Here is a 57,671-nt window from a genome sequence, read left to right on the forward strand (position 1 = left end):
CGGCGATCTGTCGCAGAAGGTCACGGTCGATGTGGCCGGTGAGATGCTGGAGTTGAAGAACACCGTCAACACGATGGTGGCGCAGCTCTCGTCGTTCGCCGACCAGGTGACCCGTATGGCGCGGGACGTGGGCACGGAGGGCCGACTGGGCGGCCAGGCGCGCGTCGACGGTGTGTCCGGTACGTGGAAGGAGCTCACCGACTCCGTCAACTTCATGGCCGGCAACCTCACCTCGCAGGTGCGGCAGATCGCCCAGGTGACGACGGCCGTGGCACGCGGTGATCTGTCGCAGAAGATCGACGTGGACGCGCGCGGTGAGATCCTGGAGCTGAAGAACACCATCAACACGATGGTGGACCAGCTCTCCGCGTTCGCCGAGCAGGTGACCCGGGTCGCCCGCGAGGTGGGCACCGACGGTCGGCTCGGCGGCCAGGCGCAGGTGCCCGGCGTCGCCGGTGTGTGGCGCGACCTGACGGACTCCGTGAACGGCATGGCCGGGAACCTCACCGCCCAGGTGCGCAACATCGCCCAGGTGGCCACCGCGGTCGCGCGCGGTGATCTGTCGCAGAAGATCGACGTGGACGCGCGCGGTGAGATCCTGGAGCTGAAGAACACCCTCAACACGATGGTGGACCAGCTGTCCAACTTCGCCGAGCAGGTCACCCGGGTCGCCCGTGAGGTGGGTACCGAGGGCATCCTGGGCGGCCAGGCCGAGGTGCAGGGCGTCTCCGGCACCTGGAAGGACCTCACCCAGTCCGTCAACTCGATGGCGAACAACCTGACCTCGCAGGTGCGTAACATCGCCGAGGTCACGACGGCTGTGGCGCGCGGCGACCTGTCCAAGAAGATCACCGTCGATGCGCGGGGCGAGATCCTCGACCTGGTCACCACCGTCAACACGATGGTCGACCAGCTGTCGAACTTCGCGGACGAGGTCACGCGTGTGGCCCGCGAGGTGGGTACGGAGGGCATTCTCGGCGGCCAGGCGCGCGTACGCGGCGTCACCGGCATCTGGAAGGACCTCAGCGACAACGTCAACGTGATGGCCAACAACCTCACCTCGCAGGTGCGGAACATCTCGCGGGTGTCGTCGGCCGTCGCCAATGGCGACCTGACCAAGAAGGTGACCGTCGAGGCGCGCGGTGAGGTCGCCGAACTCGCCGACACGGTCAACACGATGGTGACGACGCTGTCGTCGTTCGCGGACGAGGTCACGCGTGTGGCCCGCGAGGTGGGCACCGAGGGCGAACTGGGCGGCCAGGCGCGCGTGCCGGGTGTCTCCGGTACGTGGAAGGACCTCACCGAGTCGGTGAACTCGATGGCGTCCAACCTGACCGGTCAGGTGCGGCAGATCGCCGCCGTCACCACCGCCATCGCCAAGGGCGACCTCACGAAGAAGATCGACATCGATGCCCGCGGTGAGATCCAGGAGCTGAAGAACACCATCAACACGATGGTCGACCAGCTGTCGTCGTTCGCCGAGGAGGTCACCCGGGTCGCCCGCGAGGTGGGTACGGAGGGCATCCTCGGCGGCCAGGCGCGCGTACGGGACGTCGACGGCACGTGGCGCGACCTGACCGAGTCCGTGAACGAGATGGCCGGAAACCTCACCCGGCAGGTGCGCGCCATCGCGGCCGTCGCCACCGCGGTGACCCGCGGCGACCTCAACCTGAAGATCGACGTGGACGCGGCCGGCGAGATCCAGGTCCTCCAGGACAACATCAACACCATGATCGCCAACCTGCGTGACACCACCCTCGCCAACGAGGAGCAGGACTGGCTGAAGGGCAACCTGGCCCGTATCTCGGGTCTGATGCAGGGCCGTCGCGACCTCGACGACGTCGCCTCGCTCATCATGAGCGAGCTCACGCCGGTCGTCTCGGCCCAGCACGGCGCGTTCTTCCTGGCCGTCCCCTCGGGCGGCGGCTCCGGCGGCGCCACGGCGGCGGGCCCGGGTACGGCGGCGACGGCGGCGGCCGCCGCGGCCGAGGCGGGCGGTGAGGACGGCCGTTCGTACGAGCTGCGGATGCGCGCCAGCTACGGCTACTCGGCCGGATCCATGCCGACGTCGTTCACCCCGGGCGAGACCCTCATCGGGACGGCGGCCGAGGAGAAGCGCACCATTCAGGTCAACGTTCCGCCGGGTTATCTGAAGATCTCCTCCGGCCTCGGCGAGGCCGCGCCCGCGCATGTGGTGGTGCTGCCGGTGCTGTTCGAGGGGAAGGTCCTCGGTGTGATCGAGCTGGCGTCGTTCCAGCCGTTCACGCAGATCCAGCGGGACTTCCTCAACCAGATCGCCGAGATGATCGCGACGAGCGTCAACACCATCAGCGTCAACACCAAGACCGAGGTGCTGCTGAAGCAGTCGCAGGAGCTGACCGAGCAGCTGCGCGAGCGCTCCGCCGAGCTGGAGAACCGGCAGAAGGCCCTGCAGGACTCCAACGCCGAACTGGAGGAGAAGGCGGAGCTGCTGGCGCAGCAGAACCGCGACATCGAGGTGAAGAACACCGAGATCGAGGAGGCCCGGCAGGTCCTGGAGGAGCGGGCCGAGCAGCTCGCCGTCTCCATGCGCTACAAGAGCGAGTTCCTCGCGAACATGTCGCACGAGCTGCGTACCCCGCTCAACTCGCTGCTCATCCTGGCCAAGCTGCTCGCGGACAACGCGGAGGGCAACCTGTCCCCTAAGCAGGTCGAGTTCGCCGAGACGATCCACGGCGCCGGCTCCGATCTGCTGCAGCTCATCAACGACATCCTCGACCTGTCGAAGGTCGAGGCGGGCAAGATGGACGTCAGCCCGACCCGCATCGCGCTGGTGCAGCTGGTCGACTACGTGGAGGCGACGTTCCGGCCGCTGACGGCGGAGAAGGGCCTGGACTTCTCCGTGAGGGTCTCTCCGGAGCTGCCCGCGACGCTGCACACCGACGAACAGCGGCTGCTTCAGGTGCTCCGCAACCTGCTCTCCAACGCGGTGAAGTTCACCGACACGGGAGCGGTGGAGCTGGTGATCCGCCCGGCCAAGGCCGATGTGCCGCCGTCGATCCGCGAGCAGCTCCTCGAGGCGGGCTCGCTGCGCGACCCTGAGGCCGATCTGATCGCGTTCTCGGTGACCGACACCGGCATCGGGATCGCCGCCAGCAAGATGCGGGTCATCTTCGAGGCGTTCAAGCAGGCGGACGGCACGACCAGCCGCAAGTACGGCGGTACGGGGCTCGGGCTGTCCATCAGCCGCGAGATCGCCCGGCTGCTCGGCGGCGAGATCCACGCGGCGAGCGAACCGGGCCGCGGCTCGACGTTCACGCTGTACCTGCCGCTGCACGTCAACGAGCTGCCGCCGCACGGCTACGGGCAGCTGCCGGGCCTCCCGCAGGACCTGCGCCCCGGCTTGGCCGACGAGACGGCGCTCGACGCGCCGGGCGTGCTCCCCATGGCGCCGCCCGCCGGTCCCGTGCCCCCCGCCGTCCCTCCCACGCCGGCCTCCTTTGCGGGACCGGGCGCGGGCCCGGCGGCGGGTGCGGCTCCGGCGGACGCGCGTACGGCGGGTACGGGCGCGCTGTTCCGGCACAGGCGGAAGGCGAAGGCCGGGGCGGAGCCCCGGGCGGCGCTGCCGGGCCAGGGCGGGCAGCAGGCCGCGTCGGCCGCCCAGGGCGGGCAGCAGGCGGGTCAGGCCGGGCAGGAGACGCCGGCCGGGCAGGAGGCGCAGGAGCCGCGCCGCGCGTTCCGGTTCAGCGGCGAGAAGGTGCTCATCGTCGACGACGACATCCGTAACGTCTTCGCGCTGACCAGCGTCCTGGAGCAGCACGGGCTGTCCGTGCTGTACGCGGAGAACGGCCGTGAGGGCATCGAAGTCCTGGAGCAGCACGACGATGTGACGGTCGTCCTGATGGACATCATGATGCCCGAGATGGACGGGTACGCCACCACCACGGCGATCCGCAGGATGCCGCAGTTCGCCGGGCTGCCGATCATCGCGCTGACGGCGAAGGCGATGAAGGGCGACCGCGAGAAGGCCATCGAGTCCGGGGCTTCCGATTACGTGACGAAACCGGTCGACCCGGATCACCTTCTCTCCGTAATGGATCAGTGGATGCACGGGGAGTGATCGAAGATTGCACGAGTTTCTATAGCCTGCTGACCGACTGTGGCTCAAGGCGTGTGAGAGAGCGGCATTCGGGGAACCTTCTGGTCTCTCGCCGCGTTTCTGCTACGTGCACAGTGACATCGCGGTGACAGGGTGTGGCGACAGGCGGGGTGCGGCTACCATGACCGGCACAAGGACGGACGGCACAAGGGAGTCGTCCCCTGGGGCGGCGCCCGGCCAACTGCCGGGGCGAGGAGGACGGGCCATGGTGCAGAAGGCCAAGATCCTCCTGGTCGATGACCGGCCGGAGAATCTGCTGGCGCTGGAGGCCATCCTCTCTGCGCTCGATCAGACGCTGGTACGGGCATCGTCAGGGGAGGAAGCGCTCAAAGCGCTGCTGACGGACGACTTCGCGGTCATCCTGCTGGATGTCCAGATGCCGGGGATGGACGGCTTCGAAACCGCCGCGCACATCAAGCGCAGGGAACGCACCCGAGACATTCCGATCATCTTTCTGACCGCCATCAATCACGGCCCCCACCACACCTTCCGGGGATACGCCGCGGGCGCGGTCGACTACATCTCCAAACCCTTCGACCCGTGGGTGCTCCGCGCCAAGGTCTCCGTGTTCGTCGAGCTGTACATGAAGAACTGTCAGCTCCGCGAGCAGGCCGCCCTCCTGCGCCTCCAGCTGGAGGGCAGCAACGGCGGTCAGGGCGGAGTCGCCGCCAAGGAGTCCGCGGGTCTCCTCGCCGAACTCTCCGCGCGGCTCGCGGCCGTCGAAGAGCAGGCCGAGGCGCTGTCCAAACAACTCGACGACGAGTCGGCGGACGCCGCGGCCGTCGCCACCGCCGCACACCTGGAGCGCAAACTCACCGGGCTGCGGCGGGCGCTGGACGCACTGGAGCCCGGCACCGGAGGCGGCGGCTCCGCCCTCCCCGCCTGACCGCACCACCGACAGGTCCACCCATCGGCCCACCCACCGGGCCACTCGCCGCGCCACACTGGCCCACCCACCGGACCACGCGTCCCCATGACCGCGCGTCAGCTTCCCTACAACGCGGAGGCGACACGAACGGGTGAAGCAAGCGGACGCGTGTCCCTCGCCGCTCACACCGGTAACCTCACCCCCATGGCCTCACGTACGTCCGGCAAGGGTTCCCAGGGCACGGCGGGCACCGCGAAGCCGCGCGCCGGCCGTACGACTGGCGCCGCGCAGAAGGCGGCGCCCGGCAAGCCGCCCGCGAAGAAGACCGCCGCCAAGCAGTCCGCATCCGCCAAGAAGACCGCGGCGAAGAAGGCCACCGCCAAGAAGGCGGCCGCCAAGCCCGCACCCAAGGCGGCACCGTCCCCCACCGGTGGCCTCTACCGCATCGTGCGCGCCGTATGGCTCGGTCTCGCCCACGCGGTCGGTGCCATGTTCCGGGGCATAGGGCGCGGCGCCAAGGGCCTCGACCCCGCCCACCGCAAGGACGGCCTCGCCCTTCTGCTCCTCGGTCTCGCCCTGATCGTCGCGGCCGGCACCTGGGCCAGCCTCCACGGGCCCGTCGGGGACCTCGTCGACATGCTGGTCACGGGGGCCTTCGGCCGGCTCGACCTGCTCGTCCCGCTCCTCGTCGGCGCGATGGCCGTCCGGCTCATCCTGCACCCCGAGAAGCCCGAGGCGAACGGGCGCATCGTCATCGGCCTGTCCGCCCTCGTCATCGGCGTCCTCGGCCAGGTCCACATCGCGTGCGGCTCCCCGGGCCGCGACGAGGGCGCCCAGGCCATGCAGGACGCCGGCGGCCTCATCGGCTGGGCCGCGTCCAAGCCGCTGATCTTCATGATGGGCGAGGTCCTCGCCGTCCCCATGCTCGTCCTGCTCACCGTGTTCGGGCTGCTCGTGGTCACGGCGACGCCCGTGGCCGCCATCCCACGGCGACTGCGGGCGCTCGGCGAGCGCCTGGGCGTCGTCGAGCGGTACGAGGACGAGTGGAGCGACGACGACCAGCGGTACGACGAGCAGTGGCGGGGGGCCCTGCCCGCCCGTCCCCGCCGCCGTGGGGCCACCGGTGCCGCCGGGGCCGACGCGTACGACCCCGAGCGGGCCGAGGAGGAGGCGCTCACCCGGCGTGGGCGGCCCCGGACCCGAAAGGCACCGGCCCCCGCCGAGCCCGGCTTCGACCGGCGCATGGACGCCGTCGACATCGCCGCGGCCGCCGCGGCGGACCTCGACGGCGCCGTGCTGAACGGCATGCCGCCGTCGCCGCTCGTCGCCGACCTGACCCGGGACGTCACCGCCGACCGCGACCTGGCGACCGGGGACCGGGGCGGGGACCGGGACCTGGGCGGCCGCGCCGACGCCGCACCCCCCGCGCGGGACGCGGCCCGGCCCGGGCGGGGCGCCCCCGGAGCCGTACCGGACCTGACCAAGCCCGCGCCCGTACGCGAAGAGGCCGAGCCGCTGCCCCCGCGCGCCGAGCAGCTCCAGCTGTCCGGCGACATCACGTACGCGCTGCCGTCCCTGGACCTGCTGGAGCGCGGCGGCCCCGGCAAGACGCGCAGTGCCGCCAACGACGCCATCGTCGCCTCGCTGCGGAACGTCTTCTCCGAGTTCAAGGTGGACGCCGACGTCACCGGCTTCACCCGCGGACCGACGGTCACCCGCTATGAGGTGGAGCTCGGCCCGGCCGTGAAGGTCGAGCGGATCACGGCCCTGACCAAGAACATCGCATACGCCGTGGCCAGCCCCGACGTCCGGATCATCTCGCCGATCCCCGGCAAGTCCGCCGTCGGCATCGAGATCCCCAACACCGATCGCGAGATGGTCAAGCTCGGCGACGTGCTGCGGCTCGCGGCCGCCGCCGAGGACGAGCACCCGATGCTGGTCGCGCTGGGCAAGAACGTCGAGGGCGGCTACGAGATGGCCAATCTGACGACGATGCCGCACGTCCTGGTGGCCGGTGCCACCGGATCCGGCAAGTCGTCCTGCATCAACTGCCTGATCACCTCGGTGATGATAAGAGCCACCCCCGAGGACGTACGGATGGTGCTCGTCGACCCCAAGCGGGTCGAGCTCACCGCGTACGAGGGCATCCCGCACCTCATCACGCCGATCATCACCAACCCCAAGCGGGCCGCGGAGGCTCTCCAGTGGGTCGTGCGGGAGATGGACCTGCGCTACGACGACCTCGCGGCGTTCGGTTACCGGCACATCGACGACTTCAACGCCGCCGTGCGCAGCGGCAAGCTCAAGACTCCGGAGGGCAGCGAGCGGGAGCTCCAGCCGTACCCGTATCTGCTGGTCATCGTGGACGAGCTGGCCGACCTGATGATGGTCGCGCCGCGTGACGTCGAGGACTCCATCGTCCGGATCACCCAGCTGGCCCGCGCCGCCGGCATCCACCTGGTGCTGGCCACACAGCGGCCGTCGGTCGACGTCGTCACCGGGCTCATCAAGGCAAATGTGCCTTCCCGGCTCGCCTTCGCCACCTCCTCGCTCGCCGACAGCCGGGTCATCCTCGACCAGCCGGGCGCCGAGAAGCTGATCGGCAAGGGTGACGGGCTCTTCCTGCCGATGGGCGCGAACAAGCCGGTCCGGCTCCAGGGCGCCTTCGTCACGGAGGACGAGGTCTCGGCCGTCGTCCGGCACTGCAAGGAGCAGATGGCCCCGGTCTTCCGGGACGACGTCACGACCGGCACGAAGCAGAAGAAGGAGATCGACGAGGAGATCGGCGACGACCTGGACCTGCTGTGCCAGGCGGCCGAGCTGGTCGTGTCCACCCAGTTCGGCTCCACGTCCATGCTCCAGCGGAAGCTGCGCGTCGGCTTCGCGAAGGCGGGGCGGCTCATGGACCTGATGGAGTCACGGAACATCGTCGGGCCGAGCGAGGGATCCAAGGCCCGGGACGTCCTCGTCAAACCGGACGACCTGGACGGAGTGCTGGCGGAGATCCGGGGCGGGACCGGCTCCTGACCTGACCGTGTCTCACCCGTAAGAGAACCGTGAGCAACCGTTTCCCCCGGCCGTACGTCAAGTTGGAGGAAGGGACGGACAATGGGAGTTCCCGCACCCTGGGCGTGAACGTCCATTCCTATGGCGTACAAACGGCGTCCGCCCGGTTGCTCCACCCTTTCGTACCACCCATAGACTGAACCTCCAGCAGGTGGTTACACGCTCGAAAGGCGCCCTCGTGTCCATCGGCAACGCCCCCGACGGCAACTCCCCCGAAGACAACCGGCCTTCGCTCCCCGAGGACGACCGGCCCTCGATCGGCCGCGCGCTCCGTGAAGCACGCATCGACTCAGGCCTGACCGTTGAGGAGGTCAGCAACTCCACGCGCGTGCGCATCCCCCTCGTGCACGCGATCGAGGAGGACGACTTCTCGCGGTGCGGCGGTGATGTCTACGCCCGCGGACACGTGCGCACGCTCGCACGGGCCGTCGGGCTCGACCCCGCCGCACTGGTCGAGCAGTACGACGCGGAGCACGGAGGCCGCCCCACACCCACCCCCGCCGCCCCCCTGTTCGAGGCGGAGCGGATCCGCCCGGAGCGGCGGCGGCCCAACTGGACCGCCGCCATGGTCGCCGCGATCGTCGCGGTGGTCGGCTTCGTCGGCTTCACCCTTCTCGGGCGGGACGACAGCGGCTCCAAGCACGTGGCCGAAGGCCCGGCCCCGTCCCGTTCCGTCAGCCCGCCCGCCAAGCCGGTCCAGCCCGAGCCGTCGCCGCCGGTCGCCTCGGAGAGCGCGATCGCGGCCGTCCCGCAGGACAAGGTGACGGTGAAGCTCACCGCCATCGACGACAAGAGCTGGATCTCGGCCAAGGCGCGGGACGGCAAGCTGCTCTTCGACGGCCTGCTCCTGAAGGGCGACTCCAAGACCTTCCAGGACGACGAGCGGCTCGACCTCATCCTCGGCAACGCCGGGGCGATCGAGCTCTACGTGAACGGCAAGAAGGTCGAGGACGAGTTCGCCCGCGGCCAGGTCGAACGGCTGTCGTATACGAAGGGTGACCCGCAGGTGGGCTGACCGCCCGGGTTCACCGGCCCTGTCGCAGGCCCCGCCCGTACCACCGGCTTCGGTGGTACGGGCGGGGCCTGCGGCGGTGGGGAGGGGGTCGGGAGGCGGCAGGGGCCGGGTGCCAGACCTGTGCGCGGGAGGTACGGCCGGGACAAAGTAGTCTTGAGCCCATGCCCGAACGCCGTACCGTCGCCCTTGTCACTCTTGGCTGCGCCCGTAACGAGGTGGACTCGGAGGAGCTCGCAGGCCGCCTGGCAGCGGACGGCTGGGACCTCGTCGAGGCAGCCGCCGAAGCCGATGTCGCCGTCGTCAACACCTGCGGCTTCGTCGAGGCCGCCAAGAAGGACTCCGTCGACGCCCTCCTCGAAGCGAACGATCTGAAGGACCACGGCAGGACCCAGGCCGTCGTCGCCGTCGGCTGTATGGCCGAGCGGTACGGCAAGGAACTCGCCGAGGCCCTGCCCGAGGCCGACGGGGTGCTGGGCTTCGACGACTACGCCGACATCTCCGACCGCCTCCAGACCATCCTGAACGGCGGCACCCACGCCTCCCACACCCCGCGCGACCGGCGCAAGCTGCTGCCCCTGAGCCCCGTCGAGCGGCAGGAGGCCGCCGCGGCCGTCGCCCTGCCCGGCCACGGCGCCGCGGAGGGCCCCACGGAGCTCGCTGAGGCCCCGGCGGACCTGCCCGAGGGTCTCGCCCCGGCCTCTGGCCCGCGCGCGCCCCTGCGGCGACGTCTGGACACCAGCCCGGTCGCGTCCGTGAAGCTCGCCTCCGGCTGCGACCGGCGCTGCTCGTTCTGCGCCATCCCGTCGTTCCGCGGCTCCTTCGTCTCGCGGCGCCCCAGCGATGTGCTCGGCGAGACGCGCTGGCTCGCCGAGCAGGGCGTCAAGGAGATCATGCTGGTCTCCGAGAACGACACCTCGTACGGCAAGGACCTCGGTGACATCCGGCTCCTGGAGACCCTGCTGCCCGAGCTGGCCGCCGTCGACGGCATCGAGCGCGTTCGCGTCAGCTATCTGCAGCCCGCCGAGATGCGGCCCGGCCTGATCGACGTCCTGACGTCCACCGAGAAGGTCGCGCCCTACTTCGACCTGTCCTTCCAGCACTCGGCGCCCGCCGTGCTGCGCTCCATGCGCCGCTTCGGCGACACGGACCGGTTCCTGGAGCTGCTGGACACCATCCGAGGCAAGGCCCCGCAGGCCGGAGTGCGGTCCAACTTCATCGTCGGCTTTCCCGGCGAGACCGAGGAGGACTTCGCCGAACTCGAACGCTTCCTCACGCACGCACGCCTGGACGCCATCGGTGTGTTCGGCTATTCGGACGAGGACGGCACCGAGGCCGCCACGTACGAGGCCAAGCTGGACCAGGAGGTCGTCGACGGGCGCCTCGCGCACCTGTCCCGGCTCGCCGAGGAGCTCACCGCCCAGCGCGCCGAGGAGCGGCTCGGGGAGACCCTGGAGGTGCTGGTCGAGTCCGTCGAGGGCGACGACCTCGACGAGGACGAGTACGCCGGCGCCGGCCGCGCGGAGCACCAGGCGCCCGAGACCGACGGCCAGGTCCTCTTCACGGCGAGCGACGGCCTCGCCGTGGGCCATATGGTCAAGGCCAAGGTCGTGGGTACGGAAGGTGTCGACCTGGTGGCCGAGGTTCTCGAGGAGGCGGGCAGATGACCGGAGTCCCGGCGTCCGCTGCGGGCGGTACGGGGAGGAGAGCACCCGGCGGCAAGCTGGGAGCGGCGGCCGTCAACCAGGCCAGCCTGTGGAACATCGCCAACATCCTGACCATGGTGCGGCTGGTGCTCGTCCCGGCGTTCGTGGTGCTGCTGTTCCAGGACGGCGGCTACGACCCCGCCTGGCGCGCGTGGGCGTGGGCGGCGTTCGCCGTCGCCATGATCACCGATGTGTTCGACGGCCATCTGGCCCGTACGTACAACCTGGTCACGGACTTCGGGAAGATCGCCGATCCGATCGCCGACAAGGCGATCATGGCGGCCGGGCTGATCTGCCTGTCCGTGCTCGGCGACCTGCCGTGGTGGGTGACCGGGGTCATCCTCCTCCGCGAGCTGGGCATCACGCTCATGCGGTTCTGGGTGATCCGGCACGGCGTCATCCCGGCCAGCCGCGGCGGCAAGATGAAGACGCTGGCGCAGGGTGCGGCCGTGGGCATGTACGTGCTGGCGCTGACCGGTCCCCTCGCCACCCTGCGGTGGTGGGTGATGGCCCTGGCGGTCGTCCTGACGGTCGTCACGGGGCTCGACTACGTACGGCAGGCCGTCGTGCTGCGGCGCAGGGGACTGGCCGCCGAGCGGGCCGCCCAGGCCGGTTCGGAGACCCGCTCGGAGTCGACCCCGGAGCCGCCCCGGTGAGACAGGCGGTACGGGAGGGGGACCCGGTGGGGAACATGTCGGGGGACGTGGCCGCGGAAGCGGTCGGGGCGCGGGTGCTGCGGCTGCTCGCGGAGCGTGACGAGACGCTCGCGGTGGCAGAGTCGCTGACGGGTGGCCTCGTGGCCGCCGAGCTGACGTCCGTACCCGGAGCCTCCCGCAGCTTCCGCGGGTCCGTCACGGCGTACGCGACGGCCCTGAAACGGCAGCTGCTGGGTGTCGACGGGGACCTGCTGGAGCGGCGTGGCGCGGTCGACGCCGAGGTCGCGCTGCAGATGGCGCGGGGTGTGCGGAGTCGGCTGGGAGCCGAGTGGGGCGTCGCGACCACGGGGGTCGCGGGGCCGGAAGCACAGGACGGACAGCCGGTGGGAACGGTGTTCGTGGCCGTGTGCGGGCCCGTCGGCGGCGCTGCCGCGACAGGGAAAGTGACCGCACTGCGGTTGAACGGCGACCGTGCGGAAATCCGTAGAGAGAGTGTACGGAGCGTGCTGGAACTGCTCGCGTGCGAACTCTCGGAGAATGCGCGGGCAAAGGATACGGAACAGAACGGGGGGAATTGATGTTTGCAGCCCTGAGTGAACACGTCATCGCTCCCCGCACGGCCGCAGCGCGAGGCGGTACGGTGGGGCGTGAAGGATGCGGCTACGCGGTCCGAGGAGGGAGCCACCGATGATTCTGCTCCGTCGCCTGTTGGGTGACGTGCTGCGTCGGCAGCGCCAGCGCCAGGGCCGTACTCTGCGCGAAGTCTCCTCGTCCGCCCGAGTATCGCTCGGCTATCTTTCCGAGGTGGAGCGGGGGCAGAAGGAGGCTTCCTCCGAACTGCTCTCCGCTATTTGCGACGCGCTGGACGTACGGATGTCCGAGCTCATGAGGGAAGTGAGCGACGAGCTGTCGCTGGCGGAGCTGGCGGAATCGGCAGCGGCGAGTGAGCCGGTGCCTGCGCCAGTGCGCCCGATGCTCAATTCTGTGTCTGTGACGTCGGTGGCGGGCGGGCCGACGGAGCGGGTGACCATCAAAGCGCCCGCGGAAGCGGTGGATGTCGTCGCCGCTTGATCCACTTGATCCACTCCGGATTCGTGCCCGATTCACAGGGGATCCGCCGGATCGACGTTTGGGGCTGAGCCCCGGCCGGTACTCGATGTGCTGGCCGGGGCTTCGGCTTTACGTCGAATGCCCGTTTTGGATGCTGTGTGTCATGGTGGGACGTGCGCACGGAATGGAGGATTCGGATGACTGTCGTCAAGAGTTCGCTGTCCGACGCCGATCTGAAGGTGGTCGGCGAAGCCCTGCAGGGCGCGCTCGTGGACCTGGTCGACCTGGGACTGGCCGCCAAGCAGGTCCACTGGAACGTGATCGGCCCCCGCTTCCGGTCCGTCCACCTTCAGCTCGACGAGGTCGTGGCGACCTCCCGGAAGCACTCCGACATCGTGGCGGAGCGTGCCTCGGCCCTCGGCGTCAATCCGGACGGCAGGGCCGCGACCGTGGCGACCAGCAGCGCCGTCCCGCCCGTGCCCACGGGCTGGATCCAGGACGCGGACGCCGTGCGGATCCTGGTGGACGCGCTCACGGCGGTCATCGGCCGGATGCGGGAGCGCATCACGGCCACCGACGAGCCGGACCTGGTGACCCAGGACCTGTTCATGGACCTGACCGCCGAGCTCGAGAAGCACGCCTGGATGTTCCAGGCGGAGAACGTCTGACGTGAGCAGCGGGGCGTGGGGCACCGGGTGCGCCGGGGGCTGCATCGGTGCGCCCTGCCGCCCGGTGATCCGGCCGGTCTAGCGTCGACCGGAGGAGGCGGCCATGGTAGGGCGACGAGTCCCGCTGCCGGCGCTGGTGCCGGCGCTCGTACTGGGCGGACTGTGGTGGTGGGCCGTGCTGCGCCTGGCGCTCGTGCCCGAGCAGGCCGGACTGGTCGAGGGGGCGGCCGCCGCGAGCGGCTGGGGCCTCAGCCTGTTGCCGGTGCACGTCGCGGCGGCGCCGGGACCGAGGCGCGGCGCCGGGCGGCGCTCCAGGTGGCGGGCCGCGGTGCGGGACTCGTTCCCCGAGGCGCTGCGGGGTGTGGTATGGGATGTCGTACGGGCCGTGAGCAAGGCGTCGGCGTCCGCGTCCGCGTCGGCGCAGCGGCGTCCGGGGGACGGCGGCGACGGATCATGAACCGAGCCTGGTCAACCGCCCGTACGTGAACCGTCCCGCGGCGCCGGGCCCGTCTGGCAGCCCGGGCACCAGTAGGACACGCGGTCGCGCACGTCGTCCCCGCCGTCCCATCGGATGGGCGTCCCGCAGCGGTAACAGGGCTGCTGGGCGCGCCCGTAGACGTAGAGGCGGCGGTCGGGGCGGCTGGTGGTCGCGGTGCGGCGGTCGAAGCGGTCCTTGTTCGCCTCCAGCAGGCGGTGGGCCGTGGCGATCAGCCGCTCGGGCACGCCGGGCGGAAGGTCGCCGACCGGCAGCCAGGGGGTGACGCGGGCCAGGAAGGCCAGCTCGCACTTGTAGACGTTGCCGATACCGGCCAAGTTCCGCTGGTCCAGCAGGGCTTCGCCGAGCGGCCGGGCCGGGTCGGCGCACACCCGGCGTACCGCCTCCTCGAAGTCCCAGTCGGGACCGAGCAGATCGGGGCCGAGGTGGCCGACGACGGTCGGTTCGTCGACCGTGCGGAGCAGGTCGAGGACGGGCAGCCGGTAGCCGACGGCGGTGTGTTCGGCGGTGCCCAGGACGGCCCGGATCTGGTGGCCGGGACCGCCGCGCCAGCGCTCACCGGCGGCGTACACATGCCAGGCGCCGTCCATCCGCAGATGCGAGTGGAGGGTGAGGCCGCCCTCGACGCGAGTCAGCAGGTGTTTGCCGCGCGGGGTGACGTCCAGGACCGCCCGGCCGGTCAGGTCGGTCGTGGCCAGCCGGGGGACGCGAAGGTCGGAGCGTGTGAGGAGGTGACCGGCGAGAGCGCTGTGCATACGACGGGCGGTCAGCCAGACGGTGTCTCCTTCGGGCATGGGTCCATGATGCGCCGGACGGGGGCCGTTTCGTCGCTAGGGAGTGTCCGGCGGATCATGCCGACATCCGAGCCGGGTGCCCTTGTCCTGCTGGTGAGCGGGGTCTGGTGCGTGCAGGTGCAAGGCGGAGGAGGGCGTCGATTTCGTGCCCGTCGTCCCGCCACAGATACGCCTGGCCGACGGGGAAGCGCAGGAGCGTGGGGGTCCCCCCTGCTCGAGCGGAGTCGAGAGCTTGGGGGAGTCGGCAACCGACGACAACGCCGCAGATGCGCGTACCAAACCCGCGGCCCAGGCATGATCCGCCGGACACGACCTAGGCGCGTAGGCGCAGGCCCCTCGGTGTCGCGTGGAAGCCGGCGGCCTCCAGGGCATGGGACAGCGGGGACGTGAGAGCCGCCGTGCCGTTGATCCGCTCGACGGTGACCGTGCCGAGCGAACCCGCCCGGGCCGCCGCCGCCAGGGCGTCCGCGGCGGTCTGGAGGGCGGGGGAGTCCGGCTCAAGCGGCCAGGACAGCAGTGTCTTGCCGCCGCGTTCCATGTAGAGCGTCAGCTCGCCGTCCACGAGGACGACCAGGGAGCCCGCCTTGCGGCCCGGTTTGTGCCCGGCCCCGGTCGGTGGCTCCGGCCAGGGCAGGGCGGCGCCGTAAGCGTTGGCCGGGTCGGCGGCGGCCAGCACGACCGCCTGCGGTGGGGCCGAGCCTTCGGCACGGTCGCGGGCCGTCGCCGCGGCGCGGAGCCGGTCCACGGCGCCGTCCATGGCGAACTGGGCGGCGCCCAGGCCCTCGACGACATAGCCGCGGCGGGCTTGGCCGCTGTCCTCGAACGCGGACAGGACGCGGTACGTGGCGGAGAAGCCGCCCTCGACGCCCTCGGCGGCCACGGCTCCGCGCGTGACCACGCCGTGTCGGTCCAGCAGCGTGCGGGCCAGGGCGTGGGCCCGGTGGGTGGGGTCGGGCTCGGCGGACGGGAGCAGGGACCAGCGGCCGCTCACGGTCGGCGGGCCGGAGCGGGACGCGGGACGTGCCGCCGCGGTGAGCGTGCCGTACCGGCCTCGGGGGACCGGGCGTCTGGCACGGTGTGCGGTGGAGCCCGCCGTACGGCCCGAGCCGAGCAGCGCGCGCAGTGGTGCCAGGGTGTCGTTGGTGAGGCGGCCGGACCAGGCGAGGTCCCACAGGGCGTCGGCGAGCTGCGGGTCGGTGGCGTCGGGATGCGTGGTGGCCCGGACCTGGTCGGCGATCTGACGGAAGAACAGCCCGTAGCCGCCGGACAGGGTGGTCAGGACGGACTCGTGGAGCGCGGTGAGCTCCAGGGGATGGGGCTGCGGGAGGAGCAGGGGTGCCGCGTCGGCGAGATAGAGGGAGACCCAGCCGTCCTTGCCGGGCAGAGCGCCCGCGCCCGCCCAGAGGACCTCGCCGGTGGTGGTCAGCTCGTCGAGGAGTGTGGGGCTGTAGTCGCGGACGCGGGACGGCAGGATCAGCTTCTCCAGCGCCGACGCGGGCACGGGGGCGCCCTGGAGCTGCTCGACCGCACGGGCCAGGCCGTCGATGCCGCGCAGGCTGCTGCCGCCCAGGTGCTGCCACTGCGGCAGGAACGTGGCGAGAGCGGCCGGCGGGACCGGCTCCAGCTCCTGGCGCAGGGCGGCCAGCGAGCGGCGCCGCAGTCGGCGCAGCACCGCAGCGTCGCACCACTCCTGGCCGATGCCGGACGGGTGGAACTCGCCCTGGACGACACGGCCGCCCGCCGCGAGGCGGTGCAGGGCGCCGTCCGTGACCGCGGTGCCGAGGCCGAACCTGGCCGCCGCCTCGGCGGACGTGAACGGGCCGTGCGTGCGCGCGTAGCGGGCCAGGAGGTCGCCCAGGGGGTCCTTGACCGGCTCGGTGAACGCCTCGGGGACGCCGACCGGCAGGGCCGTGCCCAGGGCGTCCCGCAGCCGGCCCGCGTCCTCGACGGCCGCCCAGTGGTCGGCGCCCGCGACACGGACCCGGATGGCCCGGCGGGCGGCCGCGAGCTCCTGTGCCCAGGCAGGGTCGGCGCCCCGCTCGGCCAGCTCCGCCTCGGTGAGCGGACCCAGTACGCGCAGCGCGTCGGCGACACCCTCCGGGTCCTTGACCCGCCGGTCGTCGGTGCGCCACTGCAGCTCGCGCTCCAGCTCGGCCAGGACCTCCGGGTCGAGCAGCTCCCGCAGCTCCGCCTGGCCCAGCAGCTCGGCGAGCAGTCGCGAGTCCAGCGACAGCGCGGCCGCGCGCCGCTCCGCGAGCGGTGAGTCCCCCTCGTACAGGAACTGGGCGACGTACCCGAAGAGCAGCGAGCGGGCGAACGGCGACGGCTCCGGTGTGGTGACCTCGACCAGCCGGACGCGGCGAGCCTCGATGTCGCCCATCAGCTCGTGCAGTCCCGGCACGTCGAACACGTCCTGAAGGCACTCGCGGACGGCCTCCAGGACGATCGGGAACGATCCGAACTCGCTCGCCACCTGGAGCAGTTGCGCGGCGCGCTGGCGCTGCTGCCACAGCGGCGTGCGCCTGCCCGGGGTGCGGCGGGGCAGCAGCAGGGCGCGTGCGGCGCACTCCCGGAACCGGGACGCGAACAGGGCCGAGCCGCCGACCTGGTCGGTGACGATCCGGTCGACCTCGCCCTTGTCGAAGGCGACATCGGCGGCACTGATCGGTGCCTGCTCGCTGTCGTACTCCAGGCCGGGCGCGGCCGGGTCCTGATCGAGCAGGTCCAGGCCCATCAGGTCGGCGTCGGGGAGCCGTAGCACGATGCCGTCGTCGGCATGCATGACCTGCGCGTCCATCCCGTACCGCTCCGCGAGCCGGGAGCCCAGGGCCAGCGCCCACGGGGCGTGCACCTGCGCGCCGAACGGCGAGTGCACCACCACGCGCCAGTCTCCCAGCTCGTCCCGGAACCGCTCCACGAGGATCGTCCGGTCGTCCGGCACATGCCCGCAGGCGCGACGCTGCTCGTCCAGGTACGCCAGGACGTTGTCGGCCGCCCACGCGTCCAGGCCCGCCGTGAGCAGCCGGAGCCGCGCGTCGTCCGGCGCCAGTGAGCCGACCTCACGCAGGAACGCCCCCACAGCACGGCCCAGTTCGAGAGGGCGGCCCAGCTGGTCGCCCTTCCAGAAGGGCAGCCGACCAGGCACTCCGGGCGCGGGGGACACCAGCACCCGGTCGCGCGTGATGTCCTCGATACGCCACGACGACGTACCGAGCGTGAACACATCGCCGACCCGCGACTCGTACACCATCTCCTCGTCGAGCTCGCCGACCCGGCCCCCGCCCTTCTTCGGGTCGGCACCGGCGAGGAAGACTCCGAACAGGCCGCGGTCCGGGATGGTGCCGCCCGATGTGACGGCGAGGCGCTGGGCTCCGGGGCGCCCCGTCACCGCCCCGGTGACCCGGTCCCACACCACGCGCGGTCGCAGCTCCGCGAACGCGTCCGACGGATAGCGACCCGCCAGCATGTCCAGGACGGCCGTGAACGCCGACTCCGGCAGCGACGCGAAGGGTGCGGCCCGCCGGACCACGGCCAGCAGGTCGTCGTACTGCCATGTGTCCAGCGCCACCATCGCGACCAGCTGCTGGGCGAGCACGTCCAGTGGGTTGGCGGGGACGCGGAGCGACTCGATGGCCCCGCCCCGCATCCGCTCGGTCACCACGGCCGCCTGCACCAGGTCGCCCCGGTACTTCGGGAACACCACACCTCGCGACACGGCGCCCACCTGGTGCCCGGCGCGGCCCACGCGCTGCAGCCCGGACGCGACGGACGGCGGCGACTCGACCTGGACGACCAGGTCCACCGCGCCCATGTCGATGCCCAGCTCCAGGCTGGACGTGGCCACCACGGCGGGCAGCCGGCCGGCCTTCAGGTCCTCCTCGACCAGCGCCCGCTGCTCCTTGGACACCGAGCCGTGGTGCGCCCGCGCAAGCAGCGCCGGCGCACCCTTCGCGGCGCCGGACTGGGCCATCAGCTCGGCCGGGGACGCGTCCTCGGGCAGCGCCTCGCCGGTGGCCCGCTCGTACGCGATCTCGTTGAGCCGGTTGCACAGCCGCTCCGCGAGCCGCCGGGAGTTGGCGAAGACGATCGTCGAGCGGTGTGCCTGGACGAGGTCGGCGATCCGCTCCTCCACATGCGGCCAGATCGACGGCTTCTCGCCCGGTCCTTCCCCCGCGTCGGTCGCGGGCGAGCCCCCCAGCTCGGCCAGGTCCTCGACCGGGACTACCACGGACAGGTCGAACTCCTTGCCGGACGGCGGCTGGACCACCTCGACCCTCCGCTGCGGGGACAGGAAACGCGCTACCTCGTCGACCGGCCTGACCGTCGCCGACAGGCCGATCCGGCGCGCGGGGCGGGGCAGCAGCTCGTCCAGCCGCTCCAGGGACAGTGCGAGATGGGCGCCCCGCTTCGTCCCCGCGACGGCGTGCACCTCGTCGAGGATCACCGTCTCCACGCCCGCCAGCGCGTCGCGCGTGGCGGACGTCAGCATCAGGAACAGCGACTCCGGGGTGGTGATCAGGATGTCCGGCGGCCGCGTCGCCAGTGAGCGCCGCTCGGCGGCCGGGGTGTCGCCCGAGCGGATACCGACCCGCACCTCCGGCTCCGGCAGCCCGTGCCGCACCGCCTCCTGGCGGATGCCGGTCAGCGGGCTGCGCAGATTCCGCTCCACGTCGACCGCGAGCGCCTTCAGCGGCGACACGTACAGCACTCGGCAGCGCTTCTTCGCGTCGGCGGGCGGCGGCGTCGACGCGAGCCGGTCCAGGGCGGCCAGGAACGCGGCCAGCGTCTTGCCGGACCCCGTCGGCGCCACGACAAGCACGTCCGAGCCCGCGCCGATCGCCCGCCACGCTCCCTCCTGCGCGGCGGTGGGCGCGCTGAACGCCCCCGTGAACCAGCCGCGGGTCGCGGGGGAGAAGGAGTCGAGTGCGGTCCCGGCCATGTCCCCCATCGTGCACCCCGCCACTGACAACCGGCGTCCACGAGGCGGACACGCAGGTCAGCGATGGTGCGCGTGGACGCAGAATGGAGTCATGGCGACCAACCCGGACGGCGGGCGGACCGACGAGTGGGCCAGGCACTGGCAGTACCCCGGCGTGCCCGGACTCGACCTGCTGCGTGCCCGCTACATCCGCCACTCCTTCACCCGCCACAGCCACGAGGGCTTCGTCTTCGGCGCGGTCCGCCGCGGCATCGAGGACGTCGTCATGCCGGAAGGGACCATCAAGGCCGGCCGCGGCACCGTCGTCATGATCAACCCGGAGGTGCCGCACTCCGCGCACGCGGGGGTGCCCGAAGGCTGGTCATACGCCACGCTCTACCCGTCCACGCGGCTCGTCGCCGGAATCGCGGAGGAGACGACGACCCTGCGCGGCACGGTGTCGTTCGCCGAGACCATCGTCGAGGACGAGAGCACGGCCCGGCTCATCCGCGCCGTGCACCGCGCGGCCGAGGAAGGCGACGCGCTCGCCGCGGACAGCGTTCTGCGCATCGCCGTGGCCCGGCTCCTGCGCCGCCACGGCCGCACGCTCCCGCTGCGCGACCCCCGCGCGGCCGGCACCCGCACGGCCGCCACCGCGCGCGAGGTCCTCCTCGGGCGCATCACCGAGCCGCCCTCCCTCGAGCAGCTCGCCCGGGAACTGGGCACCAGCCCCTTCGCGCTGCTGCGCTCCTTCAAGGCCGCGTACGGAATGCCGCCCCACACCTGGCTCACCAACGCGCGCGTACGGGCCGCCCGCCGCCTCCTGGAGGACGGGACCGCACCCGCCGAGGCCGCCGTGGCCGTGGGCTTCACCGACCAGCCGCACCTCAACCGGCACTTCACCCGGATCGTCGGGGTTCCGCCCGGTGCGTACCAGCGGGAGCGCGCAAGAACGTACAAGACCGGGAACGACCGGCGGCCGTAGCGTCCTCGGCGTGGCAGAACAGACAGCACCACCAGCAGCAGAGACAGCGCGACCACCCGGCGGACCGACCGCCGAGAAGCCGGACGCGGCCGTCGTCCGCGACTCCCTCGGCGTCGGTGTCGCCGTGGGCCTCTCCGGCTTCGCGTTCGGCGTCACCGCGGTCGGAGCGGGACTCGGCCTCCTCCAGACCTGCGCGCTCAGCCTGCTCGTCTTCACCGGCGCCTCGCAGTTCGCGCTCGTCGGCGCGCTCGCCGCCGGAGGCAACCCGTTCACAGCGGCCGCGGGCGCCTTCTTCCTCGGCACCCGCAACGCCTTCTACGGGCTGCGCCTCTCCCAGCTCCTCGCCCTGCCCCGCGCGGTCCGCCCGTTCGCCGCGCACTGGGTCATCGACGAGACGGCCGCGGTGTCCCTGGCCCAGCCCACGCGCCGAGCCGCCCGGCTCGGCTTCACCGCCACCGGCCTCACCCTGTACGTGCTGTGGAACCTGACCACGCTGCTCGGCGCCCTGGGCGCCGAGGCGATCGGCGACACCGACGCCTGGGGCCTCGACGCGGCAGGACCGGCCGTCTTCCTCGCCCTGCTCGCCCCCATGCTGCGCACGACGACCGAGCGGGCCGTCGCCGGTCTCGCGGTCGTCCTGGGGCTCGGCTTCCTGCCGGTACTGCCCGCCGGGGTGCCGGTGCTCGTGGCGGCGCTCGCCGCACCGGCCGTGCTCTGGCTGCACGGGCGCAAGGAGGCCAGGGACACCAGGTCCGCGGCGTCGGAGGAGGAGAAGCGATGACCACGACCAGCGTCTGGATCGCGATCGGCCTGACCACCGTCGGCTGCTATCTGCTCAAGCTCGGCGGCCTGCTGGTGCCGGCCGACACCCTGGAGCGGCCGCTCGTGCGACGCCTTTCGGCGCTGCTGCCGGTCGCGCTGCTGGCCGCGCTCACCGCCCAGCAGACCTTCAGCGCCGACGGCGCGCTGATCGTCGACGCGCGCGGGGCGGGCCTCGCCGCCGCCGCCCTGGCCCTGGTGCTCCGCGCGCCGTTCCTCGCGGTCGTCGGCGTCGCCGTGCTGGTCACGGCAGGCGTGCGGGCGCTGGGCGGCTGAGCGCGCCGGGTGCCGGCCTCGGCGCGGGCCGTCGCGACGGGCCGCCGCCCGCCGACCACGAGCCGCTCGGGGCGGGGCCGCTCGGGCGGGGCCCGTCTCAGCTGATCGGCCGGCCGTGGGCGCGCAGGGTGCGAAGGGCCTCGACGGTCACCATCGGGCGGGCCTCAAGGGCTGTCCCGGGCGCCCACTGGCGCCAGTTGACCGGCCAGCCGCCGTCCTCGCCCTGCTCGGCCGCGAGGTGGTCCAGCGAGCGGGCCATCTCCTCGTCGGTGAACCAGCGCCGGGCGAGCGAGTCCGGCACGCGCGCGTAGTCGTGCGGGAAGTGGTACTCGCCCGGCGCGTAGCCGGGGGCGAGCGGATACTCGTCCGCGCGCTCCGGCTCCAGCACCGCCAGCCGCAGCTCCCGCACCAGGCGGCCGAGCCGGTCCGCCGCCGCCTCGGCACGGATGCGGTCGGGGACGCCGTCCAGGAACGCCACGGCGGCCTCGACCTCGTACGGATGCGACTCCTTCGACGTCCCGATCGCGTCCAGCGCCGCCCAGCAGAAGTCGGTGGCGCGGAATAGCCAGGCGTGCCAGACCTGGTTGCGGTGGAGCAGCCCGACCACCGGGCCGGTGGCGAGCAGGCTGCTCGGCGGGTCGTCGACGACCGGCACGAACGGTGCGACCGGATAGCCGCGCACCGACGGGTGGATGGCGGGCAGGGCGCCGTCGTGGGTGGACACACTGGTCAGATACCGGCAGACCCGCTCCACGCGCAGCCCCCCGCACCGGCCGATCGAGTCCAGCACGCGCAGCGCGTGTCCGGTGTGCAGCGGCTGGCTGACCGGGCCCCGCACATCCGGTTCCAGGGCGTGTCCGTAGCCGCCGTCCTCGTTGGCGTACGCGGTGAGGGCGGCCTCCACGGCGTCCGGGTCACCGCCCAGGAAGTGGTAGGCGAACCGGCGCTGTTCAAGGACGCGGGCCGTCAGCCAGACGAACTGCTCGGCGCGGGCAAGGGGAGTTCCAGCCATGTGTCGACCCATGTCTCGACCGTAGGGCGGAAAGGGCTTTCCGCAAGCGGCTGGGGGCCGTCTGCACTCTCAGGAGCGGGATACTGGACGCATGCGGTTGACGATTTTCTGGGAACGCATGGCGGACCACTTCGGCGGGGCGTACGCCGAGTCCTTCGCCCGCGATCATGTGATGTCCGAGCTGGGCGGCCGGACGGTGTACGAGGCACTGGACGCCGGCTGGGAGGCGAAGGACGTCTGGCGCGCGGTGTGCGCGGCTGTCGGCGTCCCAGCCGACAAGCGCTGACCAGCCGCTTCACCGCCCGCTGAGGACGGTTGTCCACAGGGGCGGGGCAGCTTGTCGCGGCAGTGCGCGACACTTGCCCCGTGGCCCCGACCGACGAGACCCAGCAGACGACCACCGACACCGACGCGACCGCCGAACCCGCCGAAGAACCGGCCGGTACGACGGCCGCTCCGTCGACCGACGAGACAGCCGGACGACCGACCGGTGGCCCGGCACCGGAACCGGCCGGTTCGCCGACCCCGGCAGCTCCGCATGCCCCGGCGGCCGTACCGGCCCAGGCGATCCCGCCCACCCCGGGCGCTGACCAGGTCCCGGGTGCCGGGCACGCTGCCGCAGGTGCCGCGCCGACCGCCCCGGGCGCTGCCCGGATGCCGCGCTGGCTGCCGCGGGCGATGGCGCTCGCGCTGGCCCTCTACGCCTGCTTCCAGCTGGGCAGCTGGGCGTTCCACCAGCTCATCGGGCTGCTGATCAACATCCTGATCGCGTTCTTCCTGGCGCTCGCCGTCGAGCCGGCCGTCGGGCGGATGGCCGCACGCGGGATGCGCCGGGGCCTGGCCACGTTCCTGGTGTTCCTGGCCGTCCTGGTCGCCAGCGTCGGGTTCGTCGTTCTCCTCGGGTCGATGCTCGCGGGCCAGATAGTCGACATGGTCGAGGAACTCCCCAAGTTCCTCGACTCGCTGATCAACTGGATCAACCACACCTTCAACACTGAGCTCTCACGGGTCGCGGTCCAGGACAGCCTCCTGCGCTCGGACTGGCTCCGTAAGTACGTCGAGAACAGCGCGAGCGGCGTGCTGGACGTCTCCGCCACCGTGCTCGGCGGCCTCTTCAAGCTCCTGACGATCTTCCTGTTCTCGTTCTACTTCGCCGCCGACGGCCCCCGGCTGCGCCGCGCCCTGTGTTCCGTCCTGCCCCCGGCGAAGCAGACGGAGGTGCTGCGGGCCTGGGAGATCGCCGTCGACAAGACCGGCGGCTATCTGTACTCGCGCGGTCTGATGGCGCTCATCTCCGGTGTCGCGCACTACATCCTGCTGGAGTTCCTGGGCGTGCCCTACGCGCCCGCGCTCGCGGTGTGGGTCGGGCTCGTCTCGCAGTTCCTGCCCACCATCGGTACGTATCTGGCGGGTGCCCTGCCGATGCTCATCGCGTTCACCGTCAAGCCCTGGTACGCGCTGTGGGTGCTCGCCTTCGTCGTCGTGTACCAGCAGTTCGAGAACTACGTGCTCCAGCCGAAGCTCACGGCGAGGACCGTGGACATCCACCCGGCGGTCGCCTTCGGCTCCGTCGTCGCCGGCACCGCGCTTCTCGGGGCCGTCGGCGCGCTGATCGCCATCCCCGCGGTCGCCACGCTGCAGGCGTTCCTCGGCGCCTACGTGAAGCGGTACGACGTGACGGAGGACCCTCGCGTGCACGGTCACCGGCGGCACGGCGAGATGGTCCTGGCACGGCTTCAGCGGGCGCTGCGCACGTCCCGGGACCAGATACCGCCGCCGGAGGGCGGCGCCTGACGGCCTCCAGGGCCTCCGATGCTGCGGCCGGTGTGGCTCGCTTGACACCAAAATCAAACATCCATTCTTATGGGTGCGTGGCCTGGCCTTCCGCGGTTTTCGCAGGCGGTTGTCCACAGGCCGGGAGGTACGTCGAGGCGCATTGTCAGTGGCAGGGGTTAGCGTCTTTGACGTGAAGCGATCGACTCAAGCAAACCGGGTGGAACCCATGGCAGGAACCGACCGCGAGAAGGCGCTCGACGCCGCGCTCGCACAGATTGAACGGCAATTCGGCAAGGGCGCCGTGATGCGCATGGGCGAGCGGTCGAGGGAGCCCATCGAGGTCATCCCGACCGGCTCGACCGCGCTCGACGTCGCGCTCGGCGTCGGTGGCCTGCCGCGCGGCCGTGTGGTGGAGATCTACGGACCGGAGTCCTCCGGTAAGACGACCCTGACCCTGCACGCCGTGGCCAACGCGCAGAAGGCCGGCGGCCAGGTCGCCTTCGTGGACGCCGAGCATGCCCTCGACCCCGAGTACGCGAAGAAGCTCGGTGTCGACATCGACAACCTCATCCTGTCGCAGCCGGACAACGGCGAGCAGGCCCTGGAGATCGTGGACATGCTGGTCCGCTCCGGCGCGCTCGACCTCATCGTCATCGACTCCGTCGCCGCGCTCGTGCCGCGCGCCGAGATCGAGGGCGAGATGGGCGACTCCCACGTGGGTCTCCAGGCCCGTCTGATGAGCCAGGCGCTCCGGAAGATCACCAGCGCTCTCAACCAGTCCAAGACCACCGCGATCTTCATCAACCAGCTCCGCGAGAAGATCGGCGTGATGTTCGGCTCGCCGGAGACCACGACCGGTGGCCGCGCGCTGAAGTTCTACGCCTCGGTGCGCATCGACATCCGCCGCATCGAGACCCTCAAGGACGGCACGGAGGCGGTCGGCAACCGCACGCGCTGCAAGGTCGTCAAGAACAAGGTCGCGCCGCCCTTCAAGCAGGCCGAGTTCGACATCCTCTACGGCCAGGGCATCAGCCGCGAGGGCGGCCTGATCGACATGGGCGTCGAGCACGGCTTCGTCCGCAAGGCGGGCGCCTGGTACACCTACGAGGGCGACCAGCTCGGCCAGGGCAAGGAGAACGCCCGTAACTTCCTGAAGGACAACCCCGACCTCGCCAACGAGATCGAGAAGAAGATCAAGGAGAAGCTGGGCGTCGGTGTCCGGCCGGACACCCCGGCGGCGGAGCCCGGCGCGGACGCGGCGGGTGCGGCGGCCCCGGCGGCCGATACCGCGAAGTCGGTCCCGGCCCCGGCGACCAAGGCCACCAAGGCGACCAAGGCCGCAGCGGCCAAGGGGTAGCCGATGGCCCGGCGCACCGAATGGCCGGGCGGCAGCGCCGACTCGTCGAGGGCCGAGAAGGAGCTGCCGCCCCAGGACCCGGCTGAGCAGGCGCGGGCAATCTGCCTGCGCCTGCTCACCGGGATGCCGCGCACCCGCAGACAACTCGCGGACGCGCTGCACAAACGTGGGATCCCCGACGAGGTCGCCGAGGACGTCCTCTCGCGCTTCGAGGACGTCGGGCTCATCGACGACGCCGCGTTCGCGGGGGCATGGGTGGAGTCCCGGCACCACGGCCGCGGCCTGGCCCGCCGTGCCCTCGCCCGGGAACTGCGCACCAAGGGCGTCGACTCCGCCCTGATCGACGAGGCGGTCGGCCGACTCGACGCCGAACAGGAGGAGGCGACAGCCCGCGACCTCGTACGCCGTAAGCTCCGCTCCACCCGGGGCCTCGACCGTGACCGCCGCCTTCGCCGCCTGGCCGGCATGCTGGCCCGCAAGGGCTACCCCGAGGGCCTGGCCCTCCGCGTCGTCCGCCAGGAGCTGGAGGCGGAGGGCGAGGAGACGGACGACCTGGGCTTCGACAGCCTCTGACGGGGGCGCCGACGCGGGTGACCGGGGATACGCGGGCTTCGCCGGTCCCTTCGCCGACATACCGCCCTGTCCGCCTCGGAGCGGCGCCCCGTCCACCACCCGCCGCCGGGGGCGAGTCTCGCAGCCAGGACGCGTGCCGGCGTCAGTGCACCTTCGCCGTCTCCTCGTCGCGTACACCGTCGCGCATGTCGTCTTCCTCCGGCGCCCCTCCCCGCAGCGCCTCCGCCGCCGCGTGCAGTTCCGCCGGCCGCACCCCCGTGAACGCGGCAGCCAGGTGTCCGTCCGGGCGCACCAGCAGCACCGTGTGCGCCGCCGCCCCCGGATACGCCTCCGTCACCAGCAGGTCGCCCCGCATGGGCAGCGTGCGTACGGCCTCGGCCAGCCGGGGCATGACGCCCGCCGTCACCCAGTGCCGCCGGTCCCACACCCCGGTCCCGGGCGCGACCAGAACGACCAGCAGGCCCTGCCCCAGCCGGTCCCACAGCCGCCCCGTCGTGCCGTCCGGCGCGGTGACCGGCACATCGGCGGCCGGCGCGCCGAGCGCCGTGCCCACGCTCGCTCGCGCCTCCACATGCTCCGCGGGCGCCAGCGGCGAGTGCGGATACGAGGGCGGAGCACCCAGCGGCCCACGCCCCAGGTGTCCGTCCGTCAGCAGCGCGTCATGCCCACGTGTCCCGCCCCGCAGATACGTCCGCAGCCCGCCGCCGCCACGCAGCACAGGCAGCGACTGGTCCGCCGCCCGCAGCCGCGCGGCCACGGCCGTACGACGCTCCGTCTGGTAGCTGTCGAGCAGCACCTCCGACGGGCCGCCGTGCCAGGAGTGGGCCAGCTTCCACGCCAGGTTCTCCACGTCGCGCAGCCCCTCGTCCAGGCCCTGCGTACCCAGCGCCCCCAGCAGGTGCGCGGCGTCGCCGGCCAGGAACGCGCGGTCAACCCGCCAGCGCCGGGCGAGCCGGTGGTGCAGCGTGTACACGCCGGTGTCGATCAGCTCGTACACCGGTGTGTCCTCGCACCACCCGGCCAGCGTCTCGCGGATCCGCCACACCAGGGCGTCCGGTGTCACCAGCTCGCCACGCGGCGGCAGCAGCCAGTCCAGCCGCCAGCCGCTGTCCGGCAGCGGACGCGCCGTCACCTCCTCGCCCCCGCCTCGCCACGGCGGCTGACGGTGCAGCACGCCATCGCCCGGCCAGGGGAGTTCGGTACGGAGCATGGCGACGGCGTGACGTTCCACCGCCGTGCGCCCGGGGAAGCGGATGCCCAGCAGCTTCCGCACCGTGGACCGAGCCCCGTCGCACCCGACCAGATAACTGCCGCGCCACCACGTCGACCGAGGCCCCCGGGTGTGTGCCCTGACGCCGGTCGCGTCCTGCTCCAGCGCATCCATGCGGCAGCCCGTCACCACCTGGACGAGGTCCCGTGCGGGCGGCGACGACGCGATGGCCCGGCGCAGCGCCCGCGTCAGCGTGTGCTGCGGGATGTGCAGCGGCGACGCGACACCGCCGCCGCCCTCCGCGTGCTCCTCCGCGCCCTCGTCGAGGACCGCACCGTCCGGTGCGTCGTCCCGCCCCTCGCCCCGCACATCCGAGAACGCCAGGCGGCGTACGACCTGCCGGCGCCGCATCGATCGCCACCCCGTCCATCGGGCGCCCTCGTCCCGTAGGGCCTCGGCGCAGCCCAGCCGCCCGGCGAACGCCGCTGTGTCCGCGCGCAGCACCGCCGTCCGGGCCGGGCGGTACGCTTCCTCACCCGTCCCCTCGTCCAGGACCACCGACGGCACACCTTGCGAGGCGAGCGCGAGGGCGAGGGCGAGACCGACCGGTCCCGCGCCGACCACGATCACCGGGTCCACGGCGTGACTCCAGCGTCTTCGACGTCTCCGGAGACTCCGGTGACTCCTGCGGCCCGTACGGCCAGGCGGCGAGCGGGAGAACCACAGGAACGTGCGGCGGTTGGAGCCGGGTGATTGATCACAGAACGTATGCAACCCACTGCGCGTGCTTGCGTCAAGTGACAGGGCAGTGGCGCGCGTACGCGACGGGGCGGTGGCACGTATGCCACCGCCCCTTCGCGCGATCCCCCGGACGACCGTCCGCGCCGTACCGCGCCCCCGGCGCGCCGGGACGGGCCGCCGGGACGGGCAGTCGGAGCCGCGTCAGGTCCTGCCGCCGTGCCCCTTGTGCTCAGCCACCTCCTCGGCGACGCCACCGCCCAGGTCGGTGTCGATCTCGGTGATGGGCACGGTCGCGCCGGTGCCCTTCTTCCGCCGCCGCAGCGCTTTCTCCAGCCGGCTCGCGAACTGGCTCAGCAGGCCGTTCAACACGATGAAGAGGAGGGCCACGACCGTGAACGCGGCGATGATGTTCCCGTAGTTCGAGCTGACCAGGCGGACCTGCGACATCAGCTCGGGCAGGCCGAGCATCGCGCCGCCCAGCGCCGTGTCCTTGACGATGACGACCAGCTGGCTGACCAGCGCCGGGAGCATCGCCGTGACGGCCTGCGGCAGCAGGACGTACACCATGGTCTGGCCCTTGCGCATGCCGATCGCCTTGGCGGCGTCGGTCTGGCCGTGCGGCAGGGAGAGGATGCCGGCCCGGACGATCTCCGCGATGACGGAGGCGTTGTAGAGGACCAGGCCCGTGACGACCGCGTACAGCGGACGTACATCCGAGCTGACGTTGGTGAACTGAGCGAACAGCTGGTTCGCGAAGATCATCATCAGCAGGACCGGGATGGCCCGGAAGAACTCCACGACCGTGCCCACGGGCCCACGGACCCAGGCGTGGTCGGAGAGCCGCGCGATGCCCAGCAGCGCGCCCAGCGGCAGGGCGATCACCAGGGCGAACGCGGCAGCCTGGAGGGTCTCGCCGAGACCTGGCAGGAGGAAGGTGGTCCATACCCGGGAATCCGTGACGAACGGACTCCACTTGTCCGCGGTCAGCTCGTCCTTGTCCGCCATGACGGACAGCACCCACCAGCTCAACCCCACCAGGGCGCCGAGGAACAGCCCCGTGTAGAGGATGTTCCGCCGCCTGGCCTTCGGGCCCGGGGTGTCGTACAGAACGGAACTCATCGCTTCACCGCCACACGCTTGGCCACCCAGCCGAGAAGCAGGCCGGTGGGGAGAGTGAGAACGACGAACCCGAAGGCGAAGACGCCGAACACGGCGAACAACTGGTCGGCCTCGTTCTCGATCATGGTCCTCATCAGGTTCGCCGCTTCCAGCACGCCGATGGCCGCCGCGACGGTGGTGTTCTTCGTCAGCGCGATCAGCACGTTGGCCAGCGGGGCCACCACCGACCGGAACGCCTGCGGCAGCACGATGAGCGTCAGCACCTGGGTGAAGCCCAGCCCCAGCGCGCGGGCCGCCTCCGCCTGCCCCACCGGCACCGTGTTGATGCCGGAGCGCAGTGCCTCGCAGACGAACGTTCCGGTGTACGCGACGAGGCCGAGGACGGCCATCCGGAAACCGATCTCCTTGAAGTCCCCGCCGCCCATCGTGAAGCCCAGCGTCTGGTTGAGTGCGAGAGAACAGGCCACGATGATGACCGTCAGCGGGGTGTTGCGCACCACGTTGACGTACGCCGTGCCGAAGGCCCGCATCAGAGGGACCGGGCTCACCCGCATGCCCGCCAGCAGCGTGCCCCAGATCAGGGATCCCACCGCCGAGTAGAAGGTCAGCTGGACCGTCACCCAGAAGGCGCCGAGCAGGTCGTACTGCGGATTGTCTAGAAAGTCGAACACGTTGACCCGCGCTCTCCCCTGGTCGGATCGTGGGGGACGCCGCCGGCCCCGGCCCCATCGGCCGGAGCCGGCGGCGTCTCACCCTTGCTGCTGGTGCTGCTCATCCGCTGCGTTCGCCGCGGCTCAGCTCACTTCTCGGTGATCTCCGGAGCGGGCTCGGCCTTGTAGTTGGCCGGGCCGAGGTTCTTCTCGACGAACTTGTCCCAGGAGCCGTCCGACTTCATCTTCTCCAGCGCCGCGTTGATCTTCCCGCGGAGCTCGGCGTCGCCCTTCTTCAGGCCGATGCCGTAGGGCTCGTCGCTCAGCTTCAGACCGGCGAGCTTGAACTTGCCCTTGTACTGGTCCTGCGCCGCGTAACCGGCGAGGATCGAGTCGTCCGTCGTCAGGGCGTCGAGAGACGACTTCTCCAGACCGGACAGACACTCCGAGTAGCCGCCCTGCTCCATCAGGTCCGCGTCCGGGGCCAGCTTCTCCTTGACGTTCTGTGCCGAGGTCGAGCCGACGACCGAGCACAGCTTCTTGGAGTTGAGGTCCTCGGCCTTGGTGATCGAGGTCTCGCCGGAGCGCAGCAGCAGGTCCTGATGCGCCAGGAAGTAGGGGCCGGCGAAGTCGACGACGGCCTTGCGCTTGTCGTTGATCGTGTACGTCGCGGCGATGAACTTCACGTCGCCGTTCTTGATCAGGTTCTCGCGCTCGGCGCTCGGCGCCTGCTTCCACTCGATCTGGTCCGCGCTGTACCCGAGCTCCTTGGCGACGTACGTGGCGACGTCGACGTCGAAGCCGGTGTACTTGCCGTCGGGGGTCTTCAGGCCCCAGCCCGGCTGGTCGAACTTGATACCGATGGTGATCTTGTCGCCGCCGGAGCCGCTGCCGGAGCCGCAGGCGGTGGCGGTGAGGGAGAGGAGCAGAGCCGCGGCGAGGGCCGCACTGGTCTTGCGGTACTGCATGGTGAACATCCCTTGGGTCGTGGTCCGGCCGTCGCCCGGCGGCGCCGGGGGATTCGGTGGCGGGGTGTCAGTCGTGCCCGGCCCCCTTGGGGGAACCGGTGCCGGACACGCACTGTCGACGGGCCGACATGTCGGCGTCAACAGGGTCTGTGGGCCCAGGCCGATTCGTTCTTGTCGGCCGAGGACTCAGTGGTGAAGGATCTTCGACAGGAAGTCCTTCGCCCGGTCGCTGCGCGGGTTGCTGAAGAACTGGTCGGGCGTCGCCTCTTCGACGATCCGGCCGTCCGCCATGAAGACCACTCGGTTCGCGGCGGAGCGGGCGAAGCCCATCTCGTGGGTGACGACGACCATCGTCATCCCCTCACGTGCCAGCTGCTGCATGACCTCCAGGACCTCGTTGATCATCTCCGGGTCGAGCGCCGACGTGGGCTCGTCGAAGAGCATGACCTTCGGGTCCATGGCCAGCGCCCGCGCGATGGCGACGCGCTGCTGCTGACCGCCGGAGAGCTGTGCCGGGTACTTGTCGGCCTGGCTGCCGACACCCACCCGGTCCAGCAGCTGCCGCGCCTTCTCCATGGCCGTCTTCCGGTCCGTCTTGCGGACCTTGAGCTGGCCGAGCATGACGTTCTCCAGCACCGTCTTGTGTGCGAAGAGGTTGAACGACTGGAAGACCATGCCGACGTCGGCCCGGAGCCTGGCCAGCTCCTTGCCCTCACTGGGCAGCGGCTTGCCGTCGATCGTGATCGTCCCGGAGTCGATCGACTCCAGGCGGTTGATGGTGCGGCAAAGGGTGGACTTCCCGGACCCGGACGGACCGATCACGACCACGACCTCGCCGCGGGCGATGGTCAGATCGATGTCCTGCAGCACATGCAGCGCGCCGAAGTGCTTGTTGACATCGCTCAGCACCACCAGGTCGCCGGACGTCGCTGCGGGGCCCTCCGCATCCTTGGTCACTGACACTCCGCTCATCGGCCTCTCGCTTCCGTCCTGCTCGGGTTGCAGAGGACATTAAGCACGCCCTGCGAGCAGCGTCATCACATCTGAGCGGAAATTGAGGATAACGATCCGGCCGCGACCGGACACTCCGCGTGAAGGGGGCGGCCTGTCCGAATACCGGCTGGGTAACGGATTCCCCGGGGCCCGGGGCCGCCCTTGACCGCGGTGGGTGCCATCGGACTTCATGCCCTGGTGAGGAAAGCGTGCCCGGACACGCCCACGCCCTGGCACCATTCCCCTGTGCACCGACCGCGCCGCACCGACCAGGCCGGTGAGGGCGCACGTACGCAACGCATGACAGGTATGTCATGTACTTCCACTTCCTGTACGCCCTGAACACCATGTGAGCCACTTCCGGAGGGGGGCCCTGATGAGACTGCTGCTGGTCGAGGACGACAACCATGTCGCCGCCGCTCTGTCCGCCGTCCTCACGAAGCACGGCTTCACCGTCACGCACGCCAGGAACGGCGAGGAGGCGCTCAAGGCCGTCCTCCCCTCCGACGGAGCCGGACGCGGGCCCTTCGGTGTCATCCTGCTCGACCTCGGCCTCCCGGACCAGGACGGATACCAGGTCTGCGGCAAGCTCAGGAAGCTCACCGCCACGCCCGTGATCATGGTGACCGCGCGGAGCGACGTCCGGTCCCGGATACACGGGCTGAACCTGGGCGCCGACGACTACGTGGTCAAGCCGTACGACACCGGTGAACTGCTGGCCCGTATCCACGCCGTCAGCCGGCGCGCGTCCGGCGGCGACGCGGAGGACACCGGCTCGGTGCCCCTACCGGGGAGCCCGGCCGAGCCGCTCAGGCTCGGCCCCGTCGTAGTGGAGCTGCCCACCCGCAGGGTGAGCGTGGACGGTACGCCGGTCCAGCTCACCCGCAAGGAGTTCGACCTGCTCGCGCTGCTCGCCCAGCGGCCCGGCGTCGTCTTCCGCCGCGAGCAGATCATCAGCGAGGTGTGGCGCACCAGCTGGGAGGGGACCGGCCGGACCCTGGAGGTCCATGTCGCCTCGCTCCGCGCCAAGCTGCGGATGCCCGCGCTCATCGAGACCGTGCGCGGCGTCGGCTACCGCCTGGTCGCCCCGGTCGCGCCCCCGCGCGCGTAGAGCCCGGTTTCCGGAAGCGACCGGCGATCACCCGTGCGTACACGTCTCCTCCCGCTGCTCCTCGTCCTCATGGCGGGCGTCCTGCTGGCGCTGGGCTTCCCGCTCGCCGGGAGCCTGGCCGCCGCGCACCAGCAGACGGTGGTCGTCGACCGCATCGACGACACGGCGCGGTTCGCGGCCCTCGCCCAGTTCGTCACCGAGACCGGCCCGGGCATCGACGAGCGGAAGGCCACCCTCCAGGGCGAGCTGCTCCGCTACCACGATGTGTACGGCATCGAGGCCGGCGTCTTCTACCGCGACGGCAGTGCCATGGCCGCCGCCCCCGAGGGCTGGCGCATCCCCGGGGACGGCGAGCCGCGCCGGGCCCTCGGCGAGGCGCTCCTCGGGCGCCGCTCCCACGACCCGCCCCAGGTGTGGCCCTGGCAGGACGACGCCCGCCTGGCGGTCGCCTCGCCGGTCGTACGGGACGGGGATGTCGTCGCCGTCGTCGTCACCTACTCGCCGACCGGGCAGCTCCGCTCCCGCATCCTGCAGGGCTGGCTGCTCATCGCGGCCGGCGAGTGCGCGGCCATGCTGCTCGCGGTCGGCGCCGCGTTCCGGCTCACCGGCTGGGTGCTCAGACCGGTACGCGTCCTCGACGCGGCCACCCACGACATCGCCACCGGGCGGCTCAACTCGCGCGTCGCCGCAGCCGGCGGCCCCCCGGAACTCCAGCGCCTCGCCCGGTCGTTCAACGAGATGGCCGACAACGTCGAGCAAGTGCTGGAGCAGCAGCGCGCGTTCGTCGCCGACGCCTCCCACCAGCTGCGCAACCCGCTCGCCGCACTGCTGCTGCGCATCGAACTCCTCGCGTTCGAACTCCCCGAGGGAAACGCGGAGATCGCCTCCGTACAGGCGGAAGGGAAGCGACTGGCCCGGGTCCTCGACGACCTGCTGGACCTGGCGCTGGCCGAGCACGCCTCCGCCGACCTCCGGCTCACCGACATCAAGGAGCTGGCCACCGAGCGGATCGCCGCCTGGCGGCCGCTGGCCGAGGAGAAGGGCGTACGCCTCACCGGCCGCGGCCCGGCCGTCACCGCCTGGGCGGACCCGGTGGCGCTGTCCAGCGCCCTCGACGCCGTGATCGACAACGCCCTGAAGTTCACGCCGGAGGGGGAGGAGGTCACCGTCGAGTTCGGCGCGCACGGCGACACCTCCACCGTCGTCGTCACCGACCGGGGACCGGGCCTCACCGACGAGGAGCTCGACCGCGTCGGCGACCGCTTCTGGCGCAGCGGCCGCCACCAGAACGTCAAGGGCTCCGGCCTGGGCCTGTCCATCAGCCGGGCGCTGCTCGCCGCGGGCGGCGGTTCGATCACGTACGCCCACAACGACCCGCACGGACTGCGCGTGACCGTCACCGTGCCCCGTACGGAACCCTCGGCCGCCGGGAGCGGCTACGGCTTGACCGACCGGTAGTAGCGCCGCGCACCCTCGTGCAGCGGGAGCGGGTCCGTGTAGATCGCCGTGCGCAGATCCACGAGCTGCGCGGGGTGCACCTCGCGCCCGATCCGGTCCCGGCTCCTGATCACCGTCCGGGTGATGCCCTCCGTCAGCGCGGCGTCCATCCCGTCCGTCGTCACCAGCAGGTTCGCCACGGCGACCGTCTCGACCGGCTTCCCGTCCTGCGCCAGCGGATACGCGTCCGCCGGAATCACCGCGGAGCGGTAGTAGCGGCTCGGCCCGCCCTCCGAGTGGACCGTGTCGACCAGCTCCTCCTCCAGTGGAACCAGCCGGACCGGGAAGCGCTCGGAAAGCCGCAGCACGGCGTTCGTGGGCAGCCCGCCCGACCAGAAGAACGCGTCCAGCCGGCCCTTCTCCACGAGCCCCGGCATGGTGTCGATGCCGGCGGGGACGGGCCGTATGTCCTTCGCCGGGTCCAGCCCCGCGGCCAGCAGCAGCCGGTCCGCGAGCAGCCGTACCCCCGAGCCCTCCTGGCCGACCCCCACACGCAGCCCGCGCAGGTCCCGCGCCGACCGGACGGCCGACTCCTTCGGCACGACCAGCTGGACGTAGTCGTCGTACAGCCGCGTACAGCCGCGCAGGGTGTCGGCGCCGGGCCGGTCCTCCTGGACGTACGTGGCGACGGCGTCGGCCGCGGCGATCGTGTAGTCCGCCTCGCCGGACACGACGCGCGCCAGGTTCTGCTGGGAGCCCTCGCTGTCGCGCAGGGTCGTGGTCACCTCGGGAAGGTTCCGGCCGATCGCCTCCTTGAGGAGTTGGCCGTACCGCTGGTAGACGCCCGTCTTCACGCCCGTACTGAACGTGACGTTCCCGCGCGGCTGCTCCTGCCCGATCGGCAGCAGCCACCACAGCAGCAGCGCCGCCATGGCCAGCAGCGCCGCCGACACCTGGAACGCGCGGCCGCGGGCGACGCGGGGCAGCCGGAGAGGCCGGGGCAGGGCGGGAGACATGCCGCGATCCTGCCAGCCCGGCCCCCGGGAAGGGAACCGCGGGCCGGAACATGGCAGGGAGACGGCCCGGAACACGGGCCGGGAGCCGGGCCGGGAGACGGCCGGGAGACGGGCGGACGAGGGCTGACCACGGGTGTGACGGTGCACCGTGGGGGGGCGGACCGGGCGTGGGACGGGGGCGAGGCTCCCGGGCGGGAGGCACTCCCGGCACCGCCTACCCTTGTTCCATGACCAGCAGCGACCGGAGCCAGGCAGTGGACGTCAAGCGAACCTACGAAGTACGCACCTACGGGTGCCAGATGAACGTCCACGACTCCGAGCGTCTCTCCGGCCTGCTGGAGGACGCCGGCTACGTCCGCGCCTCCGAGGGTGCCGACGGCGACGCCGACGTCGTGGTCTTCAACACGTGCGCGGTGCGCGAGAACGCCGACAACAAGCTGTACGGCAACCTCGGGCGGCTCGCCCCCGTGAAGGCCCGGAAGCCCGGGATGCAGATCGCCGTCGGCGGCTGTCTGGCGCAGAAGGACCGCGACACGATCGTCAAGAAGGCGCCGTGGGTCGACGTCGTCTTCGGCACGCACAACATCGGCAAGCTGCCGGTCCTGCTGGAGCGCGCCCGCGTCCAGGAGGAGGCGCAGGTCGAGATCGCCGAGTCGCTGGAGGCGTTCCCGTCCACGCTGCCGACCCGCCGCGAGTCCGCCTACGCCGCGTGGGTCTCGATCTCCGTCGGCTGCAACAACACCTGCACCTTCTGCATCGTCCCGGCGCTGCGCGGCAAGGAGAAGGACCGCCGCCCCGGCGACATCCTCGCCGAGATCGAGGCGCTCGTCGGCGAGGGCGTCTCCGAGATCACCCTGCTCGGCCAGAACGTCAACGCGTACGGCTCCGACATCGGCGACCGTGAGGCGTTCTCGAAGCTCCTGCGCGCGTGCGGGAAGATCGAGGGCCTGGAGCGCGTCCGCTTCACCTCCCCCCACCCGCGGGACTTCACGGACGACGTCATCGCGGCGATGGCGGAGACCCCGAACGTGATGCCGCAGCTGCACATGCCGCTCCAGTCCGGCTCGGACACCGTCCTCAAGGCGATGCGCCGCTCGTACCGCCAGGACCGCTTCCTCGGCATCATCGAGAAGGTCCGCGCCGCGATCCCGCACGCGGCGATCTCCACCGACATCATCGTGGGCTTCCCCGGCGAGACCGAGGAGGACTTCGAGCAGACCCTGCACGCGGTCCGCGAGGCCCGCTTCGCGCAGGCGTTCACCTTCCAGTACTCCAAGCGCCCCGGCACGCCCGCGGCGACCATGGACGGCCAGATCCCCAAGGAGGTCGTGCAGGCGCGCTACGAGCGGCTGGTCGCTCTCCAGGAGGAGATCTCCTGGGAGGAGAACAAGAAGCAGGTCGGCCGCACCCTGGAGGTCATGGTCGCCGAGGGCGAGGGCCGCAAGGACGACGCCACCCGCCGCCTCTCCGGCCGCGCCCCCGACAACCGCCTGGTCCACTTCACCAGGCCGGACGAGGAAGTACGCCCCGGCGACGTCGTGACCGTCGAGATCACCTACGCGGCCCCCCACCACCTGCTGGCCGAGGGCCCGGTCACCGCGGTCCGCCGCACGCGCGCGGGCGACGCCTGGGAGAAGCGCAACACCACCCAGGCCGCCAAGCCGACGGGGGTCCTCCTGGGCCTTCCCCAGGTGGGCGTCCCGGCCCCCCTGCCTCCGGCGACGGACGGCTGCGCCATCAGCTGACCCTGCACGCTGCGCGAGGGCGGGCCGGGGCAGGGACCGGCTCCCGCCGCACCGGGGTGGCCGGGCTCCGGGTGCCGGGTGGGGCTCCGGGTGCCGGTGCCGGTGCCGGGCGGCACCCGGCAGCGCGCGCGGAGCGGTGCCCCGGGGCTTCGCCCGTTACGCTGCGGATCATGCTTGTCGCCGCAGCTGTCTGCCCCTGTCCGCCGCTCCTCGTCCCCGCTGTCGCCGCCGGGGCAGCGCCCGAGCTGGACGACGCGCGTGCCGCCTGTCTGGACGCGGTCGGCGTGCTGGCCGCCTCACGACCCGACCGGCTGGTCGTCGTGGGGCCGGAGCGGGACGTGGACGCGACCATGTCCTACCCGGACGGTGCCGTGGGGGACTTCCGGGGGTTCGGGGTGGACCTGGACGTCCGGCTCGGACCCGGTGAGGTGGGGGAGAACGACGACGTGCCCGCCCTGCCCGCCTCGCTGGCCGTCGCGGCCTGGCTCCTCCAGCGGGCCGACTGGGCCGACGCCCCCGTGGAGGGCCTCGCCGTGGCCGAGCGGCTGGCGCCCGGGCGGTGCGCCGAGGCGGGCCGGGAGGTCGCCGCCCGCGCCCCGCGCGTCGCCCTGCTGGTCATGGGCGACGGCAGCGCGTGCCGTACGGTCAAGGCGCCCGGTTACTTCGACGAGCGCGCCGCCGGCTTCGACGAGGGGGCCGCCCGGGCCCTGGGCACCGCCGACGCGCACGCTCTGGCCGAGCTGGACGCCGGCCTCGCGCACGAGCTGAAGGCGGCCGGCCGCGCCCCCTGGCAGGTTCTCGCCGGCGCCGCCCAGGGCGCGTCCCTGGAGGGGCGGCTGCTCTACGAGGACGCCCCCTACGGCGTCGGCTACACCGTCGCCACCTGGTCCTGAAGCCACGGCGGGCGCCCGCGGAGCGACGCCACGCTCCACAGCCGCCCGCCGTTGTCGTGGGCCGGTGCCGAACCGAGGTCAGGCTGCCGGCGGTTCCGGCGGCGCACTGCCGTCGTTCCGGTGGGCAAGCCGGTCCACCGCGTGCCTGGCCCTGTCCGTGCCGGACTCGATCTTGTCGCTGTACTTGCCCTTGGTCTTCTGATCGACCACTCGCGCGGCCTTCTCGATGCCGTGGTCGATCTTGTCGCCGTGCTGCTGGGCGAGGCCGGAGACCTTGTCCCTGGCCGGGGCGAGCTTGGTCTTCAGTGTGTCCAGGAAGCCCATGGCCCACCTTCCCTCGAAGTGACCTGCTGACCTACTTGCGGGCGCCTTCGCCTGCCTCATTGTCCGCAGCCTCCTCGGCGGACTGCTGCTTCGGGATCTCCACACCCTCGGCCGTCCCACCGTCCGCCGCGTCCGAATCCGACTCCTCGGGCCGCTCCTGCGTCTGCGAGGCATCGGCCGAGGGCTCGGTGCCCTCGGCCGCCTGCTTCTCCGGCTCGGCCGTCAGCGTGGTGCCCGCCGCCTCGTCGGTGGCGACTTCGGCAGTCTGCTCGCCGGTCTCACCCTTCCGGCGAAACCATGCAAAAACGCCCATATCAACTCCATAGGGTACTCGTGCGGGCGAAATCCCGCGCTCTTCCGGGGCGTCCCATTGCGTCGCCCGGCGGGGCCGGTCCGTGAACCGGCGGTCGGAACCTCGCAACTGGGAACGACGCCGACCCCGCGCCGTCACGTAACTCGTTCGGGGACTTGCCCGGAGGTTTGCGAGACTGGGGCGGTGAGCAGCACAACCCCTTCCCCGCGCGTCATCGCCGTCGTCGGCCCCACCGCAGCCGGAAAGTCCGATCTGGGCGTCCATCTGGCCCAGCAGCTCGGCGGTGAGGTCGTCAACGCCGACTCCATGCAGCTGTACCGCGGGATGGACATCGGCACCGCCAAATTGACCCTGGAGGAGCGCGACGACATTCCGCACCACCTCCTGGACATCTGGGACGTCACCGAGACGGCGAGCGTCGCCGAGTACCAGAGACTGGCCCGGGCGGAGATCGACCGACTGCTCGCCGCCGGCCGCACCCCCGTCCTCGTCGGCGGCTCCGGGCTCTACGTACGGGGCGCCATCGACGCCCTCGAGTTCCCCGGCACCGACCCGGCTGTCCGTGCCCGTCTGGAGGCGGAGCTGGCGGACCTCGGCTCCGGCGCCCTGCACGCCCGCCTCGCGACCGCCGACCCGGACGCCGCGCGCGCCATCCTCCCCAGCAACGGCCGCCGGGTCGTCCGGGCACTGGAGGTCATCGAGATCACCGGCAGGCCCTTCACCGCCAACCTCCCCGGCCACGACTCGGTGTACGACACCCTCCAGATCGGCGTCGACGTCGAGCGCCCCGAGCTCGACGCACGCATCACCGCGCGCGTGGACCGGATGTGGGACGCCGGACTGGTCGACGAGGTCCGCGCCCTGGAGGCCCGTGGCCTGCGCGAGGGCCGCACCGCCTCCCGTGCCCTCGGCTACCAGCAGGTGCTCGCCGCACTCGCGGGGGAGTGCACCGAACAGGAGGCGCGCGACGAGACCGTACGCGCCACCAAGCGCTTCGCGCGCCGTCAGGACTCCTGGTTCCGCCGTGACCCGCGTGTCCGGTGGCTCAGTGGCGCCGCGGCCGACCGCGGGGAACTCCCGGAGCGTGCGCTGACGTTGGTCGAACGAGCGGTTACAGCCTGATCACGTGATGGCATCGGGACGCCCTGCCCGTCATTTCGGTGGCCAAGGCCGTGCCATCATCGAGCATCGATCGACCAGTGGATCCGAGTTGGGAGGGCGCGTGGCGATGGAGGCCGGCCCTCGCGACACAGAAGAGCGGCAAGCCCCGGACGGCGGAGGCACGTCGGCGCAGGACGCGCCGCGGCTGAGCCCGGACGGCCCCGAGCTGACCGAGGACGGCGCGCAGGAGATCACCCCGGACGAGGTCGAGGTCGAGCTCCGCCCGCAGCGGCGGCTGCGCATCTGGCAGCTCGCCCCGATCGTCGGTCTCGCCGCACTGGGCTCCCTGATGTTCGCCTTCCCCCTGGCCTTCGGCTCGGGTGACGGCGGCGCCGTACTGGCGATGCTCGGGCTCCTGCTCTGCGGCTGCGCGGCCGGCTGGGGCATGATGGCCGCCCGCCGCGTCGGCTACACCTGGCCCGGCCTGCCCCCGCGCGGCTCCGGTCGGCGCCCGGACTGGCGCGTGATCGCCCTGTACGTCGCCGGGGTCACCGTGCTGGTCGCCCTCGCCGTCTGGCGCGTGGCCCGCCTCCGCTGACCCGGGCCCGTCCCGGCGCCGGTACCGCCGCGGCCGGTCACCGAGGGCGGGTCACCGGGGGCCGGTCCACCGACCGGACGGCTTCGCCGGGTGTCGTACCGGACCCGTACGATTGATCGCGTGAGCACCGCACCCATCGCCTTCCTCAAGGGCCACGGCACCGAGAACGACTTCGTGATCGTGCCCGACCCGGACAACGCCGTCGACCTGCCCGCCGCCCTGGTGGCCCGGCTGTGCGACCGGCGTGCCGGGATCGGCGGCGACGGGGTGCTGCACGTCGTCCGGACGGCCGCGCACCCCGAGGCACGGGCCATGGCCGACGAGGCCGAGTGGTTCATGGACTACCGCAACGCCGACGGGTCGGTCGCCGAGATGTGCGGCAACGGCGTGCGCGTCTTCGCCCGCTACCTCCAGCACGCGGGGCACGTGACCGAGGGAGACATCGCCGTGGCCACCCGCGCCGGCGTCAAGCACGTCCACCTCGCGAAGGCGGCGTCCGGCAGCGGCTCCGCCGCGGGCGACGTCACCGTCACCATGGGCCGCGCCGCGCTGCCCGAGGACGGCGTCACGGTCGCCGTCGACGGCCGCAGCTGGCCCGCACGGAACGTGAACATGGGCAACCCGCACGCCGTGGCCTTCGTCGAGGACCTCGCGCACGCGGGCAGCCTCTTCACCGAGCCGTCCTACGCCCCCGCCACGGTGTACCCGGAGGGTGTCAACATCGAGTTCGTCGCGGATCGCGGCCCCCGGCACGTCGCCATGCGCGTCCACGAGCGCGGCGCCGCCGAGACCCGCTCCTGCGGCACGGGTGCCTGCGCGGTGGCCGTCGCCACGGCCCGCCGGGACGGCGTGGACCCCGCGGCGACCGGCACCCCGGTCACGTACACAGTCGACGTGCTCGGCGGCACTCTCGTGATCACCGAGCGGCCCGACGGCCAGATCGAGATGACTGGACCCGCCGTGATCGTCGCAGAGGGTCACATCGACCCCGCCTGGCTCGACCCCGCCCGGCTCGGCGACGCGGCCACCGCCTGACGCGCGCTCGCGCCGCCCTCAGCCGGTCCCGAGGCGAAACCGCACTCGCTCAAACCTCGCTCGAATGGGTGATCCCGTTCACGCTGAGCGAGAGCGGGACTGCGCCACGTGGTGGGCTCGATAGCATCAAGCACCGGCCGGCGGGCCACGCCGTGCCCGCCACCGCCGGTCGACGCCGCCGGAGGTGCCCATGAGCGCAGAGGCCACCAACCCCAGTGATACCGGCCGCAGGCGCGGCCGCCCGAGAATCGACCTGCGCAGGCTCGGCCGCGCCGCGCTGCTCGGCCCCACCGCCAGGGACCGCCTGCCCGACGCCATCGGCCATGTCGCCGACGCGCACCGCGCCCACCACCCCGACGCCGACCTGGCCGTACTCCGCCGGGCGTACGAGCTCGCCGAGTCCTCCCACCGCGGCCAGTTCCGCAAGAGCGGCGAGCCGTACATCACCCACCCTCTCGCCGTCACGCTGATCCTCGCCGAACTCGGTGCCGAGACCACCACTCTGACGGCCTCCCTCCTCCACGACACGGTCGAGGACACGGACGTGACCCTCGACCAGGTCCGGGAGCGGTTCGGTGACGAGGTCGCCTATCTCGTCGACGGCGTGACCAAACTGGAGAAGGTCGACTACGGCGCCGCCGCGGAACCCGAGACGTTCCGGAAGATGCTCGTCGCCACCGGCAACGACGTCCGTGTCATGTCGATCAAACTCGCCGACAGGCTGCACAACATGCGCACCCTCGGGGTCATGCGCCCCGAGAAGCAGGCGCGTATCGCCAAGGTCACCCGTGACGTCCTCATCCCGCTCGCCGAACGGCTCGGCGTACAGGCCCTCAAGACCGAGCTGGAAGACCTGGTCTTCGCGATCCTCCACCCCGTCGAGTACGAGCGGACCCGCGCGCTCATCGCCGACAACGCCACCGCGGGCGACGCGCTCGCCACCGTCGCCGACGACGTCCGCACAGTGCTCCGGGAGGCCGGCATCGGTGCCGAGGTCCTCGTACGGCCCCGCCACTTCGTCTCCGTCCACCGGGTCAGCCTCAAACGCGGCGAGCTGCGCGGCACCGACTTCGGCCGCCTGCTCGTCCTTGTCGGCGAGGACGCCGACTGCTACGCCGTACTCGGCGAGCTGCACACCTGCTTCACGCCGGTGATCTCCGAGTTCAAGGACTTCATCGCCGCGCCGAAGTTCAACCTGTACCAGTCGCTCCACACGGCCGTCGCCGCTCCCGACGGGGCCGTCGCCGAGGTCCTCATCCGCACCCACCGGATGCACAAGGTCGCCGAGGCCGGCGTCGTCGCCCTCGGCAGCCCGTACGCCGTCGACCCGCCCGACGGCACCGCGGCCGCCGACGACGGCGAACGCGTCGACCCCACCCGCCCCGGCTGGCTCTCCCGGCTCCTCGACTGGCAGCAGTCCACCCCCGACCCCGACACCTTCTGGACCTCACTGCACGCGGACCTCGCCCAGGACGGCGAGATCACCGTCTTCCGGCCCGACGGCGGCACCCTCGCCCTCCCCGCCGGCGCCACCTGCGTGGACGCCGCCTACGAGCAGTACGGCGCGGCCGCCCACGCCTGCGTCGGCGCCCGCGTCAACGGCCGGCTGGCCACCCTCGCCACCGTCCTCCGCGACGGCGACACCGTCCAGCCGCTGCTCGCCCAGGACACCGGCTCCGGACCCTCCCCCGACTGGCTGGAGCACGCCCGCACCCCCACCGCGCGGATCGCCATCGACCGCTGGCTCACCACCCACCCGCAGGACGCCCACGCGCCCGCCGCCGACCCCCGCCCGGCCGCCTCCGTCGTCACCGGCCGCCAGCCCACCGCCAACGCGGTCGTCGACGCACCCCATACCAGCGTCCGCCTGGCAGGCTGCTGCACGCCCGTCCCGCCCGACATGGTCACCGGCTTCGCCGTACGCGGCGGCGCCGTCACGGTCCACCGCGCCGAGTGCCCCGCCGTACGCAGGATGGAGAGCCTCGGCCGGCAGCCCGTGACCGTGCACTGGAGCGGCGCGGCGCCCTGCCGTGTCACCCTCGTCGCCGAATCGTTCGGGCGGCCCCGGCTGCTCGCGGACCTCACCGAGGCCATCGCCACGGCGGGCGCCGCCATCGTCTCGGCCACCGTCGAACCCCCCAGCGAACAGCGCGTCCGCCACACGTACACGCTGCAGCTCCCCGACGCCGCCGGACTGCCCGCCCTCATGCGCGCGATGCGCGACGTGCCTGGCGTGTACGACGTGAGCCGCGCCCAGCACCCGGCGTCCGCCCACTAGCCGCCGGCGCCGTCGCGCTCCGGCCGTCGCGCTCCCTCCGTCGCGGAACGGTCGGCCGGTCCACAGCATGCCCCGCCGCAGCGCTCGTTCGGGTGCGCCGGGCGCGCGCCTGCCCCGGTCCACGGCGGCCGTGCTGGTAGCGGTGGTCCATGCCCCTCACCTCTCCACGCCTGCGCGCCGCCCTCGTGGCCACGGCGTCCGCAGGGCTCATCGCCGCGGCGGCCCCCTCACTCCAGCCGCTCGGCATCGGTGACCCGCTCTTCCCCCACCTCGGCAACCCGGGCTACGACGTCCTCGCGTACGACATCGCCTTCACCTACACGGGCGACAACCGCAAGCCCCTGGACGCGTTCACCAAGATCGACGCGCGGACCACCGACCGGCTGGAGCGCATCAACCTCGACTTCGCCCATGGCACCGTCAAGGCCGTGCGGGTCGACGGCCGGCCCGCCGACTTCGCCCTGGTCGACGAGGACCTGGTGATCGAACCCGACCGGGCCGTCGAAGCGGGCAAACGGCTGAGCATCGCCGTCACCCACACCAGCGACCCCGCCGCCAAAGCCGCGGGCGGCTGGCTCCGCACCTCCGACGGCCTCGCGATGGCCAACCAGGCCGACGCCGCGCACCGCGTCTTCCCCTGCAACGACCACCCCGCCGACAAGGCGTACTTCACCTTCCGCGTCACCACCCCCAAGGACCTCGTGGCCGTCGCCAACGGGCGCGCCGTCGCACGGACCGTGGAGGGCCCCTCCGCGACCTGGCTCTACCGCGGAGCCCACCCCATGGCCACCGAGCTCGCCCAGGTCTCCATCGGCCGCTCCGCCGTCGTACGCCGCGCGGGTCCCCGCGGCATCCCCCTCCGTGACGTGGTCCCGGCCGCCGACCGGAAGCGGATGGAGCCCTGGCTGAAGAAGACCCCGGGCCATATGGAATGGATGGAGCGGAAGGTCGGCCGCTACCCGTTCGCGACGTACGGACTGCTGATCGCAGACGCGGCCACCGGCTTCGAGCTGGAGACCCAGACGCTCTCCCTCTTCGAGCGCCGCCTGTTCACCCACCCCGACCTGCCGGCCTGGTACGTCGAGTCGATCATGGTGCACGAGCTGGCCCATCACTGGTTCGGCAACAGCGTCACCCCGCGCGCGTGGTCCGACCTGTGGCTCAACGAGGGCCACGCCACCTGGTACGAGGCCCAGTACGCCGAGGACACCGGCCACGGCACCCTCGTACGCCGGATGCGTGACGCGTACACCGCCTCCGACCGCTGGCGCGCCGCCGGCGGACCCCCGGCCGCACCACGACCGCCCGCGCCCGGCCAGAAGATCAGCCTCTTCCGCCCGGTCGTCTACGACGGCAGCGCCCTCGTCCTCTACGCCCTCCGCCAGGAGATCGGCAGCGCCGCCTTCGAGCGGCTCCAGCGGCGCTGGGTCACCGAGAACGCACACAGCACGGCCGGCACCGCCGACTTCGTCCGCCTCGCCTCCGACGTCGCGGGCCGCGATCTGACCGGCTTCATGCGGGGCTGGCTGTACGACGAGGAGACCCCGGCCATGCCCGGGCACCCGGACTGGCGCAGCAAGGCGCCGTCGAGCACGAAAGCCGGGTGACGGTCCGGACCGTGCCATGCGACCATCGACACGTCGGCGGCGCGGCCGGGACACTCTCGCGGAGCTTCGCGGAGCTTCGCGGAATTTCGCGGAATCCCCGGGGGGAATCATCCGGGGCCGGTACGCGTTCTCACTGGCGAATCGACTTTCCCATCGACGTAAGGATCCAATGACCTCCTCTTCATCCCCTTCCCAGGACAAGCAGAGCTTCGCGGAGCTGAGCCGCGCCGAGAGCCTTCGGGCCGATGCCCTGATGGAAGAGGACGTCGCCTGGAGCCACGAGATCGACGGAGAGCGGGACGGCGACCAGTTCGACCGCTCGGAGCGCGCGGCGCTGCGGCGTGTGGCGGGCCTCTCGACGGAGCTCGAGGACGTCACCGAGGTCGAGTACCGGCAGCTGCGCCTGGAGCGCGTGGTGCTTGTCGGCGTCTGGACCTCGGGGACTGTGCAGGACGCGGAGAACTCCCTGGCCGAGCTGGCCGCCCTCGCCGAGACGGCGGGCGCGCTCGTGCTGGACGGAGTCATCCAGCGTCGCGACAAGCCCGACCCGGCCACGTACATCGGCTCGGGCAAGGCCGACGAGCTGCGGGACATCGTGCTGGAGACCGGCGCCGACACTGTCGTGTGCGACGGTGAGCTGAGCCCCGGCCAGCTGATCCACCTTGAGGACGTCGTCAAGGTCAAGGTGGTCGACCGGACCGCCCTGATCCTCGACATCTTCGCCCAGCACGCCAAGTCCCGAGAGGGCAAGGCGCAGGTCGCGCTCGCGCAGATGCAGTACATGCTGCCGCGGCTGCGCGGCTGGGGTCAGTCGCTGTCCCGGCAGATGGGTGGCGGCGGCAGTGGCGGCATGGCCACCCGAGGCCCCGGTGAGACCAAGATCGAGACGGACCGGCGGCGCATCCGCGAGAAGATGGCGAAGATGCGCCGGGAGATCGCGGCCATGAAGACCGGCCGTGACATCAAGCGGCAGGAGCGGCGGCGCAACAAGGTGCCGTCGGTCGCCATCGCCGGCTACACCAACGCCGGCAAGTCGTCCCTGCTGAACCGGCTGACCGGCGCGGGCGTGCTGGTGGAGAACGCGCTGTTCGCCACCCTCGACCCCACCGTCCGCCGGGCCGAGACGCCGAGCGGTCGGCTCTACACGCTGGCCGACACCGTCGGGTTCGTACGGCATCTGCCGCACCACCTCGTCGAGGCGTTCCGCTCCACCATGGAGGAGGTCGGCGACTCCGACCTGATCCTCCACGTCGTGGACGGCTCGCACCCGGCCCCGGAGGAGCAGCTGGCCGCCGTGCGCGAGGTGGTCCGCGACGTGGGCGCGACGAACGTGCCCGAGATCGTCGTGATCAACAAGGCGGACGCGGCCGACCCGCTGGTCCTGCAGCGGCTGCTGCGCATCGAGAAGCACTCGATCGCCGTGTCGGCGCGGACCGGCCAGGGCATCGCGGAACTGCTCGCGATGATCGACGCCGTACTGCCCCGCCCCGAGGTCGAGGTCGAGGCGCTCATGCCGTACACCCAGGGCGGACTCGTCTCGCGGGTGCACGCCGAGGGCGAGGTGATCTCCGAGGAGCACACCCCGGAGGGCACGCTCCTCAAGGCGCGCGTGCACGGTGAGCTGGCCGCGCTGCTCGCCCCGTTCAGCCCGGTGACGGCCTGACACAGCGAACGAGCGGGGCCCCGGCCGGATCCGAATCCGGCCAGGGCCCGCTTCTCGCTGTACGGCGCTACGGCGTCGCCGCCGCGTTACGTTCTACCGTCCCGCGAACTTCTCGCTGACCGCCGTGTAGATGCCCTTCGCCTCCGCACCGAGCCGCGGCCCGGCCAGCCAGCCCGCCGTCACCGGGCCGATGGAGGTGTTCGACACGAGCGTCGGCTTTCCGTCCTTGCCCGCGGCCACCCAGCCACCGCCGGACGAACCACCGGTCATGCTGCAGCCGATGCGGTACATGGTGGGCTGCTCGACCTTCACCGACAGCCGGCCCGGCTTGTCCGCGCACTGGAACATCTTCTGACCGTCGTACGGCGGCGCGGCCGGGTAGCCGGTCGCCTCCATGCTCGCGATCTTCTGCACGGCGGGCGCGTCGAAGTCGACCGGCAGCGCCGAACCGACCGTCTCCTCCAGGGACTTGCCGCTGCCGCCCTTCTCCGGCGTCACATGGATGACGGCGAAGTCGTACGGCGCTCCCTGGCCGCCGACCGGAGCGCCCTGGTCGATCCACTGCTCGGAGGTCTGCGCCCAGTCGCCCCACCAGACGCCGTAAGGCGCGACGTCCTCGCGGGACGCCTTCTCCAACTCCGCCGTCGTCAGGCCCTTGTTGTTGTACGAGGGGACGAAGGCGATGTTCCGGTACCAGCCGCCGTTCTTGCCCGCGTGGACACAGTGGCCCGCGGTCCACACGAGGTTGGACTTGCCGGGGTGCGCGGGGTCCTTCACGACCGTCGCCGAGCACACCATCGAGCCCTTGGGCCCGTCGAAGAGCAGCTTCCCGGCCTCCGGCACACTGTCGTGGTACGGCCTCTTCGCCGGGCTCGCCTCGATCCGCTTCGGCGTCGGGTCCGTCACGCCCTCGTCACCGGAGATGTCCTCGTCCTCGACCGGCTCGTCCGGCTCCTCCGCCTCCCGCATACGGTCCGGGTCCCAGAGGTCCTCGATGATCGGGTTGACGAAGTCCTGGGCCTCACGCAGCCACTTGTCCTTGTCCCAGTTCTTCCAGTCGCCGCCCCGCCACTTGTCGAGGTCGATCCCGTGCTCCTTGAGCCGGTCCTTCAGGTCGTCCGGGAGGGTGATCTTCCCGTCCGGGGGCTGGACCGCGGAAGCCGTGGGCGAGCCGCCCGGGTCTTCCTCGCCCGGGCCGCAGCCCGTGGCGGTCAGCGCCAGCGCCGCCGCCACGGCGGCGGAGGCGAGCAACGGACGAATCGTTCGCATGAGTGATCCCCCTGGGACTTCGTGACCGAGCGCTTCCGCCACGTCCGCGGAAGCGCCTTGTCGAACTCGGTACTTCTCAACTCCGGCACTCCGGACCTGTGCTGGGACAGCAGGCGCCGAAGTGCGGCCCCCACTATGCCGGTGCCGTTGGGGACGGTGTGCGGCAGGGCCGCGGTTCCCCGGCACAAGGATCTTCGAAATGCCCGTGATCCCCCGGAGATGTCGTCGTTGGTATGTGCGAGGGACGCTGACCCGACGCCAGGAGCGAACGCCGGGCGGACGGGGGACGTATCGATGTGCAACGCAACCGTTACCACCGGGAGGACGCGAAGACGTGGCAGCGACCGAACCAGCCGCGGTGGCACCGGCCACCGGCCACGAGGACATCCTCCGCCGTCAGTCCCTGCGCGAACCCGCCGCCCGCACCTACGCCCGCTCGCTGCCCGTGGTCCCCGTACGGGCCCGGGGGCTCACGATCGAGGGCGCCGACGGCCGGCGCTACCTCGACTGCACGTCCGGCGCGGGCACGCTGGCCCTGGGCCACAACCACCCGGTGGTCCTTGAAGCCGTCAAACGGGTCATCGACTCGGAGGCACCGCTGCACGTCCTCGACCTCGCGACCCCGGTCAAGGACGCCTTCACCACGGAGCTGTTCGCCACGCTCCCCGCCTCGCTCGCCCGGGAGGCCCGCATCCAGTTCTGCGGCCCGGCCGGTACGGACGCGGTCGACGCCGCGCTCGCCCTGGTCCGCGCGGCCACCGGCCGCAACGGCTTGCTCGCCTTCACCGGAGCGCACCACCCGTACGGCACGGCGCCCGGCACCCCGGACACACCGGGCATCAGCGACATACGGGTCACGCGGCTGCCGTACCCGCACCCCTACCGCTGCCCGTTCGGCGTCGGCGGCGAGCGCGGCGCCGAACTCGCCGCGCGCTGGGCGGAGAACGTGCTCGACGACCCCGAGACCGGCGCCACCGCCCCCGCCGCCATGATCGTCGAACCGGTCCAGGGGGGTGGTGGGGTGGTGCCCGCACCGGACGGCTGGCTGCGCCGGATGCGTGAGATCACGTCGGCCCGCTCCATCCCGCTGGTCGCCGACGAGGTCCTGACCGGCGTCGGCCGCACCGGGGCCTTCTGGGCGGTCGAGCACAGCGGCGTCGTCCCGGACGTGATGGTCATGTCCAAGGCCCTCGGCGGCTCCCTGCCCCTGTCCGTGATCGTCTACCGGGCCGGACTCGACAGCGGTCGGCCCGGCGCGCCGGCCGGCGCGTTCCGGGGCAACCAGCTCGCCATGGCGGCCGGCGCGGCCACCCTCGCGTACGTCCGGGAGAACCGGCTGGCCGAGCGGGCCGCCTCCCTGGGCACGCGGATGCTCGTGTGCCTCCGGGAACTGGCCGCCGCGCACCCGTGCGTCGCGGACGTGCGCGGCCGGGGCCTCATGATCGGCGTGGAACTCGTGGACCCGGCCGCTCCCGGGGACGTCCCCCCGCCGGCCCCGGCGCTCGCGGACGCCGTGCGGCGGGAGTGCCTGAGCCGGGGGCTCATCGTCGGCGCCGGGGGCCGCCGCTCCGGCGTCGTACGGTTGCTGCCGCCGCTGACCGTCACCGACGAGCAGGCCACGGCCGTACTGGACCGCTTCGCCGACGCCCTGGCCGCCGCCGAGCGAGCCCTCGTTCCCGCCTGAGCGGCCGCGGTCGTGCTGCTGGCCGTGCTGCGGGCCGCGCCCGCGCGCGTGAACTCCGTGTCCAACATGTCGATTTGTACTCACTCGTACGGGTGGAGACCGGCCGCTGACGGCTCCGTTGCGCCATGGACAGCGCCGGATCAGGCCGGGGAGGCGCGCTGGGGTGATCCGACTGTCGGTGCGGCGCCGTAGGGTGGACTGGCTATGACGAAGCCATCCCTCCCCGAGCTCCTCCACGCCGCCGTCGCCGCCGTCGGCGGCACGGAAAGGCCAGGCCAGGTCGCCATGGCCGAGGCCGTCGCCCAGGTCATCGACGACGGTTCCCACCTGCTCGTCCAGGCCGGCACCGGCACCGGCAAATCCCTCGGCTATCTGGTGCCAGCCCTGGCGCACGGGGACCGGGTGGTGGTGGCGACGGCCACGCTCGCGCTGCAGCGGCAGCTGGTCGAGCGGGACCTGCCCCGGACGGTGGAGTCGCTGCACCCGCTGCTCCGCCGCCGCCCGGAGTTCGCGATGCTCAAGGGCCGTTCCAACTACCTGTGCCTGCACCGGCTGCACGAGGGCGTGCCGCAGGAAGAGGAGGACGGTCTCTTCGACCCGTTCGAGGCGGCCGCGCCGACCAGCAAGCTCGGCCAGGACCTGCTGCGCCTGCGCGACTGGTCGGACGAGACCGAGACGGGGGACCGGGACGACCTGACGCCCGGTGTCTCCGACCGCGCCTGGGGGCAGGTGTCGGTCTCGTCGCGCGAGTGCCTCGGGGCGAGCAAGTGCGCGTACGGCGCCGAGTGCTTCGCCGAGGCCGCGCGTGAGCGCGCCAAGCTCGCCGAGGTCGTCGTCACCAACCACGCGCTCCTGGCCATCGACGCCATCGAGGGCGCCCCGGTGCTGCCGCAGCACGAGGTGCTGATCGTGGACGAGGCGCACGAGCTGGTCTCCCGCGTGACCGGCGTCGCCACCGGTGAGCTCACGCCGGGGCAGGTCAACCGGGCGGTCCGCCGGGTGGCCAGGCTGGTCGACGAGAAGGCCGCCGACCAGCTCCAGACGGCCGCCGAGGGCTTCGAGAGGCTCATGGAGCTGGCCCTGCCCGGCCGCCTCCAGGAGATCCCCGAGGATCTGGGTTACGCGCTGATGGCCCTGCGGGACGCGGCGCGCACGGTGATCTCGGCGCTCGGCAACACCCGCGACCGGTCCGTCCAGGACGAGGACGCCGTCCGCAAGCAGGCCCTGGCCGCCGTGGAGAACGTGCACGCGGTCGCCGAGCGCATCGCGAACGGTTCCGAGTACGACGTGGTCTGGTACCAGCGGCACGACCGTTTCGGCGCGTCCCTCCGCGTCGCCCCTCTGTCTGTGTCGGGGCTGCTGCGCGAGAAGCTCTTCGCCGACCGCTCGGTCGTCCTGACATCCGCCACGCTCAAGCTGGGCGGCGACTTCAACGGGGTGGGAGCCTCGCTGGGGCTCGCCGCGGAGGGCGTCGAGGGGGAGGACCTGCCGGTCTGGAAGGGTATCGACGTCGGCTCCCCGTTCGACTACCGCAAACAGGGCATCCTCTACGTGGCCCGGCACCTGGCGACGCCCGGCCGCGAGGGCAGCCGCAGCGACATGATGGACGAGCTGGCGGAGCTGGTGGAGGCCGCCGGGGGCCGTACGCTCGGTCTGTTCTCGTCCATGCGGGCCGCCCAGGCCGCCGCCGAGGAGCTGCGGGGCAGGCTCGACAGGCCGGTCCTGCTCCAGGGAGAGGACACGCTGGGCGAGTTGATCAAGACGTTCGCCGCCGATCCGGAGACCTGCCTCTTCGGGACCCTGTCCCTCTGGCAGGGCGTCGATGTGCCGGGGCCGAACTGCCAGCTGGTCGTCATGGACCGCATCCCGTTCCCCCGGCCGGACGATCCGCTGATGAGCGCCCGGCAGAAGGCCGTGGAGGAGGCGGGCGGCAACGGCTTCATGGCCGTCGCGGCCACCCATGCGGCGTTGCTGATGGCCCAGGGCGCGGGCCGTCTGGTGCGGGCGACCGGGGACCGGGGTGTGGTCGCCGTACTGGACCCGCGGCTGGCGAACGCTCGGTACGGTGGCTTCCTGCGGGCGTCGCTCCCCGATTTCTGGTACACGACGGACCGCAATCAGGTGCGCCGCTCCCTGGCCGCGATCGACGCGGCGGCGAAGGCGGGGGAGTAGGCGGGGGAGCGGGCCCGGCCCCGGTCACGGGCGCGGGCACGGACACAGGGATACGGACACAGGGATACGGACACAGCAGGGCCCCGGGACCGGCGCAGAGGTCCCGGGGCCCGGTCGGAGCCGGCGGGGCGTGTCACACCCGCCGAAGTACCGCCACCACCTTGCCGAGGATGGTCGCCTCGTCGCCGGGGATCGGCTGGTAGGCGGCATTGTGCGGAAGCAGCCAGACATGGCCGTCCTCCCGCTTGAAGCGCTTGACCGTGGCCTCGCCGTCCAGCATGGCCGCCACGATGTCGCCGTTCTCCGCGACCGGCTGGCGGCGCACGGTCACCCAGTCGCCGTCGCAGATGGCGGCCTCGATCATCGAGTCGCCGACGACCTTCAGTACGAACAGCTCACCGTCGCCGACCAGCTGCCGGGGGAGGGGGAAGACGTCCTCGACGGACTCCTCGGCCAGGATGGGGCCACCGGCCGCGATCCGGCCGACCAGCGGGACGTAGGAGGCCGCCGGCTTGCCGGTGGTGTCCGCGGGCTGCGCGCTGGGCTGGTCGGAGCCCCGGACCTCGTACGCACGAGGCCGGTGCGGGTCCCTCCGGAGGAAGCCCTTCCGCTCGAGCGCCATCAGCTGGTGGGCCACCGAGGACGTGCTGGAGAGGCCGACGGCCTGGCCGATCTCCCGCATCGACGGTGGGTAGCCCCGGCGCTGCACCGAGTCGCGGATGACCTCGATGACCCTCCGCTGCCGGTCCGTGAGGCCCGAGCTGTCAGCCCGGATGCCTGGAGGTCGCCCGGGGAGGGAGCGCGTGGGCTTGGGCGCCTCGGGAGCCGTGGCTGCCTCCGACCCGTTCTTCACATTCATGGCATGTACCGGCTCGAATCGGCCCTGGGAGCGGTCCTGGGCGGTGATGGTGGCGCTGTTTGCGGTGGTGGTCACGTCGGCCCCTCTCGAATGGTCTCCCTGGCTGGCACAACGGTAGTTGCTTTCGAAAGGTTGCGCCAAACACACGTTCGAGTGAAAAATCGCGGATTGGCTTACATGTGCGTGAGCCTGGGTGTATGTGCGACCCATCGGCGCCATGGCGATTCGGGCCCTTACGGTAGCCTTCGCCGCCCTGTTCCCTGGGTACAGGGTCGGCGACACGCGACCCGCCCGGCGGAAGATTCGCAGTCTTTCATCCGGTGGCCCGGAATTCGTGGAGCCGGGCCGTCCCGTAGGCTCATGCCCTGCCGTGAGCCGGGGCGGGGTGCGACACGCGCCCACGGGTTGAGCGGCCAGACCCTACATGTAGTGGTTGCATGGTGACAGCCACCTAGAAGTTGTGGTTCCACGCCGGTCCCCTGTGCATCAGCGAGGCGGCGATCGCCTATGCTTGGGGCTGCTTCGAGGGGGTCCGGGAGGGCTCGTCGAGGCTATTCAGTCGTGCTGTGAAGGAGGGTTGGGACCATGCACTGCCCCTTCTGCAGGCACCCCGACAGCCGCGTCGTCGACAGTCGCACCACCGACGACGGGACGTCCATCCGACGCCGCCGCCAGTGCCCCGACTGCTCCCGCAGGTTCACCACGGTGGAGACCTGCTCGCTCATGGTCGTGAAGCGGAGCGGTGTGACCGAGCCCTTCAGCCGGACCAAGGTCATCAACGGTGTGCGCAAGGCCTGCCAGGGGCGGCCCGTCACCGAGGACGCCCTCGCGCAGCTCGGCCAGCGGGTCGAGGAGGCCGTCCGGGCCACCGGCAGCGCGGAGCTCACCACACACGACGTCGGGCTCGCCATACTCGGACCGCTGCAGGAACTCGACCTGGTCGCGTACCTGCGATTCGCGTCCGTTTACCGGGCGTTCGACTCGCTTGAGGACTTCGAGGCCGCCATCGCGGAGCTGCGCGAGCAGCGGCCTCCCACGGAGGACAGCGGCGCCGGTGCGACCCCAGAGGTCCCGGTGCCCGCAGGTGCCGCCGACTGACCGGCCTGCCGGACCGCGGGTCCGGCGACCGGCCGTCGAACGGCCGATCGACCTGTCCGGGTGCTGTCCGCAGCGCCCTGACAACAGACAGAAACCGTGCCCTTGGGAAGATCTGGGCACATCAGGGCGTTTTTGCCCGTATATGGGAGGCGGCATGACAGAGACGACGAGCGGCCCGGCACGAGGCTCCCGCGCCAAGGGGTCCAAGGCGAGCAAGGGCCTGCGTATCGAGCGCGTCCACACGACCCCCGGCGTGCATCCGTACGACGAGGTCGTCTGGGAGCGCCGTGACGTCGTCATGACCAACTGGCGCGACGGCTCGGTCAACTTCGAGCAGCGTGGCGTCGAGTTCCCCGACTTCTGGTCGGTGAACGCGGTCAACATCGTCACCAGTAAGTACTTCCGCGGCGCCGTCGGCACGCCGCAGCGCGAGACGGGCCTCAAGCAGCTCATCGACCGCATCGTGAAGACCTACACGAAGGCCGGCGAGGAGCACGGCTACTTCGCATCGCCCGCCGACGCCGAGATCTTCGAGCACGAGCTCGCCTACGCCCTCCTGCACCAGATCTTCAGCTTCAACTCGCCGGTCTGGTTCAACGTCGGCACGCCGCAGCCCCAGCAGGTCTCCGCCTGCTTCATCCTGTCCGTCGACGACTCCATGGAGTCGATCCTCGACTGGTACAAGGAAGAGGGCATGATCTTCAAGGGCGGCTCCGGCGCCGGCCTGAACCTCTCCCGCATCCGCTCCTCCAAGGAGCTCCTCTCCTCGGGCGGCAACGCCTCCGGCCCGGTCTCCTTCATGCGCGGCGCCGACGCCTCCGCAGGAACGATCAAGTCCGGTGGCGCCACCCGCCGCGCGGCCAAGATGGTCATCCTCGACGTCGACCACCCCGACATCGAGGACTTCATCGAGACCAAGGTCAAGGAAGAGGAGAAGATCCGCGCCCTGCGCGACGCGGGCTTCGACATGGACCTGGGCGGCGACGACATCACGTCCGTCCAGTACCAGAACGCCAACAACTCGGTCCGTGTGAACGACGAGTTCATGAAGGCCGTCGAGGCGGGCGACAGGTTCGGCCTGCGTGCACGGATGACCGGCGAGGTCATCGAGGAGGTCGACGCCAAGTCGCTCTTCCGCAAGATGGCCGAGGCAGCCTGGGCGTGCGCCGACCCGGGCATCCAGTACGACGACACCATCAACCACTGGCACACCTGCCCCGAGTCCGGCCGGATCAACGGCTCGAACCCGTGCAGCGAGTACATGCACCTGGACAACACCTCGTGCAACCTGGCCTCGCTGAACCTCATGAAGTTCCTCAAGGACGACGGCAAGGGCAACCAGTCGTTCGACATCGAGCGCTTCTCCAAGGTCGTCGAGCTGGTCATCACCGCGATGGACATCTCGATCTGCTTCGCGGACTTCCCGACCCAGAAGATCGGCGAGAACACCCGCGCCTTCCGCCAGCTGGGCATCGGCTACGCCAACCTCGGCGCCCTGCTGATGGCCACGGGCCACGCGTACGACTCCGACGGCGGCCGTGCTCTGGCCGGTGCCATCACCTCGCTGATGACCGGCGCCTCGTACCGCCGCTCCGCCGAGCTGGCCGCGGTCGTCGGCCCGTACGACGGCTTCGCGCGCAACGCCGAGGCGCACAAGCGCGTCATGAAGCAGCACGCCGACGCCAACACCGCGGCCGTCCGCATGGACGACCTGGACACCCCGATCTGGGCTGCCGCCACGGAGGCATGGCAGGACGTCGTCCGCCTCGGCGACAAGAACGGCTTCCGCAACTCGCAGGCGTCCGTCATCGCCCCGACCGGCACCATCGGTCTCGCGATGTCCTGCGACACCACCGGCCTCGAGCCCGACCTCGCCCTGGTCAAGTTCAAGAAGCTGGTCGGCGGCGGCTCCATGCAGATCGTCAACGGCACGGTCCCGCAGGCCCTGCGCCGCCTGGGCTACCAGGAGGAGCAGATCGAGGCGATCGTCGCCCACATCGCCGACCACGGCAATGTGATCGACGCCCCGAGCCTCAAGCCGGAGCACTACGAGGTCTTCGACTGCGCCATGGGCGAGCGCTCCATCTCCGCGATGGGTCACGTCCGCATGATGGCGGCCATCCAGCCGTGGATCTCGGGCGCCCTCTCCAAGACGGTCAACCTCCCGGAGACCGCCACCGTCGAGGACGTCGAAGAGGTCTACTTCGAGGCCTGGAAGATGGGCGTCAAGGCGCTCGCGATCTACCGCGACAACTGCAAGGTCGGCCAGCCCCTCTCCGCCAAGAAGAAGGAGGAGGAGAAGAAGGCCGAGATCGAGCCCGCCAAGGTCGAGAAGGTCGTCGAGTACCGCCCGGTCCGCAAGCGCCTCCCCAAGGGCCGCCCCGGCATCACCACCTCCTTCACGGTGGGCGGCGCCGAGGGCTACATGACGGCCAACTCCTACCCGGACGACGGCCTCGGCGAGGTCTTCCTGAAGATGTCCAAGCAGGGCTCGACCCTCGCGGGCATGATGGACGCCTTCTCGATCGCCGTCTCGGTCGGCCTCCAGTACGGCGTGCCGCTGGAGACGTACGTCTCGAAGTTCACCAACATGCGCTTCGAGCCGGCCGGTATGACGGACGACCCGGACGTGCGGATGGCGCAGTCGATCGTCGACTACATCTTCCGCCGCCTGGCACTGGACTTCCTGCCGTTCGAGACCCGCTCGGCGCTCGGCATCCACTCGGCCGAGGAGCGCCAGCGCCACCTGGAGACCGGTTCGTACGAGCCGTCCGACGACGAGGTGGACGTCGAGGGCCTCGCCCAGTCGGCCCCGCGCCAGCAGGAGGCCCCCAAGGCCGCCGCCCCGGTCTCGAAGGCGGAGGTGCCGTCCCCGAAGCAGGCGCACACATCCGCCGAGCTGGTCGAGATGCAGCTCGGCATCCAGGCGGACGCCCCGCTCTGCTTCTCCTGCGGCACCAAGATGCAGCGCGCCGGCTCCTGCTACATCTGCGAGGGCTGCGGCTCGACCAGCGGCTGCAGCTGATCCGGCGACGGCACGGTGACGCGGGCGCGCTGACCCGCTGAGGTGGGGAGATCTCCGAGGAGATCTCCCCACCTTCTTTGCGGCGGTGTTCAGGGCAGACGATCGCCCATCCGGCGTGTGAAGGCCTCCGGGTCGCCCTCGAAGCCTCGGACGCTGGGACGGTACGTCCAGGTGGTGGCTCCCTCGCGGGTGAACTCGACGACCGTCGCCGCCGTGGCGTCCCGTACGTCGGTGAAGTCGTTGCTGAGCAGCTCCTGGTAGCCCTCCTTCACGACCACTTCGGTGTTGTCCACGTCGCCGAACGTGACGCGGCCGCCGCCCTGCTGTATGGCGACGCCCACCACTACGCGCGCGTAGGCGGTGGAAAGCCGGTTCAGCTCCAGTGTCATCGACTCGTCGACGCCGAAGCCGAGCCCCGTACGGCTGTCCCTGTTCAGGGTGATGGTGCCGTCCGGCGAACGGCTGTCGAAGTGCACCAGGTAGACCGGCTCCCCGAAGGGCTCCGCGGCCGGGTAGACCGCGGCGATGATGTCGAGGTCGTGCTCCGGCCCGCCGTCGGTGCTCGGGTCCCACTTGAGGGCCACCTCGACCT

Annotated in this window: 45 protein-coding genes (1 of these 45 running past the window's edge); 31 read left to right on the forward strand and 14 right to left on the reverse strand. The window is 71.7% G+C overall.

Features of this window, described 5'->3' with window-relative positions; genetic code table 11:
- From FVS66_RS07745 to FVS66_RS07790, 10 genes are all read left to right on the forward strand, one after another.
- Positions 1–4,099 (forward strand): HAMP domain-containing protein (locus tag FVS66_RS07745; RefSeq protein WP_149180261.1); only part of this gene is annotated, 4,099 nt, incomplete at its 5' end.
- A 244-nt stretch (positions 4,100–4,343) separates the two neighbouring features.
- Entirely contained in the window at positions 4,344–5,024 is a 681-nt protein-coding gene (locus FVS66_RS07750; RefSeq protein WP_149180262.1) for a two-component system response regulator, read from the forward strand.
- 186 nt (positions 5,025–5,210) lie between these two features.
- Entirely contained in the window at positions 5,211–8,033 is a 2,823-nt protein-coding gene (locus FVS66_RS07755; protein ID WP_187645435.1) for a DNA translocase FtsK, read from the forward strand.
- A gap of 217 nt (positions 8,034–8,250) precedes the next feature.
- A complete protein-coding gene (locus FVS66_RS07760) occupies positions 8,251–9,087 on the forward strand; it encodes a helix-turn-helix domain-containing protein (protein ID WP_149180264.1) in 837 nt (278 codons plus the stop codon).
- A gap of 161 nt (positions 9,088–9,248) precedes the next feature.
- Positions 9,249–10,751 carry a 30S ribosomal protein S12 methylthiotransferase RimO gene (rimO, locus tag FVS66_RS07765; protein WP_149180265.1) on the forward strand — a complete coding sequence of 501 codons (1,503 nt, stop codon included), beginning with the start codon at positions 9,249–9,251 and terminating at the stop codon, positions 10,749–10,751.
- Entirely contained in the window at positions 10,748–11,446 is a 699-nt protein-coding gene (pgsA, locus tag FVS66_RS07770) for a CDP-diacylglycerol--glycerol-3-phosphate 3-phosphatidyltransferase (protein WP_149180266.1), read from the forward strand. Before rimO ends, pgsA begins: the two co-directional genes overlap by 4 nt.
- A 35-nt stretch (positions 11,447–11,481) precedes the next feature.
- The gene (locus FVS66_RS07775) at positions 11,482–12,024 is read left to right on the forward strand and encodes a CinA family protein (RefSeq protein ID WP_149180267.1); all 543 of its coding nucleotides are present in this window, start codon (positions 11,482–11,484) and stop codon (positions 12,022–12,024) included.
- Between the two features lie 109 nt (positions 12,025–12,133).
- Positions 12,134–12,517 (forward strand): helix-turn-helix transcriptional regulator, encoded by a 384-nt coding sequence (locus tag FVS66_RS07780; RefSeq protein WP_149180268.1) that lies wholly within the window; start codon positions 12,134–12,136, stop codon positions 12,515–12,517.
- Positions 12,518–12,693: 176 nt separating this feature from the next.
- On the forward strand, positions 12,694–13,164 hold the full coding sequence (locus FVS66_RS07785) for a DNA starvation/stationary phase protection protein (RefSeq protein WP_149180269.1): 471 nt from the start codon (positions 12,694–12,696) through the stop codon (positions 13,162–13,164).
- 103 nt (positions 13,165–13,267) lie between these two features.
- Positions 13,268–13,621 (forward strand): hypothetical protein, encoded by a 354-nt coding sequence (locus FVS66_RS07790; RefSeq protein ID WP_149180270.1) that lies wholly within the window; start codon positions 13,268–13,270, stop codon positions 13,619–13,621.
- A gap of 11 nt (positions 13,622–13,632) precedes the next feature.
- Here FVS66_RS07790 and FVS66_RS07795 read toward each other — a convergent pair whose 3' ends face one another.
- Both FVS66_RS07795 and FVS66_RS07800 read right to left on the reverse strand, forming a co-directional pair.
- Positions 13,633–14,454, reverse strand: coding sequence for a DNA-formamidopyrimidine glycosylase family protein (locus tag FVS66_RS07795; protein ID WP_149180271.1), 822 nt, complete (start codon positions 14,452–14,454; stop codon positions 13,633–13,635).
- Between the two features lie 313 nt (positions 14,455–14,767).
- Entirely contained in the window at positions 14,768–19,393 is a 4,626-nt protein-coding gene (locus FVS66_RS07800) for an ATP-dependent helicase (RefSeq protein ID WP_149180272.1), read from the reverse strand.
- A 91-nt stretch (positions 19,394–19,484) separates the two neighbouring features.
- Between FVS66_RS07800 and FVS66_RS07805 the strand changes: the two genes are divergently transcribed.
- From FVS66_RS07805 to FVS66_RS07815, 3 genes are read left to right on the forward strand one after another with little or no spacing between them, the layout of a single operon-like run.
- Positions 19,485–20,357, forward strand: coding sequence for an AraC family transcriptional regulator (locus FVS66_RS07805; RefSeq protein ID WP_149180273.1), 873 nt, complete (start codon positions 19,485–19,487; stop codon positions 20,355–20,357).
- Positions 20,358–20,367: 10 nt separating this feature from the next.
- Complete coding sequence (locus FVS66_RS07810) at positions 20,368–21,138, forward strand: AzlC family ABC transporter permease (protein WP_149180274.1); 771 nt, start codon at positions 20,368–20,370, stop codon at positions 21,136–21,138.
- Positions 21,135–21,452, forward strand: coding sequence for an AzlD domain-containing protein (locus tag FVS66_RS07815; RefSeq protein WP_149180275.1), 318 nt, complete (start codon positions 21,135–21,137; stop codon positions 21,450–21,452). The genes FVS66_RS07810 and FVS66_RS07815 overlap by 4 nt, the downstream gene beginning before the upstream one ends.
- Before the next feature lie 97 nt (positions 21,453–21,549).
- Here the strand turns inward: FVS66_RS07815 and FVS66_RS07820 are convergent, their stop codons facing one another.
- Positions 21,550–22,464 carry a hypothetical protein gene (locus FVS66_RS07820; RefSeq protein WP_149180276.1) on the reverse strand — a complete coding sequence of 305 codons (915 nt, stop codon included), beginning with the start codon at positions 22,462–22,464 and terminating at the stop codon, positions 21,550–21,552.
- A 91-nt stretch (positions 22,465–22,555) separates the two neighbouring features.
- On the opposite strand from FVS66_RS07820, the gene FVS66_RS07825 reads away from it, so the two are divergent.
- The 4 genes from FVS66_RS07825 (at position 22,556) to recX (ending at position 26,170) form a co-directional block, all read left to right on the forward strand.
- Positions 22,556–22,750, forward strand: a complete 195-nt coding sequence (locus FVS66_RS07825) for a DUF3046 domain-containing protein (protein WP_149180277.1) — start codon at positions 22,556–22,558, stop codon at positions 22,748–22,750.
- 368 nt (positions 22,751–23,118) lie between these two features.
- On the forward strand, positions 23,119–24,258 hold the full coding sequence (locus FVS66_RS07830) for an AI-2E family transporter (protein WP_149180364.1): 1,140 nt from the start codon (positions 23,119–23,121) through the stop codon (positions 24,256–24,258).
- 208 nt (positions 24,259–24,466) lie between these two features.
- Positions 24,467–25,597: a recombinase RecA gene (gene recA / locus FVS66_RS07835; RefSeq protein ID WP_149180278.1), complete on the forward strand. Its 1,131-nt coding sequence runs from the start codon at positions 24,467–24,469 to the stop codon at positions 25,595–25,597.
- A 3-nt stretch (positions 25,598–25,600) separates the two neighbouring features.
- On the forward strand, positions 25,601–26,170 hold the full coding sequence (gene recX, locus FVS66_RS07840; RefSeq protein WP_149180279.1) for a recombination regulator RecX: 570 nt from the start codon (positions 25,601–25,603) through the stop codon (positions 26,168–26,170).
- Positions 26,171–26,312: 142 nt separating this feature from the next.
- On the opposite strand, the gene FVS66_RS07845 is transcribed toward recX, so the two are convergent.
- The 5 genes from FVS66_RS07845 to FVS66_RS07865 form a co-directional block, all read right to left on the reverse strand.
- On the reverse strand, positions 26,313–28,019 hold the full coding sequence (locus FVS66_RS07845) for an FAD-dependent monooxygenase (protein ID WP_149180280.1): 1,707 nt from the start codon (positions 28,017–28,019) through the stop codon (positions 26,313–26,315).
- Between the two features lie 303 nt (positions 28,020–28,322).
- A complete protein-coding gene (locus tag FVS66_RS07850) occupies positions 28,323–29,240 on the reverse strand; it encodes an amino acid ABC transporter permease (RefSeq protein ID WP_149180281.1) in 918 nt (305 codons plus the stop codon).
- Positions 29,237–29,911, reverse strand: a complete 675-nt coding sequence (locus FVS66_RS07855; protein WP_149180282.1) for an amino acid ABC transporter permease — start codon at positions 29,909–29,911, stop codon at positions 29,237–29,239. The genes FVS66_RS07850 and FVS66_RS07855 overlap by 4 nt, the downstream gene beginning before the upstream one ends.
- Positions 29,912–30,039: 128 nt before the next feature.
- The gene (locus tag FVS66_RS07860; protein WP_187645442.1) at positions 30,040–30,858 is read right to left on the reverse strand and encodes a glutamate ABC transporter substrate-binding protein; all 819 of its coding nucleotides are present in this window, start codon (positions 30,856–30,858) and stop codon (positions 30,040–30,042) included.
- Positions 30,859–31,044: 186 nt separating this feature from the next.
- Positions 31,045–31,830 (reverse strand): amino acid ABC transporter ATP-binding protein, encoded by a 786-nt coding sequence (locus FVS66_RS07865; protein ID WP_149180284.1) that lies wholly within the window; start codon positions 31,828–31,830, stop codon positions 31,045–31,047.
- Positions 31,831–32,227: 397 nt separating this feature from the next.
- Here FVS66_RS07865 and FVS66_RS07870 point away from each other — a divergent pair, with 397 nt between their 5' ends.
- Both FVS66_RS07870 and FVS66_RS07875 read left to right on the forward strand, forming a co-directional pair.
- Positions 32,228–32,962 carry a response regulator transcription factor gene (locus FVS66_RS07870; RefSeq protein ID WP_149180285.1) on the forward strand — a complete coding sequence of 245 codons (735 nt, stop codon included), beginning with the start codon at positions 32,228–32,230 and terminating at the stop codon, positions 32,960–32,962.
- A 33-nt stretch (positions 32,963–32,995) separates the two neighbouring features.
- The gene (locus FVS66_RS07875) at positions 32,996–34,420 is read left to right on the forward strand and encodes a HAMP domain-containing sensor histidine kinase (protein WP_149180286.1); all 1,425 of its coding nucleotides are present in this window, start codon (positions 32,996–32,998) and stop codon (positions 34,418–34,420) included.
- On the opposite strand, the gene FVS66_RS07880 is transcribed toward FVS66_RS07875, so the two are convergent.
- Positions 34,399–35,415 carry a TAXI family TRAP transporter solute-binding subunit gene (locus tag FVS66_RS07880; RefSeq protein WP_149180287.1) on the reverse strand — a complete coding sequence of 339 codons (1,017 nt, stop codon included), beginning with the start codon at positions 35,413–35,415 and terminating at the stop codon, positions 34,399–34,401. The genes FVS66_RS07875 and FVS66_RS07880 overlap by 22 nt on opposite strands.
- Positions 35,416–35,642: 227 nt before the next feature.
- Here FVS66_RS07880 and miaB point away from each other — a divergent pair, with 227 nt between their 5' ends.
- Positions 35,643–37,160 carry a tRNA (N6-isopentenyl adenosine(37)-C2)-methylthiotransferase MiaB gene (gene miaB, locus FVS66_RS07885; RefSeq protein WP_149180288.1) on the forward strand — a complete coding sequence of 506 codons (1,518 nt, stop codon included), beginning with the start codon at positions 35,643–35,645 and terminating at the stop codon, positions 37,158–37,160.
- Positions 37,161–37,330: 170 nt separating this feature from the next.
- Positions 37,331–38,053, forward strand: coding sequence for a class III extradiol dioxygenase subunit B-like domain-containing protein (locus FVS66_RS07890; RefSeq protein ID WP_149180289.1), 723 nt, complete (start codon positions 37,331–37,333; stop codon positions 38,051–38,053).
- Between the two features lie 78 nt (positions 38,054–38,131).
- Here the strand turns inward: FVS66_RS07890 and FVS66_RS07895 are convergent, their stop codons facing one another.
- Positions 38,132–38,377, reverse strand: coding sequence for an antitoxin (locus FVS66_RS07895; RefSeq protein ID WP_149180290.1), 246 nt, complete (start codon positions 38,375–38,377; stop codon positions 38,132–38,134).
- Between the two features lie 31 nt (positions 38,378–38,408).
- The gene (locus FVS66_RS07900) at positions 38,409–38,690 is read right to left on the reverse strand and encodes a hypothetical protein (RefSeq protein ID WP_149180291.1); all 282 of its coding nucleotides are present in this window, start codon (positions 38,688–38,690) and stop codon (positions 38,409–38,411) included.
- A gap of 183 nt (positions 38,691–38,873) precedes the next feature.
- Here FVS66_RS07900 and miaA point away from each other — a divergent pair, with 183 nt between their 5' ends.
- From miaA to hflX, 6 genes are all read left to right on the forward strand, one after another.
- Positions 38,874–39,812 carry a tRNA (adenosine(37)-N6)-dimethylallyltransferase MiaA gene (miaA, locus tag FVS66_RS07905; protein WP_149180292.1) on the forward strand — a complete coding sequence of 313 codons (939 nt, stop codon included), beginning with the start codon at positions 38,874–38,876 and terminating at the stop codon, positions 39,810–39,812.
- A gap of 106 nt (positions 39,813–39,918) precedes the next feature.
- Positions 39,919–40,389, forward strand: coding sequence for a DUF1129 domain-containing protein (locus FVS66_RS07910; protein ID WP_149180365.1), 471 nt, complete (start codon positions 39,919–39,921; stop codon positions 40,387–40,389).
- Between the two features lie 120 nt (positions 40,390–40,509).
- Positions 40,510–41,424: a diaminopimelate epimerase gene (dapF, locus tag FVS66_RS07915; RefSeq protein ID WP_149180293.1), complete on the forward strand. Its 915-nt coding sequence runs from the start codon at positions 40,510–40,512 to the stop codon at positions 41,422–41,424.
- 190 nt (positions 41,425–41,614) lie between these two features.
- Complete coding sequence (locus tag FVS66_RS07920) at positions 41,615–43,702, forward strand: bifunctional (p)ppGpp synthetase/guanosine-3',5'-bis(diphosphate) 3'-pyrophosphohydrolase (protein WP_149180294.1); 2,088 nt, start codon at positions 41,615–41,617, stop codon at positions 43,700–43,702.
- Between the two features lie 149 nt (positions 43,703–43,851).
- Positions 43,852–45,309 (forward strand): M1 family metallopeptidase, encoded by a 1,458-nt coding sequence (locus FVS66_RS07925; protein ID WP_149180295.1) that lies wholly within the window; start codon positions 43,852–43,854, stop codon positions 45,307–45,309.
- Positions 45,310–45,478: 169 nt separating this feature from the next.
- Positions 45,479–46,972 carry a GTPase HflX gene (hflX, locus tag FVS66_RS07930; protein ID WP_149180296.1) on the forward strand — a complete coding sequence of 498 codons (1,494 nt, stop codon included), beginning with the start codon at positions 45,479–45,481 and terminating at the stop codon, positions 46,970–46,972.
- A gap of 93 nt (positions 46,973–47,065) precedes the next feature.
- Here the strand turns inward: hflX and FVS66_RS07935 are convergent, their stop codons facing one another.
- Positions 47,066–48,241: a hypothetical protein gene (locus FVS66_RS07935; protein WP_149180297.1), complete on the reverse strand. Its 1,176-nt coding sequence runs from the start codon at positions 48,239–48,241 to the stop codon at positions 47,066–47,068.
- A 334-nt stretch (positions 48,242–48,575) separates the two neighbouring features.
- On the opposite strand from FVS66_RS07935, the gene FVS66_RS07940 reads away from it, so the two are divergent.
- Positions 48,576–49,925 carry a diaminobutyrate--2-oxoglutarate transaminase family protein gene (locus tag FVS66_RS07940; RefSeq protein ID WP_149180298.1) on the forward strand — a complete coding sequence of 450 codons (1,350 nt, stop codon included), beginning with the start codon at positions 48,576–48,578 and terminating at the stop codon, positions 49,923–49,925.
- 204 nt (positions 49,926–50,129) lie between these two features.
- The gene (locus tag FVS66_RS07945) at positions 50,130–52,097 is read left to right on the forward strand and encodes an ATP-dependent DNA helicase (protein ID WP_149180299.1); all 1,968 of its coding nucleotides are present in this window, start codon (positions 50,130–50,132) and stop codon (positions 52,095–52,097) included.
- A 133-nt stretch (positions 52,098–52,230) separates the two neighbouring features.
- On the opposite strand, the gene lexA is transcribed toward FVS66_RS07945, so the two are convergent.
- Positions 52,231–53,031: a transcriptional repressor LexA gene (lexA, locus tag FVS66_RS07950; protein WP_149180300.1), complete on the reverse strand. Its 801-nt coding sequence runs from the start codon at positions 53,029–53,031 to the stop codon at positions 52,231–52,233.
- Between the two features lie 510 nt (positions 53,032–53,541).
- On the opposite strand from lexA, the gene nrdR reads away from it, so the two are divergent.
- Positions 53,542–54,054, forward strand: a complete 513-nt coding sequence (gene nrdR, locus FVS66_RS07955; protein ID WP_149180301.1) for a transcriptional regulator NrdR — start codon at positions 53,542–53,544, stop codon at positions 54,052–54,054.
- A gap of 154 nt (positions 54,055–54,208) precedes the next feature.
- The gene (locus FVS66_RS07960; RefSeq protein ID WP_149180302.1) at positions 54,209–57,079 is read left to right on the forward strand and encodes a vitamin B12-dependent ribonucleotide reductase; all 2,871 of its coding nucleotides are present in this window, start codon (positions 54,209–54,211) and stop codon (positions 57,077–57,079) included.
- A gap of 89 nt (positions 57,080–57,168) precedes the next feature.
- Here FVS66_RS07960 and FVS66_RS07965 read toward each other — a convergent pair whose 3' ends face one another.
- Positions 57,169–57,671, reverse strand: the 3' portion of a protein-coding gene (locus FVS66_RS07965) for a TerD family protein (protein ID WP_149180303.1). It continues 28 nt past the right edge of the window; the window shows 503 of its 531 coding nt (coding positions 29–531); its start codon lies beyond the right edge, outside the window; its stop codon occupies positions 57,169–57,171.

The sequence above is a fragment of the Streptomyces sp. TRM49041 genome (assembly GCF_008271805.1).
Classification (GTDB): Bacteria; Actinomycetota; Actinomycetes; order Streptomycetales; family Streptomycetaceae; genus Streptomyces.

Bases quoted from the DNA above. Each gene is read 5' to 3' on its own strand.
- hflX (WP_149180296.1), top strand. From the start codon at position 45,479: ATGACCTCCTCTTCATCCCCTTCCCAGGACAAGCAGAGCTTCGCGGAG.
- FVS66_RS07960 (WP_149180302.1), top strand. From the start codon at position 54,209: ATGACAGAGACGACGAGCGGCCCGGCACGAGGCTCCCGCGCCAAGGGG.
- FVS66_RS07830 (WP_149180364.1), top strand. From the start codon at position 23,119: ATGCCGCGCTGGCTGCCGCGGGCGATGGCGCTCGCGCTGGCCCTCTAC.
- FVS66_RS07910 (WP_149180365.1), top strand. From the start codon at position 39,919: ATGGAGGCCGGCCCTCGCGACACAGAAGAGCGGCAAGCCCCGGACGGC.
- miaB (WP_149180288.1), top strand. From the start codon at position 35,643: ATGACCAGCAGCGACCGGAGCCAGGCAGTGGACGTCAAGCGAACCTAC.
- recX (WP_149180279.1), top strand. From the start codon at position 25,601: ATGGCCCGGCGCACCGAATGGCCGGGCGGCAGCGCCGACTCGTCGAGG.
- FVS66_RS07755 (WP_187645435.1), top strand. From the start codon at position 5,211: ATGGCCTCACGTACGTCCGGCAAGGGTTCCCAGGGCACGGCGGGCACC.
- FVS66_RS07945 (WP_149180299.1), top strand. From the start codon at position 50,130: ATGACGAAGCCATCCCTCCCCGAGCTCCTCCACGCCGCCGTCGCCGCC.
- FVS66_RS07880 (WP_149180287.1), bottom strand. From the start codon at position 35,415: ATGTCTCCCGCCCTGCCCCGGCCTCTCCGGCTGCCCCGCGTCGCCCGC.
- FVS66_RS07750 (WP_149180262.1), top strand. From the start codon at position 4,344: ATGGTGCAGAAGGCCAAGATCCTCCTGGTCGATGACCGGCCGGAGAAT.
- FVS66_RS07795 (WP_149180271.1), bottom strand. From the start codon at position 14,454: ATGCCCGAAGGAGACACCGTCTGGCTGACCGCCCGTCGTATGCACAGC.
- FVS66_RS07815 (WP_149180275.1), top strand. From the start codon at position 21,135: ATGACCACGACCAGCGTCTGGATCGCGATCGGCCTGACCACCGTCGGC.
- FVS66_RS07865 (WP_149180284.1), bottom strand. From the start codon at position 31,830: ATGAGCGGAGTGTCAGTGACCAAGGATGCGGAGGGCCCCGCAGCGACG.
- rimO (WP_149180265.1), top strand. From the start codon at position 9,249: ATGCCCGAACGCCGTACCGTCGCCCTTGTCACTCTTGGCTGCGCCCGT.
- recA (WP_149180278.1), top strand. From the start codon at position 24,467: ATGGCAGGAACCGACCGCGAGAAGGCGCTCGACGCCGCGCTCGCACAG.
- FVS66_RS07780 (WP_149180268.1), top strand. From the start codon at position 12,134: ATGATTCTGCTCCGTCGCCTGTTGGGTGACGTGCTGCGTCGGCAGCGC.
- FVS66_RS07860 (WP_187645442.1), bottom strand. From the start codon at position 30,858: ATGCAGTACCGCAAGACCAGTGCGGCCCTCGCCGCGGCTCTGCTCCTC.
- FVS66_RS07800 (WP_149180272.1), bottom strand. From the start codon at position 19,393: ATGGCCGGGACCGCACTCGACTCCTTCTCCCCCGCGACCCGCGGCTGG.
- FVS66_RS07850 (WP_149180281.1), bottom strand. From the start codon at position 29,240: ATGAGTTCCGTTCTGTACGACACCCCGGGCCCGAAGGCCAGGCGGCGG.
- FVS66_RS07900 (WP_149180291.1), bottom strand. From the start codon at position 38,690: ATGGGCGTTTTTGCATGGTTTCGCCGGAAGGGTGAGACCGGCGAGCAG.
- FVS66_RS07925 (WP_149180295.1), top strand. From the start codon at position 43,852: ATGCCCCTCACCTCTCCACGCCTGCGCGCCGCCCTCGTGGCCACGGCG.
- pgsA (WP_149180266.1), top strand. From the start codon at position 10,748: ATGACCGGAGTCCCGGCGTCCGCTGCGGGCGGTACGGGGAGGAGAGCA.
- FVS66_RS07935 (WP_149180297.1), bottom strand. From the start codon at position 48,241: ATGCGAACGATTCGTCCGTTGCTCGCCTCCGCCGCCGTGGCGGCGGCG.
- FVS66_RS07895 (WP_149180290.1), bottom strand. From the start codon at position 38,377: ATGGGCTTCCTGGACACACTGAAGACCAAGCTCGCCCCGGCCAGGGAC.
- FVS66_RS07890 (WP_149180289.1), top strand. From the start codon at position 37,331: ATGCTTGTCGCCGCAGCTGTCTGCCCCTGTCCGCCGCTCCTCGTCCCC.
- FVS66_RS07920 (WP_149180294.1), top strand. From the start codon at position 41,615: ATGAGCGCAGAGGCCACCAACCCCAGTGATACCGGCCGCAGGCGCGGC.
- FVS66_RS07775 (WP_149180267.1), top strand. From the start codon at position 11,482: ATGTCGGGGGACGTGGCCGCGGAAGCGGTCGGGGCGCGGGTGCTGCGG.
- FVS66_RS07790 (WP_149180270.1), top strand. From the start codon at position 13,268: ATGGTAGGGCGACGAGTCCCGCTGCCGGCGCTGGTGCCGGCGCTCGTA.
- FVS66_RS07785 (WP_149180269.1), top strand. From the start codon at position 12,694: ATGACTGTCGTCAAGAGTTCGCTGTCCGACGCCGATCTGAAGGTGGTC.
- FVS66_RS07825 (WP_149180277.1), top strand. From the start codon at position 22,556: ATGCGGTTGACGATTTTCTGGGAACGCATGGCGGACCACTTCGGCGGG.
- FVS66_RS07870 (WP_149180285.1), top strand. From the start codon at position 32,228: ATGAGACTGCTGCTGGTCGAGGACGACAACCATGTCGCCGCCGCTCTG.
- FVS66_RS07805 (WP_149180273.1), top strand. From the start codon at position 19,485: ATGGCGACCAACCCGGACGGCGGGCGGACCGACGAGTGGGCCAGGCAC.
- FVS66_RS07820 (WP_149180276.1), bottom strand. From the start codon at position 22,464: ATGGCTGGAACTCCCCTTGCCCGCGCCGAGCAGTTCGTCTGGCTGACG.
- nrdR (WP_149180301.1), top strand. From the start codon at position 53,542: ATGCACTGCCCCTTCTGCAGGCACCCCGACAGCCGCGTCGTCGACAGT.